47 protein-coding genes, 1 pseudogene and 1 other annotated feature (2 of these 49 only partly in view) are annotated in these 57671 nt (G+C 45.8%); of the genes and pseudogenes, 13 read left to right on the top strand and 35 right to left on the bottom strand.

Annotated elements, in window-relative coordinates; genetic code table 11:
- Together KJS63_RS07170 and KJS63_RS07165 are read left to right on the top strand one after the other, a co-directional pair.
- Nucleotides 1-499: the 3' portion of a TetR family transcriptional regulator gene (locus tag KJS63_RS07170; protein WP_213618537.1), read on the top strand. It extends 122 nt beyond the left edge of the window; only the last 499 of its 621 coding nucleotides appear in the window; its start codon lies off the left edge, out of view; its stop codon occupies nt 497-499.
- Between the two features lie 157 nt (nt 500-656).
- The gene (locus KJS63_RS07165) at nt 657-1826 is read left to right on the top strand and encodes a lyase family protein (protein WP_213618536.1); all 1170 of its coding nucleotides are present in this window, start codon (nt 657-659) and stop codon (nt 1824-1826) included.
- Nucleotides 1827-1922: 96 nt separating this feature from the next.
- On the opposite strand, the gene rpoN is transcribed toward KJS63_RS07165, so the two are convergent.
- Together rpoN and pruA are read right to left on the bottom strand one after the other, a co-directional pair.
- Nucleotides 1923-3236 carry an RNA polymerase factor sigma-54 gene (gene rpoN / locus KJS63_RS07160; protein ID WP_244862525.1) on the bottom strand — a complete coding sequence of 438 codons (1314 nt, stop codon included), beginning with the start codon at nt 3234-3236 and terminating at the stop codon, nt 1923-1925.
- Between the two features lie 111 nt (nt 3237-3347).
- The gene (gene pruA / locus KJS63_RS07155) at nt 3348-4895 is read right to left on the bottom strand and encodes an L-glutamate gamma-semialdehyde dehydrogenase (protein WP_213618534.1); all 1548 of its coding nucleotides are present in this window, start codon (nt 4893-4895) and stop codon (nt 3348-3350) included.
- A 170-nt stretch (nt 4896-5065) separates the two neighbouring features.
- On the opposite strand from pruA, the gene KJS63_RS07150 reads away from it, so the two are divergent.
- Nucleotides 5066-5986 (top strand): proline dehydrogenase family protein, encoded by a 921-nt coding sequence (locus tag KJS63_RS07150; RefSeq protein ID WP_213618533.1) that lies wholly within the window; start codon nt 5066-5068, stop codon nt 5984-5986.
- Between the two features lie 138 nt (nt 5987-6124).
- Entirely contained in the window at nt 6125-7876 is a 1752-nt protein-coding gene (locus KJS63_RS07145) for a sigma 54-interacting transcriptional regulator (protein ID WP_213618532.1), read from the top strand.
- Nucleotides 7877-8007: 131 nt separating this feature from the next.
- On the opposite strand, the gene KJS63_RS07140 is transcribed toward KJS63_RS07145, so the two are convergent.
- From KJS63_RS07140 to KJS63_RS07120, 5 genes are all read right to left on the bottom strand, one after another.
- Nucleotides 8008-8271 carry a helix-turn-helix domain-containing protein gene (locus KJS63_RS07140; RefSeq protein WP_213618531.1) on the bottom strand — a complete coding sequence of 88 codons (264 nt, stop codon included), beginning with the start codon at nt 8269-8271 and terminating at the stop codon, nt 8008-8010.
- A 14-nt stretch (nt 8272-8285) separates the two neighbouring features.
- Complete coding sequence (locus KJS63_RS07135; RefSeq protein WP_213618530.1) at nt 8286-8735, bottom strand: hypothetical protein; 450 nt, start codon at nt 8733-8735, stop codon at nt 8286-8288.
- A 167-nt stretch (nt 8736-8902) separates the two neighbouring features.
- On the bottom strand, nt 8903-9292 hold the full coding sequence (locus KJS63_RS07130; RefSeq protein ID WP_213618529.1) for a hypothetical protein: 390 nt from the start codon (nt 9290-9292) through the stop codon (nt 8903-8905).
- Nucleotides 9293-9491: 199 nt separating this feature from the next.
- A complete protein-coding gene (locus KJS63_RS07125; protein WP_213618528.1) occupies nt 9492-10412 on the bottom strand; it encodes an NAD(P)-dependent alcohol dehydrogenase in 921 nt (306 codons plus the stop codon).
- 150 nt (nt 10413-10562) lie between these two features.
- Nucleotides 10563-13241, bottom strand: a complete 2679-nt coding sequence (locus KJS63_RS07120) for a winged helix-turn-helix domain-containing protein (RefSeq protein ID WP_213618527.1) — start codon at nt 13239-13241, stop codon at nt 10563-10565.
- Between the two features lie 257 nt (nt 13242-13498).
- On the opposite strand from KJS63_RS07120, the gene KJS63_RS07115 reads away from it, so the two are divergent.
- Nucleotides 13499-14386 carry a fructose bisphosphate aldolase gene (locus KJS63_RS07115; protein ID WP_213618526.1) on the top strand — a complete coding sequence of 296 codons (888 nt, stop codon included), beginning with the start codon at nt 13499-13501 and terminating at the stop codon, nt 14384-14386.
- A 273-nt stretch (nt 14387-14659) separates the two neighbouring features.
- Here KJS63_RS07115 and KJS63_RS07110 read toward each other — a convergent pair whose 3' ends face one another.
- From KJS63_RS07110 to KJS63_RS07075, 8 genes are all read right to left on the bottom strand, one after another.
- Nucleotides 14660-15895 carry an ABC transporter permease subunit gene (locus tag KJS63_RS07110; protein ID WP_213618525.1) on the bottom strand — a complete coding sequence of 412 codons (1236 nt, stop codon included), beginning with the start codon at nt 15893-15895 and terminating at the stop codon, nt 14660-14662.
- Nucleotides 15892-16788: an ABC transporter ATP-binding protein gene (locus tag KJS63_RS07105; RefSeq protein WP_213618524.1), complete on the bottom strand. Its 897-nt coding sequence runs from the start codon at nt 16786-16788 to the stop codon at nt 15892-15894. Before KJS63_RS07105 ends, KJS63_RS07110 begins: the two co-directional genes overlap by 4 nt.
- Before the next feature lie 31 nt (nt 16789-16819).
- Nucleotides 16820-17605 (bottom strand): hypothetical protein, encoded by a 786-nt coding sequence (locus tag KJS63_RS07100; RefSeq protein ID WP_213618523.1) that lies wholly within the window; start codon nt 17603-17605, stop codon nt 16820-16822.
- A complete protein-coding gene (locus KJS63_RS07095; protein WP_213618522.1) occupies nt 17541-18125 on the bottom strand; it encodes an RNA polymerase sigma factor in 585 nt (194 codons plus the stop codon). Before KJS63_RS07095 ends, KJS63_RS07100 begins: the two co-directional genes overlap by 65 nt.
- Nucleotides 18126-18220: 95 nt before the next feature.
- On the bottom strand, nt 18221-20032 hold the full coding sequence (locus KJS63_RS07090; RefSeq protein WP_213618521.1) for an ABC transporter ATP-binding protein: 1812 nt from the start codon (nt 20030-20032) through the stop codon (nt 18221-18223).
- 16 nt (nt 20033-20048) lie between these two features.
- Nucleotides 20049-21284 (bottom strand): insulinase family protein, encoded by a 1236-nt coding sequence (locus KJS63_RS07085; protein WP_213618520.1) that lies wholly within the window; start codon nt 21282-21284, stop codon nt 20049-20051.
- 100 nt (nt 21285-21384) lie between these two features.
- A complete protein-coding gene (locus tag KJS63_RS07080) occupies nt 21385-21591 on the bottom strand; it encodes a hypothetical protein (protein ID WP_213618519.1) in 207 nt (68 codons plus the stop codon).
- A 76-nt stretch (nt 21592-21667) separates the two neighbouring features.
- Complete coding sequence (locus KJS63_RS07075) at nt 21668-23272, bottom strand: radical SAM protein (protein WP_213618518.1); 1605 nt, start codon at nt 23270-23272, stop codon at nt 21668-21670.
- Nucleotides 23273-23536: 264 nt separating this feature from the next.
- Between KJS63_RS07075 and KJS63_RS07070 the strand changes: the two genes are divergently transcribed.
- Nucleotides 23537-24289, top strand: a complete 753-nt coding sequence (locus tag KJS63_RS07070; RefSeq protein ID WP_213618517.1) for a LytR/AlgR family response regulator transcription factor — start codon at nt 23537-23539, stop codon at nt 24287-24289.
- A 206-nt stretch (nt 24290-24495) separates the two neighbouring features.
- Here KJS63_RS07070 and KJS63_RS07065 read toward each other — a convergent pair whose 3' ends face one another.
- Nucleotides 24496-25506, bottom strand: a complete 1011-nt coding sequence (locus KJS63_RS07065; RefSeq protein ID WP_213618516.1) for a serine hydrolase domain-containing protein — start codon at nt 25504-25506, stop codon at nt 24496-24498.
- 101 nt (nt 25507-25607) lie between these two features.
- Nucleotides 25608-26432, bottom strand: a complete 825-nt coding sequence (locus KJS63_RS07060; RefSeq protein ID WP_213618515.1) for a MerR family transcriptional regulator — start codon at nt 26430-26432, stop codon at nt 25608-25610.
- A gap of 436 nt (nt 26433-26868) precedes the next feature.
- Between KJS63_RS07060 and KJS63_RS07055 the strand changes: the two genes are divergently transcribed.
- Complete coding sequence (locus KJS63_RS07055; protein WP_213618514.1) at nt 26869-28257, top strand: MFS transporter; 1389 nt, start codon at nt 26869-26871, stop codon at nt 28255-28257.
- 77 nt (nt 28258-28334) lie between these two features.
- On the opposite strand, the gene KJS63_RS07050 is transcribed toward KJS63_RS07055, so the two are convergent.
- The 15 genes and pseudogenes from KJS63_RS07050 to KJS63_RS06980 form a co-directional block, all read right to left on the bottom strand.
- Nucleotides 28335-28691: a darcynin family protein gene (locus KJS63_RS07050; protein ID WP_213618513.1), complete on the bottom strand. Its 357-nt coding sequence runs from the start codon at nt 28689-28691 to the stop codon at nt 28335-28337.
- 75 nt (nt 28692-28766) lie between these two features.
- Nucleotides 28767-29348 carry a Crp/Fnr family transcriptional regulator gene (locus tag KJS63_RS07045; RefSeq protein WP_213618512.1) on the bottom strand — a complete coding sequence of 194 codons (582 nt, stop codon included), beginning with the start codon at nt 29346-29348 and terminating at the stop codon, nt 28767-28769.
- A 43-nt stretch (nt 29349-29391) separates the two neighbouring features.
- Nucleotides 29392-31254 (bottom strand): arginine--tRNA ligase, encoded by a 1863-nt coding sequence (locus KJS63_RS07040; RefSeq protein WP_213618511.1) that lies wholly within the window; start codon nt 31252-31254, stop codon nt 29392-29394.
- 48 nt (nt 31255-31302) lie between these two features.
- Nucleotides 31303-31519: a binding site (T-box leader), on the bottom strand.
- Between the two features lie 95 nt (nt 31520-31614).
- Nucleotides 31615-36114 (bottom strand): GH32 C-terminal domain-containing protein, encoded by a 4500-nt coding sequence (locus tag KJS63_RS07035; protein WP_244862524.1) that lies wholly within the window; start codon nt 36112-36114, stop codon nt 31615-31617.
- Between the two features lie 188 nt (nt 36115-36302).
- Nucleotides 36303-38579 carry a GH32 C-terminal domain-containing protein gene (locus KJS63_RS07025; RefSeq protein ID WP_213618510.1) on the bottom strand — a complete coding sequence of 759 codons (2277 nt, stop codon included), beginning with the start codon at nt 38577-38579 and terminating at the stop codon, nt 36303-36305.
- A gap of 62 nt (nt 38580-38641) precedes the next feature.
- Nucleotides 38642-39520 (bottom strand): phosphotransferase, encoded by an 879-nt coding sequence (locus KJS63_RS07020; protein ID WP_244862523.1) that lies wholly within the window; start codon nt 39518-39520, stop codon nt 38642-38644.
- 45 nt (nt 39521-39565) lie between these two features.
- Nucleotides 39566-40450, bottom strand: a pseudogene (locus KJS63_RS07015) (ROK family protein).
- 56 nt (nt 40451-40506) lie between these two features.
- Nucleotides 40507-40692 carry a GH32 C-terminal domain-containing protein gene (locus tag KJS63_RS26560; protein WP_374706261.1) on the bottom strand — a complete coding sequence of 62 codons (186 nt, stop codon included), beginning with the start codon at nt 40690-40692 and terminating at the stop codon, nt 40507-40509.
- A 269-nt stretch (nt 40693-40961) separates the two neighbouring features.
- Nucleotides 40962-41159 carry a hypothetical protein gene (locus KJS63_RS07010; protein WP_213618509.1) on the bottom strand — a complete coding sequence of 66 codons (198 nt, stop codon included), beginning with the start codon at nt 41157-41159 and terminating at the stop codon, nt 40962-40964.
- A gap of 297 nt (nt 41160-41456) precedes the next feature.
- Entirely contained in the window at nt 41457-42956 is a 1500-nt protein-coding gene (locus tag KJS63_RS07005; RefSeq protein WP_213618508.1) for a glycoside hydrolase family 32 protein, read from the bottom strand.
- 94 nt (nt 42957-43050) lie between these two features.
- Nucleotides 43051-44676 carry an ABC transporter substrate-binding protein gene (locus KJS63_RS07000; RefSeq protein ID WP_213618507.1) on the bottom strand — a complete coding sequence of 542 codons (1626 nt, stop codon included), beginning with the start codon at nt 44674-44676 and terminating at the stop codon, nt 43051-43053.
- Nucleotides 44677-44768: 92 nt separating this feature from the next.
- The gene (locus KJS63_RS06995; protein WP_213618506.1) at nt 44769-45665 is read right to left on the bottom strand and encodes a carbohydrate ABC transporter permease; all 897 of its coding nucleotides are present in this window, start codon (nt 45663-45665) and stop codon (nt 44769-44771) included.
- Between the two features lie 14 nt (nt 45666-45679).
- Nucleotides 45680-46639 carry an ABC transporter permease gene (locus KJS63_RS06990; RefSeq protein ID WP_213618505.1) on the bottom strand — a complete coding sequence of 320 codons (960 nt, stop codon included), beginning with the start codon at nt 46637-46639 and terminating at the stop codon, nt 45680-45682.
- Between the two features lie 100 nt (nt 46640-46739).
- Nucleotides 46740-47708, bottom strand: coding sequence for a LacI family DNA-binding transcriptional regulator (locus tag KJS63_RS06985; RefSeq protein ID WP_213618504.1), 969 nt, complete (start codon nt 47706-47708; stop codon nt 46740-46742).
- 78 nt (nt 47709-47786) lie between these two features.
- Entirely contained in the window at nt 47787-48365 is a 579-nt protein-coding gene (locus KJS63_RS06980) for a TetR/AcrR family transcriptional regulator (protein ID WP_213618503.1), read from the bottom strand.
- 169 nt (nt 48366-48534) lie between these two features.
- Between KJS63_RS06980 and KJS63_RS06975 the strand changes: the two genes are divergently transcribed.
- Both KJS63_RS06975 and KJS63_RS06970 read left to right on the top strand, forming a co-directional pair.
- Complete coding sequence (locus KJS63_RS06975) at nt 48535-49755, top strand: MFS transporter (protein WP_213618502.1); 1221 nt, start codon at nt 48535-48537, stop codon at nt 49753-49755.
- A gap of 195 nt (nt 49756-49950) precedes the next feature.
- Nucleotides 49951-50571, top strand: a complete 621-nt coding sequence (locus KJS63_RS06970; RefSeq protein ID WP_213618501.1) for a polysaccharide deacetylase family protein — start codon at nt 49951-49953, stop codon at nt 50569-50571.
- A 114-nt stretch (nt 50572-50685) separates the two neighbouring features.
- Here KJS63_RS06970 and KJS63_RS06965 read toward each other — a convergent pair whose 3' ends face one another.
- Complete coding sequence (locus KJS63_RS06965; RefSeq protein WP_213618500.1) at nt 50686-51669, bottom strand: iron-hydroxamate ABC transporter substrate-binding protein; 984 nt, start codon at nt 51667-51669, stop codon at nt 50686-50688.
- Nucleotides 51670-51801: 132 nt separating this feature from the next.
- Nucleotides 51802-53517: a helix-turn-helix domain-containing protein gene (locus KJS63_RS06960; RefSeq protein ID WP_244862522.1), complete on the bottom strand. Its 1716-nt coding sequence runs from the start codon at nt 53515-53517 to the stop codon at nt 51802-51804.
- A gap of 142 nt (nt 53518-53659) precedes the next feature.
- Here KJS63_RS06960 and KJS63_RS06955 point away from each other — a divergent pair, with 142 nt between their 5' ends.
- From KJS63_RS06955 to KJS63_RS06940, 4 genes are all read left to right on the top strand, one after another.
- On the top strand, nt 53660-54058 hold the full coding sequence (locus KJS63_RS06955; protein ID WP_244862521.1) for a VOC family protein: 399 nt from the start codon (nt 53660-53662) through the stop codon (nt 54056-54058).
- Between the two features lie 75 nt (nt 54059-54133).
- A complete protein-coding gene (locus KJS63_RS06950) occupies nt 54134-54628 on the top strand; it encodes a DinB family protein (protein ID WP_213618499.1) in 495 nt (164 codons plus the stop codon).
- A 408-nt stretch (nt 54629-55036) separates the two neighbouring features.
- Nucleotides 55037-55414 (top strand): BlaI/MecI/CopY family transcriptional regulator, encoded by a 378-nt coding sequence (locus KJS63_RS06945; RefSeq protein WP_213618498.1) that lies wholly within the window; start codon nt 55037-55039, stop codon nt 55412-55414.
- Between the two features lies 1 nt (nt 55415).
- Nucleotides 55416-57086 carry a M56 family metallopeptidase gene (locus tag KJS63_RS06940; RefSeq protein ID WP_213618497.1) on the top strand — a complete coding sequence of 557 codons (1671 nt, stop codon included), beginning with the start codon at nt 55416-55418 and terminating at the stop codon, nt 57084-57086.
- Nucleotides 57087-57147: 61 nt separating this feature from the next.
- Here the strand turns inward: KJS63_RS06940 and KJS63_RS06935 are convergent, their stop codons facing one another.
- Nucleotides 57148-57671, bottom strand: partial view of an SGNH/GDSL hydrolase family protein gene (locus KJS63_RS06935; protein WP_244862520.1) — the 3' portion only. Its footprint extends 499 nt past the window's final position; only the last 524 of its 1023 coding nucleotides appear in the window; the start codon falls outside the window, past its right edge — the gene reads right to left on this strand; its stop codon occupies nt 57148-57150.

Raw genomic sequence — 57671 nt, 5'->3', positions numbered from 1 at the left:
TGCCAAGCGTGCGGGCATCAGCACGGCGCTGATTTCTTATCATTTCAAGGACAAACAAGACTTAATGGACTACACGCTTATGATGCTGTTAACCAACGCCGCTGCCCACGTGATAGAGCAGACGAGAAACGTATCAACGGCAAGGGGCAAATTGCACGCTTATATTAAAGCTTGTATGGATTATCAATGCGCGCGCCCTCAGTATAATACGGCGCTGATTGAAATCATTTTTCATGCCCGGACACCTGATAATGTCCCTTATTACAGACTTAGTGATGATGAAGACGATTCTCTCACCAGCCTGCTTCACCAGATTCTGCAGGAGGGCCAGGCCAGAGGAGAGTTCCGCCAATTCAATGTGATCATTGTAGCCAGCGCAATCCGGGGTGCCATAGATGAATTCCTCTTCAATAAGAGTCTTAGCGGCCAAGTTAGCTTGGAGTCATACAGCAATGAACTCGCAGCTTTCTTTGAGCAAGCGGTTCTGGCGGAAATTTAACATCTTAACCTTCTGTTTATAGCGGCATTTGGCTTTTTAAAAGCAATTGGCATGAATTTTGCTAGTTTATTATGCAGAAGACGGTGCCTCATTCCCAGTGTTCTTCATTCCGATGTGCCGCCTGCCCAAAAACGGATGAACTAGCGGAGGTAAGCCAATGATCAGATTCGAACAGGACAGTATAGGGGTACGCGAAGTGCCATCTTATGCTTATTACGGTATCCAAACCTTGCGTGCCGGTGAAATGTTCCCGATAGCCAGCACCCCCGTGCATAAGGAATTTATAATAGCCCTGGCTTGTGTGAAAAAAGCGGCCGCCCAAGCCCACTTGGATATAGGCACGTTGCCCATACGTATCGGAAGCCTGCTGGTTAAAGCTGCTGAAGAGGTAATCCAAGGAAGACATCTGGAGCATTTCAAGGTTGATTTTATTCAAGGCAGCATCAATGATTCCTTGAATATGAACATGAATGAAGTGCTTGCCAACCGGGTGCTTGAGCTTATGCTTGCGGACAAAGGAGATTACGCGCTTGTAAATCCAAGCTTCCACATCAATCTGGGACAGACGACAAATGAAGTCATTTCAACGGCCCTGCGGATTGCTTCTTATCAGCTGTCACAGAAGCTGACAGGTACTGCGGAGCAGCTTATAACTGCCCTGCTCGCTGCAGCGAAACAGCCAAGCAAGCCGCATCACCAATCGAAAGAACCCCAAACTAAGACGGGAACAAAGGAATGGCTAATGGGGCAATTCGAGGAAGCTGCCCTGAGCCTTCAGCAGGATCTGGATAAGCTCGCCAAGGCCGCTTCGCATGTTCAAGCCGTTCGCCTGTCCGATGCAGGCGCCAACAGCGGGACTGAACTCAGTCATGAGTTTTCAAATAAAGCTGTGGCTTATTTAAGCAAATTAACCCAGATTCCTCTCACGGTGTCCCAGGCCGACAAGGAATCACCTCAGGATACCGATGTTTTCGTGCAGCTCTCATCAGCCTTGAAGCTATGTGCACTCACCCTGACCAAGCTGTGCCGCAGTGTCCGTACGGTGGCGGCCTCAAGCCAGGCTGACAGGGGAGATTGGGACCAGCCTCCAGGCGTCCAGCCGGAGAAAGCCGAAGCGCTTAGCCAGATTGCCTTCCAGGTGATCGGTTTCGATCACAGCATCAAGCTCGCCTCGGAAGCAGGGATCATTGACCGTGGAGCCGTACAGCCCATTGTCGCTTACAACCTGATCGAATCGCTCATAATCCTCTCCAGGGGGATGGAATCATTTGCCCAGCCCCTAACCTTCGAGGAGAAATCAGACATACCAGCCCATTTGAGAGGCTGAACAGAAAAGTGCGGACTCTAAAAAATAGCTGCTCTCCAGCTGACCTAATCATACGAAAGGGCTGTCTCCACAGTAATGCGTGAGACAGCCCTCTTGTCATATGCGCTGCTTCCGAGAGGACGAGGAGAGAATCCTCATCTCCTCCCGGTATTTGGTTACGGTTCTTCGGGATAACTGAACTCCCTCCGAGAAGAGAATATCCACAATTTTCTGATCCGAATACGGGCTGCGCCGGTCTTCCGAATCAATGATCTCCTTGATTCTCGCTTTGACCTTCCGGGAAGAGGCTTCACTGCCGTCAGAGGTGGTTAATCCTGCCGCAAAGAAATACTTAAGCAGAAACACACCGTGCGGGGTAAACACAAATTTGCCCTGCACCGCCCGGCTGACGGTAGATTCATGCATTTCCAACCTGCTCGCTATCGTATTCAAATTCAAGGGACGAAGGCTTCTCACCCCAGAGGTAAGAAAAGCACTCTGCTCCTCCATAATGGCATAAATCACCTTCAGGAGGGTCGCCTTCCGCATTTCTACACTCCGGATCACCCACCGTGCTGATTTCATACAGTCCTTCAAGTAAGCTGATGCCTCCATAGATTGCTTCAGACTCACCCATTCCCTGCATTCGCGGTTCATGGACAGCCGCGGTAAGTTAGAAGCGTGAAGAGCCACCGTAAAGCTGTCGCCTGCACGTTCAACCACTGCATCCGGTACAATATAATGCTGTTCAAATGCGGTAAGCGTCTGCCCAGGACGTGGGTTAAGTCCACGGATATAGCGGACTGCTGCCTGAACCTGCTCTTTCGTGATCTTCAGATCCGAGGCAATCCGGCCCAAATTACCCTTCGCCAGCTCCGTCAAGAATCCGCTTACAACTTCATAGGCGTAGGGCGCAGCCGATGGGTCGCGGACAATCTGCAGCAGCAGACATTCCTTCAAATTTCTGCAGCCAATCCCCGCAGGCTCAAGCGATTGCAGCTTCTCAAGCGCAGTCTCTAGAAGCTCCGCGGATACACTGGAAGGACTCTGAATATCTTCCATGTCCATATCCAGGTACCCATCCTCGTTCAGATTGCCGGCCAGGAAAGCGGCAGCCCTGTAGACTTCTGCCGGAAGCGAGAGAAGACGAAGCTGACTCTTCAGCTTCGCTTCCAACGTCTCCTGCGCACCTTTCACATTTCCCAGCATATCCTGCATTGGCCGGGCTTCCCCTTTGGCCCGAAGCTTCGATCTATATAAGTAATAATCTCTATTGTCCTCGAGCTCAAGCACAGGGTTCTCCATCGCCTGCTCCTGCAAATACTGGATCAGCTCATACCCGGACAACGATAAAATATGAATGGATTGCTTCAATTCAGGAGTAATCGCCAGCTTTACACGTTGGTCTTGCACCAGTTGGTAGCCTAACAACAGTATCTCCCCTTCCGCACAGATCATCACCTAAGAAAAGAAATGCGGTTCATCCTCTCTTCACTATACTGAAAAGGGTGATCTTTGAACACCGGTATGCCTGTAATAATATTAGAAACGCTCACACACCAGCTTCGCTTGGGTGAAGAGCAGCAGATAGTCCCGGCCCCCGGCTTTGGAATCCGTTCCGGACATGTTGAATCCGCCAAACGGATGGGTTCCTACCAAAGCGCCCGTACATTTACGGTTGAAATAAAGGTTGCCTACGAAAAATTCCCGTCTTGCTTTCTCCAGATTGGCCCCATTATTGGAGATCACCGCCCCGGTCAAGCCGTAATCGGTATTGTTGGCGAATTCAATCGCTTCATCGAAGGACTTGGCTTTGGTGAAGGCAACAACCGGGCCGAATATCTCCTCTTGGGAAATCCGGGCTTTGGAGTCCACATCCGCAAAGATTGTCGGTTCGATGAAGAATCCGTTCGGATCCCCCGTGCCCCCACCAAACACCAGACGCCCTTCCTGCTTGCCGATTTCAATATACTCTTGAATTTTTGTGTATGCCTTCTCATCAATGACCGGTCCAAGGTTAGCCGCCGCCTCGGCCGGATTGCTCATAGTCAGCTTGCTTGTGCGCTCCACAACCTTCTCCAGCACGGTGTCATACACTTCCTCGTGCACAATAGCGCGGGAGCAGGCCGAACACTTCTGGCCCGAGAAGCCGAAGGCAGACAGCGTAATCATGTCTGCGGCAAGATTCAAGTCCGCATCCTTATCCACGACGATGGCGTCTTTGCCGCCCATCTCGGCGACTACGCGCTTGATCCATTTCTGCCCCGGATTCGTCTTCGCCGCCCGCTCATTGATCCGAAGGCCAACATCGCGGGAGCCAGTGAAGCTGATAAACCGGGTAAGCGGATGATCCACCAGATAATCGCCAACCTGCCCCCCCGGTCCAGGCAGGAAATTCACTACGCCGGCCGGAAGTCCAACCTCCTCCAGCAAAGCCACAAATTTTGCGGCGATGACTGGCGTTGTGCTCGCCGGCTTAAGAACCATCGTATTCCCGGTTACAAAAGCGGCAGCGGTCATACCTGCCATAATCGCCAGCGGGAAGTTCCAAGGAGGAATAACAACTCCAACGCCGAGCGGCATGTAGTACAGCTCATTCTCTTCCTCTTCACTCACCGTCAGAGGCTGAGGCTGGCTGAGGCGCTGCATCTCGCGGGCGTAGAATTCGAGGAAATCAATCGCTTCCGCCGTTTCCACATCGGCCTCCACCCGGGTCTTTCCAGCTTCATAAGTCATCAGTGCGGAGAACTCGAGCTTGCGTCGGCGGAGAATGGCAGCGGCCCGGTACAGGTATCTCGCCCGCTCATTCGGATCGGTGCGCTTCCACGTCTCAAACGTGGCGGCCGCAGATTGGATCGCTTTCTCGGCAAGCTCCGTGTCGGCTTGGGATACGGTGCCGATCACTTGGCTTTTGTTGGCCGGATTAACCGAGACGATCTTATTTCCGGTTACGATTCTCTCACCGCCGATAATGAGCGGATACTCCCTGCCAAGCTCAGCCTCAATCTTCTTCAGCACGGCATCATATTCTACGTTATTGTGTTCTTCCTTAAAATTAACGAATACCTCATTTTTGAATTCTGATCTCATCTTCGGAACCATCCTCTCCTGATTTTCCTTATGTCACCTTCCCATAGAACAATAAGCAATTATCATGCCAATAAAGTCAATTCCGTCTGTTGGCACACATTTTGCTTATACTTCATTGTCAAAATAGCTCAGCTGACAACATTACAGGTGTCTGAAAGGGGAAACACGAAATGGATGGCACAGAACTTTACCGGAAAGTACTTCTGTCGGTATCCGGCAACAAGCTGGTTGAGAAGCTGTCTCTGAAATACGGAAAGAAATTAGCAGGCAAGTTCATTGCCGGTGATACTTTGGACGAAGCTTTAGATGAAATTGAAGCCCTGAACCGCAAGGGCATCATGGTTACTCTTGATCATCTCGGAGAGGGCATCAAGCGGTTATCGGAGGCTAATGCCTATAAAGAAGAATATATTAAGCTGGTTGATGGCATCGCAAAGCGCGGGGTAGATTCAAATGTATCCTTAAAGCCCACCCAAATGGGCCTGGCCTTGGACCCCGAGGCCTGTTATGAGAACATCCGCACCATTGTGATGCAGGCCCGGGCACACGGCAATTTCGTGCGTATTGATATGGAGGACACTCCCTTCACCCAGGCTACGATCGATATTGTACTCCGCCTGCACGCCGAAGGGCTGACAAATGTAGGTACGGTGATCCAGGCTTACTTGTTCCGTACGGAGGATGACGTTATGCAGCTCATCAAAGCCGGAGTGAATCTGCGTCTCGTCAAAGGCGCTTACAAAGAGCCGGGTACTGTTGCCTATCAGCAGATGAGTGAAGTGATTGACAACTACAAAAAGATTATCCGCATGCATCTGGACCAGGGCGTGTACACAGCCATCGCCTCCCACGATGACCGTATTATCAATTGGGTCAAGGAATATGCCCATAAGCACGGGATCCCCAAGGACGCATTTGAATTTCAAATGCTGTATGGCCTGAGGATGAATGATCAGGCCCAATTAGCCAAGGATGGTTACCGTATCCGGTGTTATATGCCTTACGGCACGATGTGGTATCCTTATTACACCCGCCGTCTGGCTGAGAAGCCGGCCAATCTGTGGATGGTGGTCAAGAATATGTTCAAATAACACCTCTACATCCGTAAGCGTTTTCAAAACAACTTGCTAATCCTGTCTAAAAATATTTACACTTAAAATCCGGCCCGGTATAATGACCCTAGTCACAGTCTGTTAGCTTGTGTTCCTATATATTGGGGGGTCAGCTCATTGAAGCATCTGTTACCGAGTCTGGAAAGCCTTATTCGAACCGATTGCACCCTGATTACACGCACTGAACTGTCAGCGTATCAAGACCGTCATAATTCAATCAATCCATCACCGGTATTTATAGATTATAAAGATGGGAGATACGGTCTGCTGCAGCCCTCTCCCGCTTCTAACTCAACTATTCATCCTTATAATCAAGACCTTATAGACGTGGGAACCGTTAACGCTGAAACCTCGTTGACCGACGTCTCTTTGGTCTTCTCTTCTTGCCCTCTGGCCATCGTGCTCCGTGATGATCAACCTGTGGGCTATATCACCTCGGGAGATATTATTCAGGCAGCCGTTCATGCCCATCAATGCCTGGAGGCTTACTTCCAGACTACTTTAGAAACACTTAACCCTGACATCGCGATCACCCTGATTAACGAGGAAGGCCGCGTGGCGGTGTGGACGTCTGGAGCAGAGCATATTTTCTCTATCCAAAAAGAAGAAATCATCGGCAAACCCGCCTCCGACTTTTTCCCGATCGACCGTCTTCAGTCCCTGAAGACGCTTCAGACCGGGGAGTCCGTGCATAAAATGCAGCATCGTCCAAGACAAAATATGTTTGTTCTCATCAATTCCAATCCGGTGCTGCTGGATGGCCAGATTATTGGAGCCGTAGCGGCGGAATCCGACTTGACTACCCAGATGAGGCTCCACAACGAGCTTCTGCAGATGACCAACAAGGTTCACCATCTGCAGAAGGAAGTGGCGATGCTGAGCCCGTCGCAGAACCCTTATCAGCAGATCAAAGGCACAAGTCCAGCGATCAAGAGCAGTATCGAGACGATCAAAAAAATCAGCACCACCAAAGCGACTGTGCTTATCCAGGGCGAGAGCGGCACTGGCAAGGAATTGTTCGCCCAGGCGATACACAATGCACGCGAGAAGGATGGCGCCCCTTTTATTGCGATTAACTGCGGGGCCATCCCGGGCGCCCTGTTCGAGAGTGAACTGTTCGGCTACGAGAAAGGCGCCTTCTCAGGTGCTGATCCGAAAGGCAAGAAAGGGAAGATCGAACTAGCCAATGGGGGTACCCTTTTCCTTGACGAGATCGGGGAAATGCCGCTGGAAATGCAGGTTAAGATGCTCCGGGTTCTCCAGGAGAAAACATACTTCCCGGTCGGGGGCACACAGCTGAAGAAGGCGGACTGCCGGATTATCGCTGCAACCAACCGGGATTTGAAGAAAATGATCGTGGAAGGCGCATTCCGTGAGGACCTCTACTATCGGCTGAATGTCGTATCCTTGGATATCCCTTCTCTGCGCGAGCGCAAAGAGGATATCTATGAACTGACGCAATCCTTCCTGCACGAATTCTCGCTCGTTTATGGCCGCCATATCGAGTCCTTCACACCGGATGTATTTGAGGATCTTCTCAAATACGACTGGCCCGGGAATATCCGTGAACTCCGCAACACGATTGAGCGTCTTGTGATCTTCTCGACCGATGGGGAGATCAGACGGGAGTATCTGCCCCCGAATATCTATACCGGGAATCAGGAAGCGACTTCCTCTGGCAATACGGGAGACCATTCCGGCAGGTTGGAGTTCAGCGGAGAGGTATTCCGTGCCAAGCTGGATGAATGCGAACGTAACCTTCTGATCCAGGCGCTGGAATCAACTCAGGGCAACAAGCTTGCGATCGCCAAGCAGCTTGGCATCTCAAGAGCAACACTATACAACAAGCTGAAAAGACTCAAATTGTGATTATTGTTATTGACAATTCTCATTATTTAGACAGAAGAGTTTTCGGTGTCTAAGTTTTTAAACACTGCCTCATCGGGATATATTTAAAAAGCCCCGGACAACAATTGTCTGGGGCTGTCACTTATGAGGCGCTATTGTTTCACACCAATCGCATCCTTGATTTGCGGGATGGATAACCCCGCAGTCTTCAGCTCTTTGATCTTCTGAATGCGCATGACCGTCTCCTCCCGCTTGTACCTCCGTGTCAGATTCTCCTCTGCCTGTTCAAAAGGAAGCATGCCTTCCTCAGTATAAAACTTAAGTGTGCTGTAACGGGAGCCTGTCAGCCGTACCAGTTCCCCAATCGATACATACTCTGATGCCAATATGGCATCCATGGAGCGTTGTCTGGACATTGTTCTACGCTCCTTTATACGACGGCTGCCGGACGTTTAGGCTGCAATCGCACACCGTGAATAGGAACTCGTGTGTAGGCAGCATGGGGATGAGCTTCATAACATATGTTGTCGATTTTAATAATTGGAACTTGCCCCCCACGTATCACCTTAACCACATGTCCATAAGATTCAAGTCTTGTAATCACATCACGGATTCTTTGATCAGGACCTGCAAACATTTCCTCTGTCTCAATAAAGACCGACTGGGATCGCTCAATGATAGGAAATACAAAATTCAGTCCGCGTCCCACCTGGGTTTTCACAGCCATCTTTTTCATATGTAACAGCTGCTTAATGATAAGCTCACTCCGCTTGTGTATGGGGATAGGAAATAAAGTTCGGGCCAGCGCAGATTCAGAATACAGCTCATCCATCCGAGTGCCCACTCTCTCCAGTTCATTACGTGAAAATAAATCATGCATGCATCCACTCTCCCGGAGCAGCCATAACATGCAAACTGCTTCTTCTGTAACCGTTCCATCCTCCAGTATTTCCGCCCGTAATTCCTCTGTTATCCGAGTGTACTGATTCATATCACTCCGGTATTCCTTAATCTCGACTCCAGCTGATTCAAAATACAGATCGCAACTCAGCAGATGATGAATCTCCTCAAGCCATCCTGTTCCTTAAGAGATTCAGCAATTGCATGCTCCAATTGAGCTAATTTTCGATTCGATAATCTTGCTGCTTGGCTCAGCCATTCGTCCAGCTTTGCTCCGGCACCGTCTAACTTGTCAGAAATCAGTCCAACTAACACGGCCCACCGAGTCGGACCGCTAGTGATAAGATTGCTTGAAGCCCGCTCACTCAGCTTAAGCTTTCCTTCGGATTCTTCGAACCCACCATCCAAATATAATTCTAAAATAACCGCGGCTGCCATACAGCGAAGAGCCACTTTCTTCTCAGTCGTGAGGTGAAGACTCCGCTGTGCGTTTAAGGCAATTAATGAGAAGCTTTGGACCAAGCTCAGATCTGTCACTATGGCCACTCCTCTCTCTTGTCATTGTTTAGTTCAACTGAACTTTGCATCTGAAAGCTGAAAGGTTAAACTTTTTACTCTTGGTTTACGTTTACTACTTATTACTTATTACTTACTACTTACTTTATACAATAACCCCTAATATTTATCAATTCGGGCAAAATAAAAAACCCTCCAAGTGAGGGTTTACACCATAAGTCTATTTGTCATTCGATACCGCAATAATCACGCTGCCTTTTTTGTGACCCTTCTCCACATACCGATGCGCTTCCGGGATCTGTTCAAGGGTATAACATCTGTCGATGACCGAATGCAGCTGTCCCTTTTCCATAAGCTCTGCCAGGAAGTGAACATCCTCATTCCGCACTTTGGCCATCCCCTGACCGTCGACAGTCACGAACGAACCGCCGGGAACGAGAGCATTGCGGCAGTGCGATTTCGAGCTTTTTCCGACAGCGTCAAAGATAACATCGTATTGTTCCCCCCTTGCGGCAAAGTCCTCTTTCGTATAATCAATCACATGGGCAGCGCCCAAAGATTTGACCAAGTCCAAATTACCGCTGCTGCATACACCGGTTACCTCAGCTCCAAAGTATGCCGCGAGCTGTACTGCAAAAGTTCCAACAGCTCCCGAACCTCCGTAAATCAGAACCTTCTGCCCCTGCTGAATACCAGCCTTCCTTAGGAAGTACAGGGCCGTTGTCCCCCCGAAAAGCAAGGAGGCGGCCTGTTCATAGGAGACATTGGCCGGAATAACAGCCATCCGTGCGTCTTCGTGGAGGCAGGTGTACTCTGCGTGGCCTCCCAGCCGCATTCCGGTTAATGCGAATACACGGTCACCCTTCTTAAACCGCTTGACGTCTTTGCCAACAGACTCCACTTCACCCGCCAGCTCGGCTCCGAGAATTGGTTGTCTCGGCTTCCGGATTCCCAATACCAGCCGCATAGGCACCCAAAACAGCAGCGGACTTTGAAAAGCCCGGATTCTGATATCACCCGCAGTTACCGTGGACTTGTGAACCCGAATCCGTACTTCTTTGTCCCGTGGTACAGGCTTCTCCACCTCTCTAAGCTGCAGTACATCAGATGAACCATACGCTGTGCAGATCATTGCTCTCATGCTTTTCCTCCAGGCTCAATTTACACTCAGTATATAAGTGTATAGACGTGGATTACAGATACTAAAGTATGGTTTTAGGAAATCTGTCTTAAGGGCCTTGATGGAAAAGGTAATCCACAGAATCTACAAAATCTACAGAGCCTACAAAATCTACAAAATTCCCAGGCTCCGTGCCCGCGCCACTGCCTCTGTACGCCGTTTCACCTGAAGTTTATCGAAGATGATACGGTTATGCCCTTTCACAGTGGTTAAGGCAATGAACAGCCTCTCGCTGATTTCTTGGTTTGAGAGGCCTTCAGCGATAAGCTGGAGCACCTCAAGCTCTCTCTCGCTCAGCGGCTCAATGAGAGAGGCTTTAGCCGGAATCGGAGGCAACTCAGTGTTTGAGGCGCCGGAACGTCGTTTGGCCACGTCAAAATGACCTAACAGCAGCCCGGTATAATCCTGCCGGATTCCATGGGAAGCTGCTTCATCCAGAAGCCTGGACATAGGACTTCCTAATTCTACAAAAGTTCGGATTAGTCTCTCTGGCGCCGCTGTTTCCAGTGCTTCCTCCAGTAATGAATAAGCCTTCACCTTCTCACCCTGCTCAAAATAAGCAGCAGCCTGCAGCACTGAAATCTCAAGCAGTTCATCCGCATGACCTTTTGCGGCCGACTGCTCCCGAAGCAGCCCCAGTTCCTCAGTCAGATCAGCGGTTCCGCCCCTGGCGAGCTCCACTCTTGCCTGGAGCAGAGGAAGCCTATGACTGCGTGCAAGCTCTGCGGCCTCATCGTAACGGCCCTGATTCAGATAAATCTGTGCCTGGACAGCTGCAATTGCTGGAATCTGTACCTCGAACTGATGCCGATCAGCGGCCATAGCAGCATTCGATAGTATAGCAACTGCTTGATCCATATCTTCCTTTGCAAGCAGAATTCTCGCAAGCATAACCTGACAAGCGACAACCCTGTCTGAATATGCCAAGCGTCCCGCCAATTGAACGGATAGATTTGCATGCCGCTCAGCTGCCTCAAGGTCATTCCGTTTGTAACTGATCCGTGCCAGTCCCAGGTATGCTTCACATACGGCCGGAAGCGGTGAATCTCCCGCCATTTCCAGCACGTGCTCATAATGAGATAAAGCTGCATCAAGCCGGTTCTCAAGCTCCTCAATGTTTCCAAGTCCCGATGATGCCATAAGCATAATCACCCTATGTCCGAGCCGGGTGCTGTGCATTAACGCATCAGCATAGGCTTGACGTGCAGCCGCACGGTCCCGCAGCAGCTGATGTGCATATCCAAGCGCCCAGATGGCCGCAGTCCGGACTGGCAGATTGTCCGGATGAAGATATTTCAGAGCCCTGCGCGACTCGGCAAGTATCGTGCCGGCCTCGTGCCGGCTGACTGCCAGCGTCGCCCGAATCGAAGCGATATGACCGGTCAGATCGCGCCGTACCGATTCCTGCCGGATTTCCTTCAAGACTTTCTCGGCAGCCATCAGCTTGATCTGGGCACCCTGCACATCTCCGGCCATCAGCAGAACAGAGGCATACATAACCCAAAGAGAGGGCTGCTTATCCATCTCACTCTCCGGCAGCGATTCCAGCCAATTTCTCACAGCTGACGCAGCTCCCCGGAAGATGATCGGCATTCCCTTACCCTCCGCCAGCCGGGCTGCACGGGAAATATCTGCCGCGGAAGCCGCATGTTGAAATGCCTCCAGCTCGAACCCCTGCTCTTCATACCAAGCACTGGCTTTCTGGTGGAGGTCAGCCAATTCTGTTGCAGGGTCCCTCCCGTGTTCGGCAATGTGCCGGGACAGCTGACTTCTGAGCAGATCGGCAAACAGATGATGGTAGCGATACCACTGACGCTCATCATCCAGAGGAACAAGAAACAAATTGGCTTGTTCAAGATAGATCAAGATGTCTTGGCTTCCCCTTACAAGACCGCTGGACATCTGGTCAATTCCCGTTAGAACTGCGCTGCACAGTGAACCGCAGAACCGGTCCAGAATCGAAGTATAGAGCAGAAAATGCCGGATATCCGGAGCCTGATATTGAAGCACCTCTTCAAACAGATAATCCAGCACATAACGGTGGTTCCCCGAGAAGGAAGAAATGAATGCATCCGGATCTTTATGACCCTTAAGGGATAACGCGGCCAGTTGAAGCCCGGCGATCCACCCTTCGGTACGATTCTTAAGCTGTGCCACGCTTTCAGGCGGCAGGCGAAGCCCCATGACCCGAGCGAGGAACTCTTCTGCTTCCCTAGTATTAAAACGCAGATCCGCCCCCCTTACTTCGTTCAACTGGTTCCTGACCCGAAGCCGGGCAAGTGGCAAAGCCGGATCCTTGCGGCTGGCAATGACCAAATGCATACCCGAAGGCATGTGCTCAAGCAGCAGGGCAACAGCCTTTTGAACCGGCTCAGCTTCAATGACATGATAATCGTCTATAACAAGCACAAAAGAATGGGGAATCTCGATCAGGTCGCCGATCAGAGCCTCCACCATCGATTCCATATACACGGCTTGAGGTGACTGCAGCATCAGAGATACCTGCTCGCCCAAACCAGCCGAAACAGTTCTAAGGGCAGCAATAAGATACATCAAAAAGCGGCTCGGATCGTTATCACCTTCATCAAGAGACAGCCAGGCGGCAGGAAAAGCGCAGCTTGCCATCCACTGACCGAGCAATGTGGTCTTTCCGCTTCCTGGCCCTGCCGAAATCAAGGTGAGCTTCCCCTGCATTCCATCATTCAGCTGCTGGGTTAAGCGGGGGCGCTGGACTACTATTGATCGCGCTGCAGGAATATTTAATTTAGTGGAAATAATAGCTGCTGTCATAATACCCCCAGTATAAAAGTTGATTTTCAATCATTTAGGCCATATAAATTCGATAACTAGTTCTACAATCTCAGCACGATTCCCTTTACGGATCAACAATCTTATACGATGATAATCACTCAGACTACCGGGAAATCGGTAGGCAGCAGTTTCGATACGCCTGCGATTGGTTATATGAAGCCTGAATCTAACCCTTGGAAGTTAGGGAATTATAATAGGGTCGGATTTGCTTTCCGACCAAGAAAGGAGAACTATCTATGAATTTGAAGCAGCTGGAACAAATCCATACAGGCCAAGGATTTATTGCGGCCTTGGATCAAAGCGGAGGCAGCACCCCAAAGGCGCTGGAGCATTATGGCATCAAACCTGCAAGCTATGATAGCGAGGAAGTCATGTTTGGACTGGTTCATGAAATGCGGACCCGGATCATCAAGAGCCCCTCATTTGATTCCCAGTACATTCTGGGAGCGATCCTGTTCGAGAACACGATGGACCGCCTCATCGACGGCAAGTATACCGCAGATTATCTCTGGGAAAAGAAAGGCATTGTGCCGTTTCTAAAAATCGATAAAGGACTCGCTGATCCCGAAGAAGGTGTACAGCTCATGAAGCCTAATCCAGGCCTTGACGATCTGCTGAAGCGGGCTGTAGATCGCAACATCTTCGGCACCAAGATGCGCTCGGTTATTAAGGAAGCGAATCCAGCTGGAATCCGCAAGGTTGTGGAGCAGCAGTTTGCCGTGGGTAAACAGATTGTGGAGGCAGGACTGGTTCCTATTATTGAACCGGAAGTGGATATTCACAGTGAGGATAAACTGAAGTCGGAGCAGCTTCTCAAGGAAGAGATCAAAACCCATCTCTCCAAGCTTGACGACAAGACCAAGATCATGCTTAAGCTGTCCATTCCAACGGAAGACAATTTCTACAGCGATTTAATGAAGGACCCGCATGTGGTAAGAATTGTGGCTCTTTCAGGAGGGTATTCCCAATCCGAAGCGAATGAGAAGCTCGCCCGCAATCACGGGCTGATCGCAAGCTTCTCGCGTGCCCTCGCCGAGGGGCTGACAGCCGGCCAGACGGATGAGGAATTCAACCAGACGCTTTCAAGCTCCATTAAAGCAATCTATGAGGCTTCGATCAAGTAAAAGCGACTGTCCTCGAGTGAGCAGACAGCTACTTAAATTAGTTGAGCAGCCGATCACTCACACCACCGTACATTCTGTTCAGTATACAGTGGTTCACCCGTTTCAGGACAATTGTCGTAGAGGCTCGTACTGTGCAAGGGAAGGATAATCCCCTGCCTGTACGAGCCTTTCTTTTGTTAAGGCGTCAGGGCAGCATCTGGCCTATTGACAACCCGCCGGTATCCCGTCCGTGTATTTCCCCATGGTAGGCTTTTCAGGCAAGTTTCCAGACACTTACGCAACTTGGTGGTTCCTAAAACCTTTATAGGCTAAGGGGAGAAGAACAAAGGACAAGATGACTGCAGTGCCAGCCATAGCGTAAGGTTCAGGTATACTGTATCCCAACACATGATACAGCTCATAATGGGAGAACGAAGAGTACCCATTCATCATTTTTACAGGGAATAAATTGATGATATGATTGAAGAATCGGCTGCTTTTGCTATAAGGAATAAACATTGGTCCAAGAAGGACAATGGCAGAGCAGATTATGACATAAAAGGGGGCCTTCATTTTGGCAGACAACACAAGAGTGAATGTCATCATCAGGAGACAGGCCAGAAATCCAAGCAAGACAGACCAGATATAGGTCTCCATAAGGGTTAGTGGAAAGGGCGCCCGAAACTGGATAATCTGCAGATTGCTGTTCCACCCGAAATATCCGTAAATGGCGAGAATCAACAGGGTGAAAATTAGAATAGAGGCTAAAAACAATCCGGTTGTAAGGATTATACTCGCCCAAAGCTTGGCCCTGATGACCTTACTTCGTCCATAACGGGAGGAGAGAATAATAGAGTCGGCACCAGATTGATACTCTCCCGAGAAGACCGGTGACACACATACACATACTATAAAAGCAGCTGCAAAAATAATGATCCATAAATTAAGCAGGACGTTCTTCCAGCCATCGGTATAATCAAAGGCGAAAGGCACAGCTATTTTTTGATTCATCTTAAGAAAGAACGCCTTATCTTCAACCGAATAATTGCCGTAAGTATAGTCTGTGTCCAGGTATTCCTGAACCTTGTCCATTCTCTTCTGATAGAAATGGCTCGCGTCTGCCGAAGTTAATTTGTTAATAACATAATAGTCATATCCCGCCTTGGGGGAGTAAATTTGCCGGATCAGACTGAGAATTTCAGCATCCTTTTGCTCCGTTTGACCATAAGCTTTATCAGAGAGCTCTTCGCCGTTCAAATTTTCGGGGTTGTTCCTTGCAGCATGATAACGTTCTATGGCGGCCCCTATTTTCTTGGTAGTCAGCCTTCCGGCCTGTTCATGTGTCTGCTCTCTAGCCAGCGAGATTGCAGAAAGACCGGTAATCTCCTTACCATTTTGATCTGTACGGCTTTCTCCGGAGACTGTAGAGAGGGTAAGCAATATTGAAATAATGACTATTATAGCCATACCGGCAAAAGTTGCTTTTCTTCTTACCATCTTTCGGAGTTCAAATTGGATAAGCGGGATCATAAGCTCACCCCCTTGATTGGCTTAGCAGGCGACTCATCCTGGAAGTAATACAGATATAGGTCCTCCAAGGTGGGAGCGACAGGTACCGCATCTGGAAGCGGTCTTTCTTTGGACACAATACGCAGCTCCAACTGGTTGCCCTCATGCTTGAGATTGCTGATACAGTACTTGTCATTCCAGTTATCCGCCTCTCTGGCCGGTACCAGACAATTCCACACACAGTTCTCCATGGAAGACGTTAACTCTTCGACAGTTCCCGTCATCAAGAGGCGGCCTTTCTTCATCACCAAAATTTGATCTGCTATATATTCCACATCTGAGACAATATGAGTAGATAATATAATAATTTTGTCCTTCGCCAGGTCCGAAATCAAATTGCGAAATCTTACTCTTTCCTTGGGATCGAGGCCCGCTGTAGGCTCATCCAGTACTACAATGCGTGGGTCATTCAGCATAGACTGGGCAATGCCCAGACGCTGCTTCATTCCACCGGAGAAAGTTCGTATTTTTTTGCGGGCTACGTCAGATAAAGCGACTGTTTGCAGAAGGTCATATGCTTTTAGCTTGGCATTGCGCGGCGGTATGCCTTTCAGTGCAGCAACATACAGCAAGAACTCCTCTGCAGTAAAGTCAGGATAATATCCAAAATTTTGAGGCAAATAACCAAGCAAATCACGATATTGCTCTCCCATCTCGGCAATATCAGCGCCATCCAACGTTATTGAACCTGATGAAGGAGCCAGCACTCCGCAGATCATACGCATGAGTGTTGTTTTTCCGGCTCCATTTGCACCGAGCAGACCATAAACTCCACTATTTATTGTGATGTTCATGTCCTCCACAGCTGTTTTGGCTGAGAAACGCTTAGTCAGTTTGTTCAGCTCAAGTTTCATAATTGAGTCCTCCCGTGCAGCTGTATTCAAACTATGAATAAATCAGATTAAGAACATTTCGATCTCTGCAAGAAGCCAGCATCGTATGAGCTTCCCAGATTAAGCCTATGAAAGAAACAACGAGCACAAAGATCCAGACATCCGTTGCAGAGGCAGCATACAAAGCATCATACTGAAATGACAGGGTCATTTGTGTCAGCATTAACAGCCCTATATATAACAAAATGCCGGACTCTCTGCTTCGGGTATGATTTATAATCCAAAGGCATCCGAGTAAACCCATGACAAATGGTACAAGCAGGTATAACAGAATGACATAGAACTCCGGATCAAAGCGGTGAGAAAGAAAGGAAAGCATTATTGTAAGAAAAACCGCATCCACAATGCCCAAAATGCCCATACGAGCTAACAGGAGCTTGTCAAGTGAATATTTGGTACTTACTTCAAGCTCAACCACACCATGTTGGAAGGAACAGGCAAGGACCTTGGCGCTGGCGAGAGCAAGAAGTGGGGTCAAGGCGGATACCATACCGAGCACTTGCAGATGGTTGAGTGTTGAGAATAATAAAAAATTTTGCGTGGCCAATACGGTAACCAAGACAACCATAAGGTGAGCAGCCCATACCTTTGCACGAATAAAACGAAGCTGCATAATAACAAAGTCAATGTACTTTGTTCGGATATGAAGTCCGGCCTGGTGTGTATGCATAATTTGTTTGGACTGCAAAATGGTCTCCTTCAGCTTTTCGGGATCAGTAGGGGGTAAAGAAGGTTGCTGCAGAAGGCCTCGTATGGTGTTTATCTGGCGTTTGTTCAAGCAAACTTCCCCTTTCTATATCTTTCTTAATGAAGCTAAGGCTTTTTTTGACCTTGTACTGGACCATATATACACTTAATCCGGTAATTGAAGCGATATCACGATATTTGAAGTCATGAATGAAACGAAGCAGCATGACCTCCTGCTGGTCTGGCGGCAATTTGCTTATCATTTGGTTTACGCTGTGCTCACTTTCCACCTCTTCCTCCATGGACAGAGTAAACCCGCTGGTCTCCGTTAGCTCCTCCAGCGAGACGGACTGTTGAATGCTGAAATATTCACTGCACAAACGGCGTGCAATGGTGTACAAGTAAGCACGACACTTTCCCACATGGGTGTACTGGTCGAAATAACGAAAAAAGCGATAGAAGGTTTCCTGGGTAATGTCTTCGGCCGCTTCAACGCTTCGGGTCTTCCAAAAGCAATATTTGCCTATACTGTCGTAATGGCGGCTAATCAGACAATCCATATATTCGGTCTCTCCGTTCTGAATCCGCAGTATGAGTTCAGCATCCTCCATGTTGCTCCCCCCTTTCTATTATGTATAACTGTTAAAACGCCGAAAAAATGGAAACCTGGTATGATTTTTTTGTGAACTTAAAAAGCAACCCCGAATTATGAGGGTACTTTTTCGTACGACTCGGCCTGTAATTTATATAAATTGGCATATATCCCGTTTCGGATCATTAGATCTCGATGTGACCCCATTTCTACTAGCTCACCAGCTTGCAGTACAATGATAGAATCTGCAAAGAGGGTATTCACAAAACGGTGACTAACCATTATACATAACCTATCTTCTCTCATTCCCCGGAAATTTTGGTAAATTTCATATTCAGCAATTGCATCTAAAGAAGCTGTTGGTTCATCTAAAACCAATATTGGAGCAGGTTTCATAAGTGCTCTTGTAATGGCGAGTTTCTGCCATTGGCCTAATGACAAGTCAACACTGCCTGACCATTCCTTTTGCAATTTGGTATCATAACCGGATGGCAGCTTAGTAATAAATTGACTGGCACCGGATTGTTCTGCTGCCGTTTTAATTTGATCCAGGTCACTCAAGTGATCCAGGTCGCCCAATCCAATATTTGTTTTAACATCAAACGGATATTTAATAAAATCTTGAAATACTGCTGAAATATTAGCGAACAAGGTACTCTGGTTAAACGCATTAATATTTACTCCGTCAACCAATATCTCACCTTCTGTTGGTTGATATAGGTTTAATAGGAGCTTGATTAATGTTGTTTTCCCAGAACCATTCTGTCCTACAACCACATAGGATTGAGGGGAGTACAGAGAGAGGTTCAGGTTTTTTAGAACGTACTGATCTGTACCTGGATAAATAAAAGAAACATTTCTGAACTGAATACAATGAAAGTCAGATGGAAAATCAGGTTTGTCATTCTGATTTTGTACTGGAAGGTCTAAAAGTACAAAGATATTTTGTACATACAAACAATCTTCATAAGCGGTTGACACTAATGATAGCAGGTTGGATATTGAATCCTTCAAATTGTCTACTGAGGTAAGATACATGGTTAAGGAACCTATGGACAATTTTGATTTAACACTAATAAGTACTACTAAAATTTTTATAAAATAAACAATTCCTTTGTCAATTATTTCCACAATTGAAGTTTCAATCAAGAAACGTCTTCTTATCTTCTTATCCTCTTTTAAGTAGTCATCAAGAATATTCATAATAGTTTTCAGTAAAAAAGAGTTTGCGTTATAGATTTTAAGTTCTTTAATATTTTGATTGGTAATTGCAAGAGTTTTAAGATGTCTTACAAACCGATTATTTTCGAACCGCATATTAAATACTTCAAACCATTTATTTAAAATTTTTAAACTTATATAGAACATAGGCAGCGCTGATAACACACAGAGCAGCACAATCCCGGTATTAAAGTATAATAAAATTCCGACTATCCCCACAAAACTTGTTAAGTTTTTTATAAAACCCACCAATGTGCGCAGCAGACTTATACTTCTAGTTAGAGATTCATCATTCGACTTTTGAATCTGGTTATAGATATTGGCATTATCAAAGTCTTTTAGGTCCAGCAAGGACACTTTTTCAAGGATGTTTTTACTGATAACTTTATTTAGCATGGATGAATATATATTTTGGATATAGTTGGAAAGTGTGAGGGTTATTGAGTTAAGTAGGATTAGAACAAAGTGCAAGGCCAGCCAAAGATATATTAATGAGTCTTTGATGCTGCCGTCTTTAATTAGTATATTAGTAACAGCGTCAATAAACTCCTTCCAAACCCATAAGCCTATTGGAATAATAGCTCCGGATAAAGTATCAATTATTATGATGAGAATAAGTTTAGGAGGACTAGTTCTCCAAAGAAGACGGAGAGTTTTTATTAAAATCAGGAGAAGGTCTCTTGTCTTTTTAAATTTTAAAACCATTCACTTCACCTTCCCCCTAATTTTCTATTACTACTTTACAAGGAGCACTTAAGACTAAATTTTTGTATATATTTACATCATCTGATTTTAGGTCACCTAGAATATTAAGGATTTCTTCAAAATGACCTGCTGTAATGTGCATGGGTTCATCATAAAAGAAATTAGCTGATAAATTATCAAAAATATGCTCCATGCTCAGATCAGATGATTGCATGGATAATGTTGAGATAGATTTTTTTGCTTCTTCGAAGTCATAGGCAGTGAAGAAGTATGACCTTAAGTGGTCTATAAGCTCATTCATGAGCCCGCTCTTGTCACCATCGCCATTTAGCAAGTAAAGACTAATAACATGATAATAATAGTAGTTAGTGACATGTTTGTCGGAAATAGTAATATCCTGGCAATCAATGATCCATTTGAAATAAGAAAGATATTCAGCAATACATTCTGTTAGCATTATTTCAAAGAGCATTCTGACTATTTTTAATTTTAGGTTTATATGGGTATAAGGCTTATGGAAGAAAAACTCAATTTTTTTGATATCGTTCATAGACTTGAGGTAATAAACTTCTGCAGGTTGGTTAGCCAGAAAAGTAATATCTTTTGGTGATATCTTGGGAAGCGGCTCATTATTGTTGAAAAGGATGCCTGAAACGGCATTTTTCACTGTCTGAAGTGACAGGCTGGTTTGGATAATGAAGGCCATATTAGTTAAAGTATAAAACTTGTTTATGAAACTTCGGACATCCTCTTCAGTTAGCTGTTCAATTTGGTCTTTATCGCCTACTGGGAGTATATTTATTTGTTCATTAGTAATGAAATTAATAATTTCTTTCTGAACCCTCCATCTTTCACTCAGAATGTTACACTCGGCAAGCACCTCTTTTTTAGATATTTGGAATGTGTCTTCATTCACAATAGATGCTTGAAGAATCTCTTCTAGTAAGTGCACACAATAATTTAAGCATTTCACAGAACTCGGAAAAGATATATTTAGAACGGTTTGACCATAATTGGTATAACCCGAGAGATGAAACCCCAGTTTCTTATAGACGGAGTTGTACTTCTCCAAAATAGGATCATGATTGCGATATGCCAAGCAAATATGTTCAACCAAGTGAGCAAGTCCATTCTTTCCTTCAGGCTCTGCCTCACAACCTGCCTTGATACAAATAGAGAGAAGAGTCCCATCAAAGGGGCCTTCTACAACATACAAGCCTTGATTCTGCTCGAAATGTGTTATATTTGGCATAATAACCACCCTAATTATGAATGTCCTTTCCCAACAAAAGAGAGCTGTAGTTATAAGAAAAGGCGATTCGACATACGCCAAATCACCTTTTACGGACTATTTACATATTCACCGCTTTATCATGATTGGCATTCTTATTTGCACTTGTTCCATCACAACCACAACCACAGCTGCTGTTCCAGAACCACCATGAATCATTATGAGTGGAGTCATGATTTCCTTGAGTTATACTACAAACACAGTTGCAAGCATGTGCAGATGTATCTGCATTGTTCTGTTTGCGAAACAATGGGTTAACAACTTTCATAATAGTGTCACCTCCTTTCTGGAAAATTGTATATTATCCTTACCAGGCAAATAACGCCTGAGAAAGGGTAACACCTCTAATAAACTTCTATATCCTCTAAGAAGTTCAGCTTTTCTGGCGTTATCTCTCGGATTGAATGATAAAGTGCCAGTTCACTCAGAAGTGAATGTCTGAGAGCCTCACATTTCATATTTTTATTTTTGGAGTCAAAGCCTTCTTGGGTGAAATTAGCGGCATAACAAGTGTTGCACAATCTAACAGCCCAGCAGTTCTTGCATTGCTCAATAGAGCCATCTGAATAATCCTGAACATAATATTTCTGTATGTTATCAAAATTGATTCCAGTGAAAACATGACCGATAGAGGGGGAGTTTCCAACACGTTCGCAAACAAACAGCTCCCCAGTCGTACTTACATACAATCTTCGGGCACCTGGAACACAACAGCCATTGAAGGGAAAAATATTTCTAGGCTCATCAGTTAAGAATCTGTTTTCAACTCTATTGAGAGTTCTTTCTATAGATGAGGAGTAAACATTATTTTTATCACTTCTTATAGCTGAATGACTTTCTACCTGTTTCTTCATCCATATCCATAGTGGACTAACGATATTTTCGTTATTGTGTGAATATTTAGGATTTTGGTGCAGCTCCGCAATATATTCATCCTCTTCTACGCTTCCTTTAGAAGCATAGCCAATTGTTATTTCCGTGTGCTTTGGTAAAAAATCGATTTCAGCAAAAAATGAATTAATATCGTTTAATTTATCGTAAGTATAGGGAGGAGCAAACACGGCATTAATCGACAGAACATTTTGACTCGCTGAAAAGGCCTCGGCTAGGAGCTTTAATCCTTGAAATGCTCTTGAAAAGCTTCCTTTGCCATTGGCATACTTTCTATAGGAGTCCTGTACATATTCTGGACCATCCATACTACATACAAGGCTTAAGTTCGGAACTGATGCGAAATATTCTGCTATCTCTTTTGTAACCAGCGTCATATTAGTTGTTAATGAGAAGGTTAGCTTTTTATCCCGCATAATTTGCCTGGAATATTCGATAACCCATTTTAATAAATCAAATTTCAACAAGGGTTCGCCGCCATAGAATGTAACGGCAACTTCTTCTCTCGAATGTTTTGCAGTATATTCAACCGCCGCTTTAGCTATTTCCAGGCTCATGTCGTCTTGATGAAAGTTTCTATTTAAATCGCAATCATCGTTATAAATGCAGTAGCCGCAACGAAGATTACAACGGCCGGTCAACTCAAGAATGATCTGCTCCAATCCCTCATTTATTCGGTCTTTCAACCCTTCATAATGATCATAGGAATACAGCCTATCAAGTTCAGGAGCAAGAAAGAGATGCTCTGCCCTAACCGTGTTCTCAAAGTCAATAATTTTGTCTTTGCTGGCTATCTCTTGTATGACCATCTGTTCAACACTGAGCATATCCTTCAAGTTAAATAAAGCATTCATAATTTTGAATGAGTCGTCATCAAGGACGAGCACTTTCCCTGTTCCGGTATCATAGAAGTAATTATTCAAATCTGTTGTGAATAGCTTTCCCATTCTATCCAATTTGTTATGAAGCTTGAGTTTGAATAAGCGTGTCATTTCATCATGCGTTTTGAATAGAGAACTCATCACCATCACCTCGTTCTTTGGAATATGACTGTTCATTGTACCTTCTTTAAAATCCTATTGTGATTTTCTTCACTTTTTATAGATCAATATGCTGTAGTTTTCTGTTCACCCAAAATATATATCATCTAACCTAAAATTGGAATAACCTGTATCTAAAATGTAAAAAAATCTACCTCAGCATACACGTCTTGTGAGTATTAGGTTAGTTTTTTCCATTTTTCAAAACATTAATTTAACTTTTTTGTATTATTATGGGTTATTAAATTAGATGCAAAGGTTATTCTAAGGGAGGGAAATATAGTGTTTCGAGTGGGGATTTGCATTGATGAGACTAACTCACGAAAGCAGCTTGAACAATTCCTTATAAAGCTTTCCAAGACCACTTCCTATTCTTTTGAAATAAAACTCTTTTCTTCAGGTGAGTCCTTGATTCAATATTATAGGGATCATGGGTCATATGCCTTCCATATCCTTATCCTTGGGATTGTTCTGGAAGGAATGAGCGGAATAGAGACAGCACGCTACATAAGGCTTATTCCGGACAGAGACGTTCAGATCATTTTTTTTACTAGTCATCCAGAATATATGCTTGAAAGTTTTGAAGTTCAGCCATTTCAATTTTTGCTAAAGCCAATCTCTTATGACATTTTCAAGAACAATATGGTATCCATTTGCAATTATATTATTTCGTCAGTCAGCCGCTTTCTAACTGTTAAAACTGAGGAAGGGCAAACCGTGATAAAAACTTCGGATATTATTGGTCTAATAAAAATTAAGCAAACGTTAACACAAAATAAAATTAAAGTGATTACAGCAGATCAACAATATATTATTTCAGGCACACTCCATGAATATCTAAAGAAGCTTAGTTATCCTTTCCTGCTTATCCATCGTTCAGTTATTATTAATCTTGAGCATGTTCACAGGTTCAATGCTTCTTATGTTGTCATGTCCAATAACGATCAAATGCCTATTACTAGGGCCTATGTGAAGCAACTAAAAAGCATTTATGCTCTTTATATGCTGAATCACTTTAGAGAATATAGCAGGTAAGGTAAGCTAGCTTCATTCAACATAGGGAAGTTAGTGGGTGGATTGCCTTATTAAATGATAAGCTGCCGTCTGTATCGTACTTTCTTATTGAGAGGAGAATAACGCCCCTTGTCCACTTCTGGACTTGGGGCGTTATTTTATATACCGATTACTTAACTCGAAACTCTCTCTAGACTTCTCCCATACTTCGGCCCCTTCATGCCGGACTAGTCTAGTACAGCTGGGACGATATGCTCCTTAATCAGAGTCCATCTGTCACGGGCATTAGGCATGAATGCTGAAGCGATTGCCACGACTAAGTTTTTGTCAGGGATACAGCAAATGGCGTTGCCGCCGTCCCCCATGGCCGAGTAGGCAAAAACACCGTGCTCTTCCCGAACCCACCACAGGTATCCATAGCCGTAAGGGTTCAAGACGGTGGATTCAACGGTCCATGTCTCCGGAATCACCTGACGATCGCCCCATTTGCCACGGTTCAGATACAGCTGGCCAAATCGTGCCATGTCCCGTGGACTCATCGTAAGCCCCCATCCACCCGTCGAATTGCCGGCGGGGTCCTGCACCCATCCTCTAACCTTGCTTCCGAATAGTTCCTCGAACCCGAAAGAGTCCATGCCATAATCCGGAATGACTCTCATGCCAGTTGGCTTGAACAATCGTTCCCCCGCAAACGCGCGGGCGTTTTGGCCGGTGCTGCGGGTAAGAATGATGGACAGCAGATGAGCCCCTGCAGTGGAATATTTGAACGCCCCTATGCTTCCGTTCTGGCCAAGCATATCCAGGATGTATTTCTCCCAGTCTGGCTGCATGCACATCTTGTCCAGCGGTTCCTGCCAATCTGGGAATAGATACGGAGCCGTCATGGTGAGAAGATGCCGGATAGTGATATCCCCCTTCTGGGTGTCGGCAGCGTCCGGGACATATTCAGGGAAGAAATCCAACACTTTCTGGTCCACGGAATGAATGTGCCCCTCATTGATCGCAATCCCTATGAGAGCCGAGATGACACTTTTGGTCACGGACGCCACGTGGTGTGCATCATTCGGACCATAACCGTTAAAATATTGTTCATACGTAATGCTTCCATTTCTCGCTACAATAATCCCATTAATATTGCTGTATCCAGATCTAATTTCAGAACTTAGCTCTGACAGCTTCCCGGCATCCATTCCCAAAGCAGCCGGATCTTCAGCCTGCCATTCTGCGGTTTTTTGCATAATAAATTCCTCCTAAATCTGTATAAGTTGAACTTAAGAATTACCATACATTTCGCACGGCTGCTCGACCTGTAACTCAATAGTTCAACTTATCTGGCTTTCTATTTCTTCCTGATTGGAAAATACACCTCAGTAATGCTGTCCTCGGGCACGGTGTTCTCATGGGGATCGTTGATATAAATTTCAAAAGGGGATCGGATAAGCTCGTAGCCTTCCTGCTCGATCCACTCTCTCAGCTTGGCAAATACCGAGGTCAGCTCCGAATACGAGCCTTTTAAGACGGACCTGGCACAGAGCCCCCCAGGCAAATCTCTCGTTCCCTTAACAATCTCTTTGACCGGTATGGCAAATTCCGTATCATTGCCTGCCGGGTTATATTCAGGGCTGTGGTAGATCGTCATCGGTGTACCCAACATGGTGAGATTGCCGACGGCTATCTTCTCGTACAATCTGCCAAAATAAGTTCCATACCCCGCGGCATAGTCTTCCATGCTAAGCATTTGACGCAAGTAAAGAATGTTCATCGGCTGAGTTTCAACTAGCTGGACCTCAATGCTCTCCATGTAGGACATCATCGGTATGCCCTGCTCCAAGTTCAAGATATCGCTGTTTATCTGCTTAAGCGTGCACTCTAAAGCGTTCATCTTCTCCTGAATCTCCAACCTCTTCCGGTGAAACGCGGAACACAGCTTTTCCTCGGACTGGTCTTCTTCCGACTCCAGCATGTCTCTCATCTCTTCCAGGGAGAAATGATACGATTTCAAGCGATTGATCAAGAGCATCTTTTTAAGCTGCTTGATGGAGTAGTACCGGTACCCGTTCTCAGGATTAATCTCATCCGGTTTGATAAGTTCAATTTCATCATAATATCGAAGCGTTTTTGTGGATACACCGCACATCTTAGAGAATTCTCCAATCGATAACAAAGGGTCACCTCCTCCTATTTAGATAATCAATTATCATGTTCTCCTCTACTTAACACCTTCCCCTAAGGGCAAAGTCAACGGCAAATTATAAGTTCTATCTCAACGTGAAAAGCTCACCCAGCGTGGCTGAACATGATTCTAATCAGGGATCTCCATAGTTTGAGTAAAGCATAATCATTATTTTTTAAAAAATATAGACTTATATCTGCGAGCTTATATCCCAGCAGACAACCGTAGGAATTTTTATAATTAAAATTTCCATTGAAATTCCAAACTTTCTGGAAATATGATGGGTTGAATCACTATTTGATGAACATTATAATCAGGAGGCGTTAATATGAAGTGCAATGTATTTAAGAGGGTACTAAATCCGGGGAAAGACGTATCACTTGCCCTATAAACTACGTAGTTCCCTGTTCAATAAGGGGCTATTCCATTGAGTAAAAAGGTTACAGCCGGCATCCCAAAATCGGTTGCCTGGCTTAGTTTTCTGGCGTTCTTCAGCGTTCTGAACGAAACGGTGTTTAACGTGGCGCTGCCGGATATGGCAGTCCAGTTCGGGATTTCGCCTTCGGCAGCGAATTGGATCAACACAAGCTTTATCCTTTCGTTTGCCATCGGAACTGCGGTGTATGGCAAATTATCGGATTTGTACGGTGTAAGAAGGCTTCTTCTAACCGGCGTACTAATGTATGGTGTAGGATCTTTGGTCGGAGTATTATTTCACTCCAGTTATGCTGTGGTGCTGATTGCACGCTTCATCCAAGGAGCAGGAATCTCATCCGTTCCAGCTCTGATTATGGTTATCGTAGCTGCTTCTATTCCACCGAAGCAGCAGGGCAGAGCCTTCGGCCTAATCGGCTCTGTGGTAGCCTGCGGGGAAAGCATCGGCCCGGTCATCGGGGGAGTGGTAACCCATTATTTGCACTGGTTCTACTTATTTGCAATACCAATGCTGACCCTGCTAGCCCTGCCTTTCTTCATACGGGCTCTGCCGGGAGAACCAGCGAAGAAGGGGAGGCTGGACCTTCCGGGTGCTGTACTGATGTCTGTGGGAATCGTAACATTCACCTTGTTCATCTCACTGTACGACTGGATGTACCTGCTACTCAGCCTGCTGCTGTTCCTCGGCTTCACCTGGCGTATTCGTAAGGCTCGCCAGCCGTTTATCGAACCTTCTTTATTTAGCAGAAAAGCATTTATCCTCGGCGTATTAACAGGCAGCATTCTGTTAGGCCTGACTGCCGGCTATGTATCCATGGTGCCTTATATGATGAGAGCCGTGCACAACCTGCCTACAGACCTCATCGGGATCGGCGTTCTGTTTCCGGGCACGGTCAGTGTGGTTCTCTTTGGCATTTTAGGTGGAATGTTGGTTGATAAACGCGGAAATTTGTTTACCATGCGTATCGGCATAATACTGCTCATCTTAAGCTTGTTAGGTACGGCATTATTTGTCGAACTGACGCCTTGGCTTATCACAGGCACCCTGATCCTGACCTTCGGCGGTCTGTCCTTTATAAAGACTGTCATCTCCACCAGTGTAGCTGGTGCGCTGCGACCTGAGGAATCTGGATCGGGCATGGGTCTGCTTAACTTTGCCTGCTTCCTGGGAGAAGGCTTTGGTGTGGCTGTAGTAGGAGGACTGATGTCCAGGTCTTGGCTCGTATCTCCGCATCTTCCGGGGATTGACAGCAGCACTGCAGCCCTGTACAGTAATTTGACACTTATTCTGATTGCTGCCGCCCTTATAGCGGGAACTGTCTTTCTGCTCGTGTACAAACGGGTTCAGCATGCATCCGATTCAGCTTCCAAATCTGAATAAATGAAAACAACAGCAGCTCCGTGCTCTTCCCATGCACGGGGCTGCTGTTGTTTTCCACTATCTAATCCATTACCGGCCTAATTCCCTGCTCCCTTATCATCCATTTTAAGAACATCGGATTCATAGGACTTGAAGGCGTTCTCCATCCCCATCAGAACATCTTTGATCTTCATATAACCTCGGGTATACGGCTCTGAATCCCTGATTTCCTCCCACATATAGTGGTACTGGCGCAAATCTTCGGTCTCACATACTACAAAATCCGTATATTCCTTGCCCGGCAAGGCTTCCGCATCGAAAAAACGCACCTGCACATGTTTGGTGTACCTGCTTATTATTTCCTGCAGTGAAGCAGCATGTTCCCTCCGCTCTTCCCGGGGCAAAGCCAGCCAGGAAGGATAAAATTCCAACAAAACAACCATCATATAACGCATATTCCTCAACCTCCATCAACTAAGCAGCTATGAGGATATTGTAATTCAGGGTACCTGAATGCGCATTAACATATGTTAAGCCCGTTTTGCACGCAGCATCCGGCTTAGTGAGACTGGAGATATGCCCAAATAAGAGGCTACATGATATTGAGGGATTCTGTTCTCCAGTCCGGGGTACTTAACCAGGAACGCCTCATACCTTTGGAGGGCGGACAGGAACAATAGTTCACGTTCCCGTTCTTCTTTTCGGATGTACAAACGCTCCACACTCTTGCGGACGAATCTCTCCCAGCTATGGCAGCTGTCCATAATTTCCTGTAAGGACTCATATGAAATCTCAATAACTACAGAATCCTCCAAAGCCTCGATTGTGTAGGAGGATGGCATCCGCTTCACCATAGCCCCATAAGAGGTGGCAAAATCATTTTCCAAAGTAAAGGCTACATTATACTCCTTGCCATCCGGCAGAGGGTAGAACAAACGGAATAAACCAGAAGCACAGTAATAGGCATGCATCACCATCTCACCGGTTTCCACGAGACATGTCCCCTTCCGAACCTCCCTTACACGCGAACGCTCAGCAAACAATTTCCACTCTTCATCCGAGACCGAAGCCTTGCGAGCCAGATCCCTTAACGATTCATAATTTGTGTCCATATTCGTACCTCAATGCGAAAGTTAACTCTATAATAACACTCCCTTACATACGGCCTGGCGTTGGAAGTCCAAGCACGGTAAGTGCATCTCCGAGAGTTTCCTTGAATTTTAGCGTTAGCCAAAGCCGAAGCGCTTTTGTGTCATCATCAGCTTTCAGAATCGGACATGCGGCATAGAAGTTATTGAACAAAGTTGCCAGCTCATATGCATAATTACATATTGTATTGGGAGTCAGTTCATTGCAGGCTGTGAACAGGGTATCCTGCCAAGCTGCGATATGTCTGAGCAAGGCATGTTCAGCTTTTTCCAGCTCAAACTTGAATTCCGCTACTTCCGGTCTCATATCCGCTTCAGCCTCGGCTTTGCCAAGGATACTCACTGCACGGGCAAAAGAATACATCAAATATACTCCAGTATTGCCTGTCACTTCAGTTGCTTGTTTGATGTCAAAGACGACTTCTGTTAATAACCCGAACCTCAGAAGGTAATACCGGATGGCAGCAGCGGCGATCATCCTGCTGGAAAGACCGGCTTTATCCGGGCGTCTATCTTCGATAACTCCCTCCATAAGATCAAGCAGCTCGGAAATTTTGATCCCGATTCCTTGTCTACCAGACATGGCATATGACGTCTTGCCGTCCGATGTGTCTATGCCTAGCTCCCGCGCTGCTCCAGGACTTAATGAAACCACCCCATAACTGACATGACGAAGCTTGTTAGCTTGATCGGTATATCCTAGAATTTCAAGAGCTTGTTTGACCATGGCTTGTGGATACTCCTGCCTGTGGTCGATGACATTGATAACAAGATCTGCCCTGCCGAAGGATGATGGGCTTCCACTCACATTTGTAGTCCAGAGCCCCTCCGAAAAGTGCTTATACAGAAAGTCCTGTTCAAGCAGGCCAAATTTCCATAGATGATAAGCGATGTCCTTGGCTGTATAGGTTAAAATTCCGTTAGAACGCACCAGAACCTTATCTGGACTATGTACCGATTCCTGGCCTTCCGAATTAGCTGTGGACTGTTTTAGTACCCAGCAGCCTTCCAGCTTTCCTGAAGTTTCCTGGTGAAATTGCTCTGTTTCTTTCAGCAAATTAAATGCGGATGCCCAGAATCCTTCCCTTACAATGCTGCTCTCCCATACCAAAAGATCATAATTAATGCCGAACCCGTTCATTTCGTCAAGATGCTCACGTACAATCCGCTCGGCCGCAAGTGCGCCAACCCAAGCTAAATTGCCGCCTCCCTCTTCCATCGAATGAAGAACTTTGATTCTTTGTTCAAGTAATGAAGGATTACACTCGTACTCTTTATTAACTCTTGAGTATATATCCCAACAGAAATCCCCAAAACGTGTATGCTCCTCCTTATGGGGGATGTTCAAAAGCCCCACTATCGTGTCGGCAAGCTGATTCCCCAGGTCATCTATATAATTGTGCACCTCGACATTGTACCCGGCTCTAGTTAAAAGTCTCACGAGAGCATCGCCGATACAGGAATTTCTTAAGTGACCAATGTGCGCTGATTTATTCGGATTAATAGACGTATGCTCAATGACAACCTTATCGCCTTTATTTAGGGGCATCTCAAACTTCCGCTGGGACCATTCCTTCCAATCGATATGCATATTAATGAATCCCGGTTGGGCGATTTCAATCTTGCTTATCAAATCTCCCATCCGATCGTCTTGTTCCAGTTTAGTCTTCAACATGGCTGCTATTTGAATGGGTGGTTTCCTTAACACTCTAGCCAGCTGCATCGCAACATTCGTTGAATAATCACCATGTTCTAGGAGATCAGGCTGCTCAACCCCTAAATTGACTCCATTCTTACCGTTGACCCCTAGTTCGTCACACACATGTTCCACTGCATATTCGATGCTGCTAACTATCAATTGACTGATCATCCCGAATAGACCTCCTTTTATTAAAAATAAAAAGCCCTCATCTCTAATAAAAGAGACGAAGGCTTCTGCATTCGCGGTACCACTCTTGTTGTTAAACCTAAGTTTAACCACCTCAAAAGATAACGGTCTTAGCCGTGACTTCCTACTGCAGGATTCAGAAGTCATTCTCATGGGTCCGTTTCCCTGTCAGTCCAGTACCGGATCTCACCATTTCCGGCTCGCTTTGACTTGAATTAACAGGTACTCTCCCAATCCTCGAATTTGATGTATTTTGTATATTATATCCAATACATGATTAAAGTCAATTCCCCAGCTCCACGCTGTTATTTCGCTCCATCGGTGCTTAGGGTAACCGCAGAACTAGGGGGTACTTGGTACATTCCCTTTCGTTACCTTAACCGGTACGTTGAAGTCATCGACATTAAGATGTCCGAAAACACCTGTCGATTGGTCAACTACCTTAATGTATAGCTCTTGGCCGATATACGCTGATGCATCCCATATCTTTCGCTGATATTCCTCATAATTAGTCGCTGTCTCTTTAAATAACTCTTTGCCGTCCGACGCCCGAACCAGCGCAACATACAGGTGATCTATATCCCTACCGCCGCTGAGAAGGAAGTTGATCTGGCCATTGCCACTAAGGATGAAATTGTGTGATCTTAGCGTTCCCGTCAGGCTGTCACCGCCGGCTTTTTCATTGAAGCCCCACAGATGATAACCACCAGGAATTTTATGTGACGGGTTGAAGTATATGTTGTTCCAAAAATACTGCTGATTCGTAACATGAATATTCTGGAATGCGTCTCCCTCTGTAATCCAGCCCGTTAAGTCGCCTGTTGCAAAATCATGGTTAGGAAGATCCGTAATATCTTTATATACAGAGTTATCCCAGTTATGAGGCACATCAACAGCAGCAGCTGGTTTGCCTGTTGAAGCATTCATATTCCATACTTCCATCGATTTGACAGTAATATTTTTGTCAGCCCAAACTTGCAAGCCCAGGGAGTCGTACCTTCCTACGTAGACGCGGGTTGTAAGCTTTTTCTTGTCATTGGCAAAAGCTTCAATAACCGAGCGGTCGAGGAAGATATGAAGCTTTAAGTTCTCTCCGTGAAGATCCACGTACCCGCCTTGAATCCCATCTACACGCACATCCGGGTCTATACTGCTCTTGGTCCTATCCACATTAAAAGTCCCTTTTGTCTTGTCGTAGTAGAGTAGTGTTTCCTCCTGACCTTTTTCGGAACGGCGTACTTTTATACCAAATTTCTGAGCCTCGCGTGGATCAATTTCCATCACAATTTCCAACATGTCGCCTTTGACATTCTTAATTGCTTGGTTTGCCGCCTCCAGATTTTTGTCCTTGAAATCAACTACTTTATCTCCTCGGAGACTTTGCAATTCTTTAATCGGCTCGATCTGCAGTTCATCGTGCTTATTAAGACTCAGTGATACTGGCAGCGCCAAATTGTGTGCCCATCCGGATTGATATTCGGCCTGAGGCGTTCTTACATTTTGCACCATGGAGAACACAACCGTTCTTCCGTCAGGGGTGACCATACCGCTCTCTGCGGTTAAGTAGCTGTCACCGACATCCATTTTGGATGGTGCCTCTTGATCGGGAATAAATTTGTAGTTATCCCGGTCCCACGTGCCGATCCAGTAGAAGACTTCAACATCTCTTTGAACATCGTCTGCTGGAGGAACCTGCTCCGGCTTCTCATGAGGATTAATCATGAAAATATACTTTTGCTTGCCTGCACTATCCTTGCCTAAAGGCAATAATACCGGCAGTTCCCACACTGTCCCGAGCTCTGGATAAAGGCTTCTGCTGCTTGTATATAAAGGCCCCTTGTACTCCCAGTGGTACATATCGTCAGATTCATAGACCAAGGCAGTACCGCTGCTGAAGTCTGGAAGTCCAGAAGTCACGAGCTGATACCACTTATCCACTTCTTTGTCATACCACACAAACGGATCGCGGAATTCGTTGTGAATCCCGTTCCCGTTCTGCTCCGTTACCGGAGTATGATACTTTATCCATTTTTCCAAATTAGGATCAGACAAATCGGCCGGAGTTGCTAGCCCTGTTCTTTGGTTCGGGGACATGGAGTCATTGCCCGCGGTAAAGAACAGAACGGGATTTCCGTTACGGTCATACGCCGCACTGCCTGACCAGTCGCCGTCCGGATCAAGGGTGCCCGCTTCGGGTGCAAGAGCAGGTCTTACATTTTCCCAATGAACCATATCGTCACTTACCCAATGTCCCCAATGAATTTGATGCCAATATGGACCTTGCGGGTTATGCTGGTAGAATAAATGATATTTACCGTTATAGTAAATCGGCGCATGAGCTTCATTCATCCAATTTTGAGGAGGCATTGCATGGTACTGTGGACGGTGCTGGTCTCCGTCAAACACACTCGGGTCCTCATCAATGTCACCATTCGGAATACCTGGAACAGAACCTCCATGAAGTGACTTCACATGCTCAAATTCAGCAAGTATCTCCTGGCTGGTAAGAGCTTGATTTCGCAGCTTTACTTCATCTATGAGTCCGCTGAACATATTGAAGGCGAATAATCCTGCCAATTCTACAGGTTTATTATTTTTACCGATTATAAGGTTCTCGGTAGATTGTGTGATTGGAACGTTGATAGGGGCTGCTTGGGAAGCAACTTCTTCACCGTTCAGATATAACTTGATCATCCCATCTTTTTTATCAAAGGTAGCGACCACATAATTCCACTTGTATTTCTCCAGTGGGTGATCCTTGACCCATACCTGAATCCACCGACCACCAATACCGATCTGCATCGACCATGTGCCAAACCGGTACATGCCAAGAGAAAAGCCTTCCGCTTTATCCTGATTGGACTGGCTCACGATGGTAGACAGCTTATTACCGTCTCCCCATTCGTAGCTGCGCGGTGCAACCCACGATTCGATGGTTAACGCGTCGCTTACAGGGACGGTGTCTTTGTTATTAACTTCGATATAATTCGAGTATCCATCGAACAGCAAAGCGCCGCCTTTGACTCCGCGCGGAGTCCATCTTGGATCCTTAGATGTCATATATCTGGCGTTATTAAAAACATAGTTCACATCATGTTTAATATTGCGTACTTCCTCAACCGCTTTCTTACCTGCGCCTTCATCAAAATTCATATAGAACATGGTGCCGTATCCGTGAGCTTGGAAATCATCCACAGCAATGCTTGCTATATCAGACTGATCAACAACCTTAATATAGAGCTCCTTGTTGTATTGTTCCTGCACTTTCCATGAAATTTTCCCATTAGCACTGTAAGCTCCCGTCTTCATAACCATTTTGTTGCTCTTAGCGTCATAAAGTGCCGCGTAGGCGTCTTCCGGATTCTGGATGTCCAATATCGTGAAGGTAATGATTCCGGTTCCCTGAAGCGTGAAGGTACTCGAGGTAATGGAGCCTTGGCCTTCCACCGAGGACTTAGCATAGAACTTCCCTTCTTTACCCTCTTTAGCTTCATCGGTGACTTTGAAAGCATTGCCTTCAACAGTCCAGCCGCCAAGACTTCCTGTCTCAAAACTGCGATTCTGGATTTCGGTCGGAATAATATTATCCGCCATAATCCCATCCTCAGGCACCAGTTCATTAAAGGTATGGAAGGCGTCCGCAAAGATCACTCCCCAATCTGAGGTGGCATTATCGACGATTTCAAAATACAGTTTTTTACCGATATACTTAGAAAGATCGGCCTTATAATCCACCATATTCGCCATTCTCATGCCCTTTGCCGAATCAGGAAATCCAGACTCATTAAATTCGGTATTACCGTACCTGGCAATGAGCTCTCCCGTATCCGCATCGATGACGTCCACATATGCCTGGTCAGTATGCTTGCCTCCACCCAGTCTGAAGGAAATCCAACCTGTTCCGCCCAGCTCGAAGGTGCTGGAACGAAGCACACCGGTTGCTGCTTCGTCATACTTCCAACCGTTTAGATGATAGGTGCCCTCCTGGTTGTAAGGTAACTTCTCTGCCCACCAGTTCGTTTCATCCGACACACTGTTCGGACCAAATGCTTCGCCTTTTTGGACCGTCCATCCGGTCAAATCCCCGGTTTCAAACCCCGGATTCTGAACTTGATAGCGTTTAAAATCCGGTTTGATCTCCTTGGCGACAATTCCTTCGGCCGGCTCGGATTCATGGTGCATGAAGAAAGCGTCCGCAAAGATCACACCCCAATCCGAGGTTGCATTATCGACGATCTCCACATACAGCTTCTTGCCGATATACTCGGAAAGATTCGCCTTGTACTGCTCCATGTTGGCAAGCCGCAAGCCTTGCTCAGGCTTGGGGAAGCCTACGTCGACAAAAGCACTGTTGCCGTATCTGGCAACAACTTCCCCCGTATCGGCATTCACGATATTTACATAAGCCAGCTTGGGATTTTTTGCTCCGCCAAGCTTGAAGCTAATCCAGCCGCTTCCACCCAGCTCGAAAGTGCTGGAACGAAGTACTCCAGTCGCAGATTCGTCATACTTCCAACCGTTCAAATGATAGGTGCCTTCCTGGTTGTACGGTATTTTTTCCGCCCACCAAGTCGTTTCGTTGGATACACTGTTTGGACCGAACGCATTGCCTTTAACAACGCTCCATCCAGTTAGATCTCCTGTTTCAAATCCTGGATTCTGAATTTGATAGACCGCATCCGCACCGGTCACTCCCTGGACATTCTTTGAAGTTACCGTTTCCTCGGCTGGAGTCCCAGACCCAGCCGCGGCAGATATTCCCGGTAATGCCAATTGGAGAACCATAACCCATATGAACAAACTAGAATTGACCCCAGACCTTCCTCTTTTGACTTTTCTCATTAACAAGCCTCCCTCGAAATTTTTACGCCTGTAAACATCGTTACCTTATTTCGAAATGTATCCTTGACAAAGATGAATAGTCTTAAAGGTGAGAAGACTCGAGTGAAACGTTTCCAATTTGAAGAATGCAAATTACTTTATATCCCCCCCCTCCCTGAACCAAATGGTATGAGCCTCTAAGTGCTCATTTACCAAATGGACTGCATATCCCATATCTCTAAGGATTTAACAACAGGTTCTCCATCCCCCCAAATTTCAAGTCCCAAAGCATCCATACGGCTCGGGTATACCCGGGTTGTCAGGCTTTTTAGTCCATTGGCATAAACTTCAACCATGGAACGGTCCAAATAAATATGAAGCTTCAGGTTCTCCCCAAGTAACTCCAGCTTACCGCCCTGAACCCCTTTGCACTTTTCTCCCAAATGCAATGTCGTTTTCGACCGATCAGCCATGAGCATTGATGTATTCCAGTCATAATATAGCAGTGTTTCTTCTTCACCAGCCGGCGTGCGGCGGACCTTGATTCCAACTTGTTTGGCGTTACCCGGCTCCAATTCCACCTGGATTTCGAGCATATCACTCTGAACATCCTTGAGCTGTCGGTTAGTCTCAGCCAAAGACTGGTCCCGAAGAAAGATCCTCTTCGCGCCTCGCAATGATTCAAGCTCCTGAATCGGCTCTATTCCAAGTCGCCCATCTTCCCTCAAATACACGCTTATCGGCAAGCCTCCATTATGAGCCCATCCCGATTTGTATTCCAGTTCGGACGTGCGGTCACCCTGGGCAATTGTAAATACAATCTTTCTGTTCGTCTTCGGATCAACCATCCCGCTGGGACCCGTAAAATGGAAGTCCCCGACGTCAATTAATTGCGGCTCCTCTTGATCAGGAATGAACGAAAGGTTTTGCTTGTCAAGCACACCAATCCAATAAAACACCTCGACATCCGCCCCCTTGCCCACAGGGCTGACCAGCAGGAGGTGCTTGTTCGCACCCTGTTTGTTGGTGCCAAGGGGGAGAAGCACCGGGAGTTCCCAGATCGGTCCAAGATACGGGTATTTCTGGATATCAGCTTTGAACAATGGCCCTTTGTATGTCCAATTCAGCATATCATTAGACGAATAAGCCAGGGCTACTCCGCCTTCCCCTTCGATTCCGGAACCGACCAAGGCATACCAGCCCTCATCGTCCTTCCATACGAACGGATCGCGGAAATCCCCAAAGGCACCGATCCCTTTCTTCTGCACGATCAATGGGTCCGGATGCTTGATCCAGCGAACCAGATCCGGGTCTTGATCCTGGGAATAGGTGCTCCGGGCAAGAGCCACGCTCTGATTAGGCGAAGCACTTTCATTGGCAGCCGTAAAGAACAGCACAGGCAGACCGTCTGCATCATAGGTTGCACTTCCCGACCAAGCCGCATCAGGAGAGAGCTTATCTTTCTCAGGTGCCAAAGCAATGGGAAGATCGCGCCAATGCACCATGTCTTTACTCACCCAATGTCCCCAGTGGATATGATGGAAGTACGGCCCAAGCGGGTTATGCTGATAGAATAGATGGTATTGTCCGTCAAAATAAATTGGCGCATGAGGTTCGTTCATCCAATGAGCCGGTGGGCTGACATGATACTGCGGTCTATGGCGATCCCGCAGCAGAGGCTTCCTGTCCAGCTTGATATCATCATACTCTAACTGCGGATGGGCCCCTCCATGGGAATCCAGAACCTGCTGATAAGAAGCGGCCACCTCTTCGGCGCTTAGAGCCCGGTTATAAATCTTGAGCTCATCCAATATACCGCTAAACATATGTAGACTGAACACTTCGGCCAGTTGAGTGCTGTGGTTATTCTTGCCGATGAGCAGTTCCGTATCTGTAGCCTCAGCCAGGCGGGAACCGCGAGGCAGATCGGCCGAAGCAATTTCGCTGCCGTTCAGATACAGCTTGATTTCACCTTGATTTCCGTCGAACACAGCATTGATGTAAGACCACTCATGCTTGGGAAGTTCATTGCCGTCCGGGGACCACAGCTCTGTCCAGTCTCCATTCTCAAGCCCTACCTGAAAGGACCACGAGCCATGACGGAACATGCCAAGCAGATAGCCCTGCTTGAGTTCCTCATTGTAGCGGTTCACAATAGCAGCCAGTTTGCCCCCTTCGCCCCATTCATAGGTGCGCGGCGCTACCCAGACTCCAATACTTAGCGCTGAATCATCCTGAGGTGCGCCGTTTGAATCCCATTCATTTAGTGGATGAGTAATATAAGTCGAGTAACCGTCGAATAGAAGCCCTCCTCCTGCTACTCCCTGTCTCCACTGTGGAGGACACGGATCAGTAAATTCTGCTTCGTTAAATACGTAATGGATATTACTCCGGGTTTTGGATACACCCTCCAGAGCGCTAGCTCCAGTTCTTTCATCAAAGGCCCAATGCATAATCAGCCCATGATTGTCGGTTGTATTGCTCATGAAACAACCCTCCTAGGAAAATTAATTTAGTTCCCTGTATAGCTGTGGCCTTTTTTACCACCTTATAATTGGTAAATCCCTTGTTCTATTCGCTGGATGCAAAATTCGGCAAACTTGTAATAATCAAAGTCATGATGGCTATCTCCTTTAGTAAGTCCGCTGTAGAACATCCCCCACGCGACCTCCCGGACCATCGACACGAATTTCATGTCCTGAAAAGTATGGAATGCATCTTCCTCTAAATGTCCAAAGTACAACTTCAACCACTCACGCTCATCTGCTTCACTGAACTGATTGGTGAACGGAATCAAAGTCAATTCGAAAAATATATCTCCTGTTCCGGATAACTCCCAATCAATCAATTGCAGCTGTTGACCCGTATAGATCATATTGCACAAAAAGGAATCATTGTGACAGAATTTGTTGTTATACTCTTTGTCGGCGCTCCGCTTATGCGCGATTTTCTCTATGCGATTCAAAATTTGATTTAATCCGTCAGGATACCTGACTTGAAACTGATCTGCGCCTTTCAAATACCCATAGATTAAATCATAAGGAGAACATGTCCTCCCTTGATCCTCCATCTGATGTATTTGTTTAAACCGATCCATGATCATCCGTTTCATATCGCTGCTACTTAGATCACCTCGCTCAAGCATTCGGCCTTCAATAAATTCGGTGACAACATATTGTTCTGGATACTTGCTACAAACCACTTTGGGAGCAATCTTGTCCCGGTTAGCCCTCTTCATGACCTCGACTTCGGAGCTGCGTGTAAGGTTCAAATACTCATTTTGCCTGCTATTGATGCGAAGAACGTACGTGCTCTGCTTGGTTTGCACTTTATATGTTTGGTTGCACAGTCCTCCACTAAGAATCTCATAACTTGAGAATTCATAGTTTAGCTCAGGTACATCGCGAATAATTTGTTCGACGCTCATACTCAGTTTAAATCACTCCCCGCTCTCCGTATTAGGATTCATAATTTATGAACATTCTGAAAGTGCTCTGAGTCCTAGAGCCAGCGCACCGCAGAGTCCGGCATTATCCCCCAAGCCAGGAGGTACGATGTATTCGTCCATGGCTCCCCAATATCTCATCCGCATTGACATACCGATTTGATTTTTTGCTAACTTCACTCCGGATCAAGGGGAACAATTGCTTCTGATCATTACGCCCCCTCCCAAAATCACTTTTTGGGGCGATAACATTAGGATCGTGTTGCTCACGGACTGGCCGATATAGAATGCCTCCATCTCCCATGCAGGGTGAACATCTGGCAGCTCGCTGCCCTTTACCTTCCATCTTTCTTCTATTGCAGGACCTGCGGCCATCCCTTCCAGGCAGTCACCATGATAGGGACACGTCCCGGTAAAGAAGTCATCTGCAGGATGTCTCCTCGTCAACACATGACCACCTTCCAGATGGACTAGACCATGAACAAGATTTCCCTCTGAGTAAATACCAATACCAACACCGGTGCCCACCGTATAATTTACACAGCTATCCAGCCCCTGCGCCGCTCCCCACGTCGCTTCCCCATAAGCAGCCGCATTTACATCGGTATCCCAGCCAAATGGAATGTCAAAAACTTTAGATAATATACGCAGGAACGGGTAATTCTCCCACCCCGGCATCGGAGTGGTTGTTACATAACCATAGTGGTGGCTGTTCTTATCTAAATTAAGTGGGCCGAAGGAGCCAATACCCATTGCATCTATACTCTTATCTTTAAAATAATTCAGAACGTTTCCAATTGTTCGTTCCGGATGTTCGGTGGGAAAGCTGACTCTTTCCTCAATAATCCCTTGTTCATTTCCAATACCACAAATAAACTTAGTACCCCCTGCTTCAATAGCTCCAATACGCATACTTTTGTTCCTCCATAAAAATTGATTTCATTGTCCTATGGTTCGGTATCGACTTGTCATAAGGAATTCACTGAAATCTGCTCAAAAACCGTGCCTTCTTGAGTTGCGAACACCCCTACTCTTCCTGCCGGGATATCATACATTCGAAAACTTAAAGCAACTTCGTCATTGATATAGACCTCTCCGATCGTGCCGTCCATAATAACTCGGATTCGATTAGGAATCCCGCTCTCTAAATGCATAGGTCTCTCAAGTCCGACTTCGTAAGGGAATGTCTTGCCCCCCCTCTTCACTTTGCATAATGGCGAAACTGAATATAACGCGGTTCCAGTGCGGCTCAAGTTTAATATAATCATTTCCCTGCACAGAAGGAGGGTTCAGCCGAACAAATTATCCGTTTGGGTTGGACTCCAACCGAACAAGTATCTTCGCTGTCCATCCGATGCAGATTTCGCCGCATAAAATGCTCTCCCGTCAAATGTGTCTTCCAGCGGGGGTAATTCAAGGCCCCTCAATAGAACGGCTCATTCGGTAGAATGTTGCGAATCGGTCTGTATAACGGGTCGCGCCAGTCCGATAATTCGTAAATTTCGTCATCAGCTCCAAAAGTATAATCTGGAATCTTCCCCCAGTTCATAAGATCCCTGCTCATTGCATGGCAGATCAGCTGTTTGCCTTCCGGGAATATACAGTAGAACATGTGATACAACCATCGATCTCCAGCACATGACCCGTCCCTCCCTCAATATCCGTTGGACCATACTCCCGATAGCCAACAAAATCATCAGTTCCTAACAGGTACCATCCATTCTTCATGCCTTCTCCCGCCACCCGTGCAGATAGTACAGCTTAAATTCACCTTCAGCAAAATAAGGAATGACATCACCAACCCAGGCTTCGGACGGCCGATAAAAAAACTCCTTCATCCTTGCACTCTCCTTAAAAAATAAGCGGTTGAACGGAATAACTTCCACTCTACCGCTTTTAAATTTGGGTTATACGCTCTCTATAATGACTTTGATTTCAAATTGGAATAAATTGAATTTAAATGATCTATCGTCAGAGATACGATCTTCGCAGTACCAGCCTCGGCAAACAGTTCAAGCTCTTTACCTCCGGACGCAGGGAAGATCAGGTCGGTCATGACTACCTTACCGTCATTCGCAAATACCTCTACCGAGGAATTGTCCAGGAATAAGTGAAGAGAGACTCTGCCGTTATCCAACTGCAGTGGCGCTTCATGCCTGCAGGCAAATTGCTGATGGAAGTCAACTTGACCTGAGGCCAACCGGTCGATGAACAAGAGGGAAGCCCGCACATCATAACCGACTAGCGTCTCTTCGCCCATTGAAGACTTGAGCTTCAAGCCAACCAGCTTAGCATCATCCATTTCGAACTCCAGACGAACTTCCAACAACTCCCCAACTTTTCCTGAAGAGAACGGCTTCTCAGGTGCTACATGAAGTTCTTCCCAATACTGCTTAGATAAACGAAGATGCTGCAGTTCATCTATTGGTCGCTGCACAAGGCGTACACCTTCTTCATGATTTATGAGCGACAACACCCGCGGAATAGTCATGGCGCTTCTCCAGGTTACGGTTGGCGTAAAGTTGGCATATTTCCAGTTACTCATCCAGCCAAGGAAGATTCGTCTACCATCCTCCTCAGGAATATCAGACCAGGTAACTCCGGCGTAGTTATCCCGACCATGGTCGACCCAAAGAACCGTCTCAGGAGAATTACTATTCGTAAAAGTACGCCCGTCAAAGTCACCAACAAAATATTGAGTCCGTGATCCTTCCGGATGATCCGGATGATCGCCGATACTGATGATCAGCACCCATTGCTTCCTCCCAGGTGCACCTTCTACACTAAGCTCAAATAAATCCGGGCATTCCCACACCCCGTCATGCGAACCGTCAGATAATCCAAACTCACCAGTAAATGACCATGATTTCAAATCGGGGGAATTGTAGAAGCGAGCGTGATCCCCGGCTGCAAGAACCATCACCCACCGCTGGGATTCCTCATGCCAGATTACTTTAGGGTCCCGGAAGTCAATGATTTGTTTTTCAATGAGTACAGGGTTACCTTCATATTTGATCCAGTTTCTTCCTTTATCCAGACTGTACGCAATACTTTGCCGCTGCCTAACCTCCTGAGTCTCTGGGTTCGTATCATGGTGTGTAAATAGGGCAACCAGTCCCGAACCTCCTGTAAACAACCCGCTGCTATCCTTCCAGTCAACAACCGCGCTTCCGGAGAAAATAAAACCATGCTCATCCGGTTCCAAAGCAGCCGGGAGATGTTCCCAATGGATTAAGTCCTTGCTGATAGCGTGACCCCAGTGCATCGGTCCCCATGTTGTACCTCCAGGGTGGTACTGATAGAACAAATGGTACTCACCCTCGTAGTACACCATTCCATTCGGGTCATTCATCCAGTTGGCTTCCGGGGTAAAATGAAACTGCGGTCGAAACTTCTCTTCATAGATAGCGCTCTTCATTGTTCATTCAGCACCTTTCTCCTCTGCCTATCCCAAGGCAATATCTCTATACTTGATGGATAACCGGAACGTCTCGTTCCGGCTGTATTGACTTCTACTTCTGCTGTTGATTGTAGCGATCAAGTCCCTTTTGATATAAATCCATCAACTCATCAAGGCCCATAGCTTTGACTTGCTGAACATAGCTGTCCCATCCTTGATCCACATTGCCATCCACAAGGAATTTAGCTCGCTGCGTATTTACGAATTTGATGAGGTCCGGCTCAATTCGATTGATGGTGTCTAGTTCCTCTGGCGTAAAGAAGATGTTCGGATAATTTTCCTTTTCCATATCCGGCTCATAATACTTCTCCAAATCCTTCTTGCGCTGCTGCGCACGTGGTTCCATATCGACAATTGTCTGGAAATCTTCCTTAGTGATCACACCTGGAGCCCCTGAGCCTGGTGCTACTTGTTGGCGGTATTCTCCTGCAGACTTACCTGCTGGAAGCGGCAGTGTTACCAATTTGCCGTTCGCATCTTTCTTGTAAATTACATCAATTGGGCCCCAATGGATTTGTGCAGCCATATAGGGTTCGTACTGTTGATCGATCCAGCGCATAGTAACTTCTGGATTCTTATCTTTCTTCGTGATCACGAAAGAACCTCTGCCTGGCCCTCCACCATTGGCTCTGCCAATCATCTTCTTCCCTGTAGGTCCGGTAAGTGGAGGTACAAGAGCGTAATCCTTCGCTCTATCCGGTCCAACGACTTCCTCTGTCTCCCACCATACGAATGAACCCAGTGTTTCCGTAGGTGTTTTCCCTTTAGCCAGGTATTGCGGAGGTTGTTGAGTGAACGATTCAGGATCGATCAGTCCTTGTTTGTACCACTTTTCATTGAAATACTTCAAAGCTTCTTTATACTCGGGCTGAATAGCTGTGAAGATGACTTTCCTGTCTTTTACAACACGGTGTTCAAGGTTATCAGGGAGACCGAAGGCTCCGAATAAACCGCCGATATCCATACACCAGCCCATATGCATGAAGCTGAGTGGAATCTCATCAGCTTTGCCATTTCCGTTAGGATCTTTGGTTTTAAATGCAACCAAGGCATTGGTGTACTCATCCAATGTTTGCGGCATCTTTAATCCAAGCTTATCCAGCCACGACTTATTAATCACATGGAAGAACGGGTTTGTTCCGAGTTCATTTTCTTCCCAAGTAGGCAGACCGTAGATATGTCCATCTGGAGCCGTAATAGCCGCTTTGATGTCAGATCTTTTCTCCAATATCTTATTTAAATTAGGTGCATAGTCCGCAATGAGCTTTTCCAGGGGGATAATGGTGCCGTCTTTACCGAAATTGATCAGTTCATAGTCAGTGAACCCTGCTGCATAGAAAGCATCAGGCAAGTCATCACTTGCTAAGAGGAGGCTCTTCTTTTCTGTATAATCTGTATCCGGGATGTTCTCCCAGTCAATATGAACGTTTGTTGACTTCTCAAGCCGTTTGAATATTTCCATTTCTCCAAAGTTTGGAGCGAGCGGTGATTTAGGTGCGACCATTTTTAAAGTGACCTTATCATTGACGATAGGAAGTCCATCTTTATTTACCTTAACAGCAGATTCAGAACCTGTTTGTGCCCCTGAATTGCCGTTATCACTCGTCTTGGAACAACCTGCTAATGCCATGCTGCCAGCCAAAGTCAAACATAAAGCTAGTGACAATCCCTTTTTCATTTGTTAAACCCTCCCTTTGATTGAACAAAACAGATCTTTATTTATATAATCCACCCGAGAGGCCTTGCCCGGGGAATTACCACAGAGGAATGTTAGCCTTTAATTGATCCGATCATAGCCCCTTTTACGAAATACCGCTGAAGGAATGGATAGAGAATCAATAATGGCACACTTGCAACAATGATCACGCCATATTTAATCAATTCGGTAACTCTAAGTTTTGCTGAATAGGACTCTACATCCACCATCATGTTGGAGCCAACCTGGTTCTGAACCAGAATATTGCGCAGTACCAATTGAAGCGGGTATTTCGCTTGATCATTCAGGTAAATAAGTGCATCAAAGAATCCATTCCAAAAACCAACGACGTGATATAGAACCATAACAGCTATAATCGGCTTGGATAAAGGGATAACGATTCTTAGGAAGAATATCGTATTAGAGCATCCATCAATGAATGCAGCTTCACGCATCTCATCCGGAATACTGCTTTCAAAAAATGTCCGGACAATGATAATGTTGAACCCACCCGCCGCACTAGGAAGAACAAGCGCCCAGATGGTGTTCAGCATCCCAAGATCTTTAACAAGCAGGTAAGTTGGAATCAGCCCGCCGCCAAAGAACATAGTGAGCATGAAGAACCACATAAAAAAATTTCTGCCGATGAAATCCTTACGTGAGAGTGGGTAAGCGGCTAGTAGAATCAATGCAACACTGATTGCTGTACCCACTATTGCGTAAAGCATGGAATTTCCATACCCGATCCATATCGATGAATCATTAAATATCCGTTCATACCCGTCGAAGGTGAACCCTTTGGGATATAACCATACATCCCCGGCGTATATATTGTTTGGATCGCTCACAGAAGCGATAAGTATGAAATATAAAGGGTATAAAATAAGCAGCATACCTATGGTTAGTACGGTATAATTGATCAGGTCGAACAGAAAGTCGCCTTTGCTCTTGCGTTTAAGCCATGTATTCATGTCGTTCGCCTCCATTACCACAAACTGGTGTCAGTAAGTTTCTTCGCAATCCGGTTAACGATAAATAGCAAAATGATGTTTAACACAGAATTGAAGAGACCGATTGCTGCTGAGAAACTGTACTGCGCCTTCTTAATCCCCATTTCATAGACATAGGTTGGCAATATATTTGAGGTTTGATAGTTAAGATCGCTCTGCATCAGAAACGCTTTTTCAAACCCAACACTCATAATGTTACCGATTGCAAGCACAAGTAAGATAATGATGGTCGGTAGAATTCCAGGAATATCAACGTTAAATATCCTTCTCCACTTGCTTGCCCCATCCATGATTGCCGCCTCGTGAAGCTCAGGACTTACCCCTGCTAATGCAGCAAGGTAGATGATGGTCGCGAATCCTGTTTCCTGCCAGACACTGGATAAAATATATAAAGGTCTAAACCATCCTTCATTTGCCATGAACAGAATCGGCTCACCACCAAAGAAAGTGATGATGTGGTTAACAATACCGCTATTTGGCGACAAGAACACATTAAGCATACCTACGAGAACCACGGTTGAAATAAAGTGAGGGGCATAGATTACGGTTTGAACAAATTTCTTGTAACGCTTAGCAAGAATTTGATTTAACATGAGCGATACAATAATCGGAACCGGAAAGGTAAATATGAGAGACAACACGCTTAACGATAACGTGTTCTCAATAATAGGCCAGAAATTATAGGCATGAAAGAATTGAATAAAGTGCTTGAATCCAACCCACTCACTGCCCCAAATTCCTTTACTAGCCGAGAAATCTTTAAACGCAATTTGTACGCCGTACATGGGGTAATATCTAAAGACCAAATATAACAAGACGATAGGCAGCAAAAATAGATAAAGCTCGTAGTTCCGTTTAATACGTATCCAAGTATGGCTTTTGGTTTTTATCTTGGACTTTACCTGGGTTGTCTCTCGCGGTGTTGAAACATTCATAAGATTTCCCTCCAAAAATAATTCACTTAAAAGCAACCGCTTTCACTCAGTTGAAACGTTTCCAACTTGATTGAAACGTTTCCAATCTGACTCAAAAAAATTAAGTGGTTTCACCCTGTCTAAAGATTATGGGGAGATGATAGGTTTCTCTTTCTAGGGTTTGACCCTCAATTTTTCTAAATAAAAGCCTTACTGACGTTCGAGCCATCTCCTCTACAGGTTGTCTAATAGTTGAAAGAATAGGGTGAAAATAAGGGTGATCTTGTATACCATCATAACCGATCACCTTCACATCCTCTGGAACACGTATACCGAGCTTGCTCGCTCTATCTATATATTCGGCAGCAAACATATCGGTAATCGCAAAAACCCCGTCTACATCGCGATGAAGAGCAAAGAAGTTATTGTAATAGGTGTCTTTATCTTCTACAGGGTCCGGCATTTCATATATGACATGCTCTATTCCCATAGTCTTCGCCTCGTGTACAAACCCCTCTCTTCGGTTCATGGTTTCACTAAACACAGAAGTGATGCTACCCATGAAGGCCGGTTTGCTTGCTCCCGCTTTAACGAGCTCTCTAAGAGCCAGGCGACCTCCTTCGAAGTTATCTGAAGTTACACATGTTATGGATTTGCTAAAATGACGGTCAATGCTTATGATCGGAATCTCGGTAGTTACGCTGTTCTCAATATCGTTGTAAGTTATCCCTAGTATTCCGGCGACCTTATTTTGCCTGAGCATATCCAGGTAGTAGAATTCTTTCTCCGGCTTGCCACCACTGTTGCATAACATCAACTTATATCCCTCTCGGTCTAGTTCATCTTCAATGTAGTAGGCTAATTCGGAGAAAAATGGATTCCATATACTTGGAAGCATAAGAGCAACCATTTTAGACTTCTGCATCTTGAAATTTCTTGCCACTTCGTTAGGAATGTAGTTAAGTTGTTCGATAGCAGCTTTCACTTTACTGCGTGTTTCAGGTTTAACCGCACCCGTGTTATTGATCACACGGGAAACTGTTCCTACACCCACACCCGCCAACATTGCTACATCTTTAATGCTCGACATATTGACCACCATCCAAGTATCTATATGGCTATACTATCACCAGATTGGAAACGTTTCAAGTTCTTTTTGAAATCGGTTTCAAGTCAATTGGATACCTTTAAAAACATGGGTAACGATCTGCTCTACATAGCTGTCGTTAATCGGGTCACCCGTTACTAACAAGCGGTAGAATATCGGCCCGTAAATGAGATCCGTGCATAATGCCATATCAACATTCTTCTCCAACTCTCCACGCTGAAGCGCTCTAGTCATAATATCCCGGACCTCAAGCCGCCGGGGCTGAATATAACGTGTCCGAAATGCCTCAGCGAGTGCAGGATCAACCTGCCCCTCACCTATAATCTCCAGAAAAATAGAGCCCTCACGGCTTACCATAAACCTGGCCATATTCGTGGCATGTTCCAGAATATCCTGAAATACCGAACCTGTATCCGGTACAGGCAATCTTGCTGCCGCAGCGGATAGGAATCCGTCCATGACCACGGCGGCCTTGTTGGGCCACCATTTATAAATAGTGGCTTTGCTTACCTGAGCACGTTCAGCGATTTTTTCTACCGTTACCGCTCCAAAGCCGCTTTCCAGCAATAATTCATAAGAAGCGGACAGAATGGAGCTTTGCGTTTCCATATTACGCGGACGGCCTCTTTTCCCCTGCATATGAATTCCTCCTTTGTTTGTCTTCGTTTCATCACTATATAAACTATACGTTTAGTATACAAAAAATGAAATTCGAAAAAAAGCCTATTTACAAAACGATACGTTCAGTATATTATTTAAATCAAGAAATACAAAACTAAACGTTCAGTATTTAATGAGGAGGATATTTATGTTAAAAGAACAAGGTAAACAAGTCAGCTCTATCTCCAGTTGGATGATGTTTCTGCTTGCAGCCGCATGCGGTCTTATTGTTGCCAATCTGTATTACGCCCAAACTCTGGTGGGGCCTATCCGTGATGCAACGGGTCTTACTTCCTCAACCGCAGGATTCATCGTCACAGTGACCCAAATCGGTTATGTAGCCGGCCTGCTGTTCATCGTACCGCTAAGCGACATCGTTGAGAACCGGCGTCTTACAATCGTCATGTTAATCATAGCCATTGGCGCATTGTTAACTGCCGCATTCTCACCCAGTGCATCGTTGTTTTTGACCGCATCTCTTTTTATTGGAATTGGTTCTGTAGTGGCCCAGATTCTAGTGCCGTTCGCCGCCTATCTATCATCCGAGAATCAACGCGGCCGTGTGGTCGGTAACGTGATGAGCGGACTCCTGCTCGGAATTATGTTCGCCCGGCCGTTGGCAAGTTTTATTACCAGTCTTTGGGGCTGGAGAGCTATATTTATTCTGTCTGCCATTGTGATCACTTTACTAACTATATTGCTGTCCTTTGCACTTCCCGAACGTAAGCCACTCCCCACAGTACGTTACGGCAAACTAATTCTCTCTTTAGGCACTATATTACGACAAACGCCGGCATTACGGCGCCGCGCACTGTATCAAGCTTTCTTATTTGGAGCCTTCAGTTTGTTTTGGACTGTCGTGCCTCTACACTTAGCTGATAATTTCGGAATGTCTCAAATCGGTATTGCTTGGTTTGCGCTGGTTGGCGTGGGTGGGGCAGTAGCTGCGCCAATTGCCGGAAGATTAGCGGATAAAGGCTGGAGTAAAATGCTAACGGGGGCCGCCATGATTGTTGCTGTATTGTCCTTTCTGCTCATCCATTTGTTCCAAAGCTCGTCAACCCCTGCTCTGATTCTTCTCTTTGTATCGGCAATTACGCTCGATATGGCAGTGTCTGGGAATCTGGTGACCAGCCAGCGTGTGATATATTCACTGGGAAGTGAAGCACGGGGACGACTGAATGGACTTTTCATGGCCATCTTCTTCTTAGGCGGTGCTATCGGTTCATCTTTGGGGGGCTGGTCTTATACCCAGGGAGGCTGGAATCTCACATCCCTTATTGGAACCATCCTGCCACTTCTAGCTCTGCTATATTTCCTTACCGAGCGAAGATCAAGCAAAAAAGACCGTTCCATTTTGGCAAGTTAAGGGAACAAGGCTGCCAGGAAAGAGATCACGTCCTGAGGACGTGCAGATTGTCGAGAAACCCACGTCATGAGACAGTAGGTTTCTCTTTTTTCATGAGTAGTAGAGGAGTTCCTCCCTGCTCCATCGAAATGTAATAATGTGGTTCTATTTGGTAAAAAGAGATGTTTAATAAACATATAAGGAGTGGTTACCACTGTGCTTAAACTCCTCAAACAAGTTCTTAGGCATACGGACTATGATAAACGGGAAGTAGCCTTGACTTTTGATGATGGCCCCCATGCTTTATATACGGAGAAAATTCTGGATATACTTGGCGAATATGATATAAAAGCAACGTTTTTTTTGCTAGGTGAGCATGTAAGGGATTATCCGGACATAGCCAAACGAATTGTTGCTGAAGGTCATACAGTTGGTAACCACACCTATTCTCATCCCAACTTGACAACGTTAACACATGAGGAAATACATGATGAATTAACAAGAACGGAACAAGAAATTATATTGGCGACAGGTATTCGTCCTAAATTGTTCCGCCCCCCTTATGGAGAGTTTAACGAATTGGTATTACAGGTTGCTGGGGAGATGAATTATAAAACTGTCTATTGGTCACAGGATACAAATAGAAGTCTTGATACTAAAGACTGGGCTGGTCCGATTGCTGAAGAAATTCTGCAGCACATTAAGAACAATATTTGTAGCGGAGGAATAGTTTTAATGCATGATGGCGGGGGTGATCGAACTCAAACCACAATAGCTCTGGCACCTATCATCGAATTTCTGCAAAACGAGAACTTTACATTAGTCCCATTGCATTAAAGCTTATATCTAAGTGCACAGGTAAAAGGTGCAGCCTTCTCCTCTTACATAAGAAAACTGCACCTGTTTTTTTACGATATTATTGTCTTATTAAAGCAGGCTATACCAGTTAAATTAACGGCCAAGAAAGCTCTTCACAAAGAAATTCAACTGATATTCCATACTGAGCGGATCATTGAAGTAAAACGCCTTTGCATTCGCCTCGAATACATGCTGGTTTTTGACGGCAGGAAGATTCTTATAGATTTGAGTATTCTGGAACGAGTTATCTTCCTCGGCATTTTTGCTAAAAATAACATAGTCCCCCATGTAATCCTTCAGCACCTCTGTGGATAAGGCAAAGTAGCCATCCTTTTTCGTGGTCTGTTTCACTTTTTCAGGCATCTTCAGTCCAAACTGCTGATACAAAATTTCAGTTCCCCGTCCGAAGTTCTCACCATAAACATAAAGCTGTTTGTTGAACGTCTCAATTACCGAAACCGTTGCATTTTCACCGATCTTGGCTTTGATTTCCTTCCCGATCTTCTTCGTACGGGCATCAAAATCGTCCACCCAAGCCTTCGCTTCTTTCTCTTTGTTCACCAATTTCCCAATTTCCAACTGCTGGGTCAGGAAATCCACCTTGCCGTATGTATACAGCACTGTTGGAGCAATTTGCTTGAACTTGTCAACATTCTTAATATCGGAAAGCCCCACAATAAGATCGGGCCGCAGCTCAATAATCTTCTCCAGGCTTTCATCCGAAACCGCCTCTACATCAGCCAGCTTGTCGGCAAAGTTCGGATTCTCCTTAGACATTTCGTCCACCCCAACCAGAGGGATGCCAAGCGCCATCAAGTTGCCTGTCAAGAACCGGGTTAAGACAACGACACGCTGCGGATGGGTCGGAACCTCTACAGGCCCGCTTTCCGATTGATAGGTAAATGTCCCCGTCTCCGAAGCACCTGCGGCCGGCTTAGATGCCGAATTTCCGGCTTCAGTTCCGGATGTTCCCGCTGATGAGCCGCTGACTGTATCGGATTTGTTAGATTTGCTCCCCCCACAAGCACTTAACAGCAATACTAACATTAGAACAAACAGAATCCACAACTTTTTCATTCCCAGACTCTCTCCCTTTTCATTACGAGGTTTTCATTCAATTGATCATGAAAATCATTCTCAATTACTTCCCTAATTATATGAATACCTCCCACAGTGAACCATGCCTTTTTGTTTGGAAAAGAGCTTGGACTATTGATTGCCTGTCCATAAAACAACCGCCCGCTCAAGCTGCAGCCGAATCGAAACCGGGTTATAAGGGATCCATTCATCCATAACCAGATGATGGACACCGCCTCCCTGAACGGCACGATGGTTCTTCCACCCGAGTGAAGCAAACACTCTCTCGGAATGTGCCGTGGAGCCCAGTTCATCCGGAAATACGATGACCAGTATCCGGTCTGCCTCATAGTCTTCCAAATCGGACAGCTGGATGCCTATCGAATGGAATTGCTCCCCGTGCTTGTCTATTTCCTGGGCAATTCTGACCGGCGGCCGTAGTCCCAGAGACCGGTACATGACATAACCTGCATTCCGTGCTCCATATACCCTTATCTCCTCTGGCTTGATAATCAGAAGCATAATCACCTCATTAGCAAATTTACTTTGTTGAACCAGTATACGGGCGCTTTCTTCCTCTTGTTCAAAATCCGCCAGCCATTGCTCAGCTTGATCACTTCTCTGAATGTAATGAGCAAGGAGACGAAATTGCTCCTTCCATCCTATTTCCATCCACGGAATATGGACTATGGGTGCTGATAACCGCAGGCGCTCAGGGCTTAGCCCCAGATGTCTCATATGCATGTCTGCGGCAAAAACCACTTCGATCCCGTTGACATCCAGTACCGAATTTATCTGTTCAACCGTACAGCCCGTATTAACATAAACAGCTGTCTGCAGTGGCTTCAGATCTGCTGATTGGACATATTCGCTGGTTTCAGAAATGATGACGGCTGGCTCCAAGCCAAGCAGCGTCAAGTGAGCAGCATAAGGAGCAAGCAGCACAGCCACCCGCTGGATGGACTTCCCGTTATAACTGGAAGGCGTCTCTCCCGTCTGCTGCTTGAAACGGCGGCTGAGATAAAATTCATCCTTGTACCCTACCTTTTGTGCGATCTCCCTAAGCGTGCTGTGCCTGTCAAGCAGCAGTTCCTTAGCCCGGTGAACACGCAGACGAAACAAGTACTCTGTGGGTGAGCAGCCAGTTAGCTGCTTGAACAGAATGGAGTAGTGCGAACTGCTCACCCCCGCGATTTGGGCTAGCTGCTCCCGCGTGATCTTTTCGTGAAAGTTATTTTCCAAATATGTAATACTGCGCTCCATGGAGGACTGCTCGTCTGCAACAGGTTTGGCATCCATCCTCTCCAGCAGGATAAGGAGAAGCTGATGAAACAAAATCTGATTCTGCACATGACGAACTTCCCCTTCAGGCATACGATGCCTGTAAAGCTTCTCCGCAAGGGCCGCAATCTCAGATTCATAGGAGAAAAAATGGATTTGAGCATTCGAACTGATTCCGCTTTTTTGAATTAATACCTCTTCAGGAAAGGATCTGATCTGTTCTAGGGTATGGATGGTCAGCTTATAGGCATGAAGGGGATTCAGATGATTGGCAGCCAGCTCTGCTTCCTCATGTGCAGGAAGAAGAACAGCACTCCCTTTCATAAGCTCGTACCTCTGATCCCGGCAGGTAAGAACTGCGCTGCCACCAGCAACTACAATCAGCACCGCAGCATTCTCCTTAATCCGGTAACCTGGTTGATTCGTGGTGCTGTAGAGCGATTCGATGCTCTCCAGCGTATATAATGGAAAATGGGACACTGTCCATTCCGATACAGGGTTGGTATTCATTATAGCTCCTCCGTATTCATCAAGGTCGCGCCTCGCGAGACGTTTATATTCTCGCATCTCCTATGCCCCCTGTCCACGGTGTTTCCATTTTAGGGAAGTTTCTTCATGTACTGTGTCATCTCACAGATTCGTTCTCTGCAGTGGCAGTATATTACATCAATGGATAATATGCTAAACTCAAATTGGAGGTGATAACATAATGAAAGTAAAACTGGAAGGACTTACACTGCTAGCTGACGATGTTGCGCGTTTGGCCCGATTTTACGAGGAAGTCTTGGGATTTACTATTGTTATAGAGGAGGAGCATTACGTAGAATTCGACAATTCAGGAGTGAGATTGGCCATTTGCTCTAAATCATTAATGGCAGACAACACCAACGGCTATGCTTCTTTCAAGGAAAGCCGAAAAGGGCAGGCCGTCGAGCTGAATTTCCAATGTGATTCGCCAGATCAAGTATACGCCTTGTACGATGAATTCGTTTCGAAGGGAGCCATGGATGTCACAGCACCACAGATCAAGTCATGGGGGCATACGACTGGCTTCTTCGGTGATCCCGAGGGAAATGTTCATTCTATTTTTGTAGTAAATCCTACATAAATTTGCAGACAGGACCAAACTTTCCACTGTGCCGGAACTTGCAGTATGCTTGACCTTAAGAAGGGAGAGGATTTTATGGTTAAACAACTGATCATCGGCGACGCAGCGAATGAACTGAGCACTACGCGCCGCATTCTGGAACGCTTGCCTGAGGAGCATATGTCGTGGAAGCCGCATGACAAATCCATGACGCTTGGTGGGCTGGCTACGCATCTGGTCAACCTGCTCAACTGGCAAATCGCAATTTTTGAGTACCCGGAGCTTGATCTATCAACCATTCCGCAGCGGCGGGAGGCTTTGGAAAGACGGGCTGACATTCTGGAAGAATTCGACGCGAACGTTGGCAAGTTTGAAAAGCTGCTCGCCGAATGTGATGAAACAGCACTCGGTAAGGAATGGACTCTGCGCCACGGCAGCCATATCATCCTCCGCGCACCGCGGGCACTCGCGCTCCGCACCTTCGGATTAAGCCACATGGTCCACCACCGGGCACAGCTAGGGGTATACTTGCGGCTTCTCGATATTCCGGTGCCCAGTATGTACGGTCCATCGGCCGACGAGCAGGCCTAATTACGGAGTTTCTTGACAATGTTCAAAATCTGCTTTTACACAGTTACCCATACTGGACATCATATCTAAAACCTATTTGGAATGATGTGGACTTTTCTGGAGATCCACTCTATTTTCGCCACACAAAGGCCTTACTGGTCGTTTGTGTGGCTTTTTTTGTATTCAAAAAAAAGGAGGAAACATGATGAATGCCGCATATGGGTTCTGGGATTGTTAACAGTAACCTTCGATCTAAACGTTCTATAATCAACCTCTTTAGATATCCACAAGACTGTCTTGGAACAACGTATCTCTAGCTCGAATTCATTTTAGACAATAGTAAAAAATGTTTCTGAACACTATTGATTATCATTTTAGGCAAGTGTAAAATAACAAATATAGACAACTGCCTAAAAGGAGATAATTTGAATGAGTAACTTTAAAAAACTGCCTGACACGGAATTTGAGATTATGAAGGTGGTGTGGGCGAACGAGCCGCCCATCACAACTAACATGATTATGGAAGCGCTAGGCCATGAGCGTGAATGGAAAGCACCAACTGTAATTTCACTGATGCTTAGGCTGGTGGAAAAGGGTTTTTTACGGACGGAGAAAAACGGCAAGGAACGCACCTATTTCCCGCTTGTAGACAAAGAGGACTATCTGAAGTTTGAAACAGGTAACTTTATGAAGCGTTATCATGAAAACTCATTTCTTAGCTTTGTCAATACCCTTTATGTCGGGAAGCAGCTTAACGATGCCGATATTGAAGAGCTGATGAAATGGGTAAAAGAACGGAGGATTTGATATGCGGGAATTTGTGACTGCATTGATAGAATGCTCTATTACCATGTCAGTGCTTGTATTGGGCTTCATTGCCGCTACCCCGTGGCTGTCAAAAAGATACTCTGCAAAATGGCTGTATTATACCTGGTTAGTACTAGTGATAGGTCTAATCATTCCATTCCGGGTTCATCCCGACACAGCATTTATTCAGATGAGTACCACGCCCGATTATACCCAGCCAATCCTACCAGGAAATGTGGCAAATATTGTCGATTCAACTATTCCAACCAATACACCATCCCAAGAGCTACCGGCAATTTTATGGTTTCAAATTGGTATATGCCTATGGGCTGCCGGGCTCTTTGCTTTTATAGTTTATCACGGATTAAAGCATTTCCGATTTCTTAGAATGGTAAGCCGATGGAGCGAACAGCCTGATAAGCACTTGAATGATACCTTACATAAGATTAAGACAGAAATGGGAATAACCACACCCGTTAAATTGCAGATATGTTCCTGTATCTCAAGCCCAATGATGATCGGTTTTATAAGACCTACAATTTTATTGCCGTGGTCTGATTTTTCAGCGGATGAAATGCCATATATTCTCAGACACGAATTGGTACACCTCAAACGTAAGGATTTGTGGTATAAGAGTCTGGTCCTTTTTGCAACCGCCGTTCACTGGTTTAATCCTGTAATGTATGTGATGGCAAGGGCTGTCTCGTCACAGTGCGAAATCTCATGTGATGCAGAGGTAGTAAGCAAAACTGATATTGGCACAAGACGACAATACAGTGAGGCCCTCATTGGAGTTATCAAAAATCAGTCAAGAAGGCAAACGGCCTTCTCAACAAATTTTTATGGAGGTAAGAAAGATATGAAGAACCGAATATTCTCCATTATGGATACAAGTAAGAAAAGAGCAGGTGTTCTTATTCTCTGCTTAGTTGTATTAGGCACGTTAGGTACCGGAGCAGCATTTGCAGTAAATGATGCAGGATCTGGAGCTTATTCCACCAGTACGCCTATATCCGCGCAGGAACAAGAAAAACTTAATCAGCAAACTAAAGAAGCTACTGCTAAGAATTATGCTGTTTATGAAAAATACGGATTGACTTATGACAATAAAACAGACAGTTTTTACTATAATAGTAAGCTGGTTCGGTATTTTTCAGATAAATTAGATGCAGATGGCACATACAATTCATTTACTCGTACAAATGGTGTCATGGATTTAAAAGCTGTCCGAAATGCCAACTATGAATTAACCGGAATTACACCTGTCAGCCAAGAAGAATATGACAAACACACGGAATCTCTGAAAAATGCACTGGCTTCAAATAAACAAGGGGCCGCCCAGGAAAACGGCTCTGTAAACAAAACAGGCGGCACAGCAAGCACCGTGGAAAATGAAACGGGTGATATTGTTAACGGTTCTACTGCGGCTTCCTCTGAAGGTGATCCCAACTATGTTGATAATTCCTTAAATGCTTATTTGGACTATGGCGTTTCTTATGATAAGGACAACAAGCAATGGGTATATGGTAACAAACCGATTCATTATCTTTATGACGAGGATCATACAACTTATGTGGACGAAAGCGATAGTACCGCGAAAAGTGGCGTATCCCTTGAAGTAGTCAGAAAGTCCAACGGTCAAATAGAAAAGTTAGTTGATATAACCAATTGAGAATCTATATACATTTCTCAACTTGCCAAAATGTGAAGCGAATGTCCTTATTGGATCGATTTCAGAACACGCATTCCGTAGCGATTGACGGGCGCTTAAGCAATTCCCAGCCGGTCTTGGCGGATATAAAAGAAGCAAGCTCCCAGCCCATTCGGTAATGCGTCTGATATCCGGGATGGTATCGTCCGCCCCATCCCTCCACCTCTGGATGGATCAAGCCTAGATCAACCACAAAAACCTTCCCGTTTCCACCTTGATTGAAATAGGACACCACCTTATTCACACTGTCAAGATAGTTGTTATTCATCGTTCCGACACAACAAAAGACATAAGGATCGTTATACTTCTCCAGGATATCGCGGATGAATCCAATATAAGCAGCAATATACTCCTCATCATCAATTGGCGTGGAATAATCGTTCTGGCCCAGATTAATGACGATTCCATCCGGGATATACCGGGAAAAGTCCCATGGCGCCGTCCCCTTGCCGAGCGTCCCGGAAAAGTGTTCGGGCAATCCCTGCCTGTTCCCTATCGCATCCTGCCAGACGCCAATCCCGCAAATGGCCATCGTATGATATTCCG

Origin of the sequence: Paenibacillus sp. J22TS3 (genome assembly GCF_018403205.1) — a bacterium.
Taxonomy (GTDB): Bacteria; Bacillota; Bacilli; order Paenibacillales; family Paenibacillaceae; genus Fontibacillus; species Fontibacillus tuaregi.
This window is presented reverse-complemented; position numbering and strand designations above follow the sequence as displayed.

Bases quoted from the DNA above. Each gene is read 5' to 3' on its own strand.
- KJS63_RS07165 (WP_213618536.1), top strand. From the start codon at position 657: ATGATCAGATTCGAACAGGACAGTATAGGGGTACGCGAAGTGCCATCT.
- pruA (WP_213618534.1), bottom strand. From the start codon at position 4,895: ATGAGATCAGAATTCAAAAATGAGGTATTCGTTAATTTTAAGGAAGAA.
- KJS63_RS07150 (WP_213618533.1), top strand. From the start codon at position 5,066: ATGGATGGCACAGAACTTTACCGGAAAGTACTTCTGTCGGTATCCGGC.
- KJS63_RS07140 (WP_213618531.1), bottom strand. From the start codon at position 8,271: ATGTCCAGACAACGCTCCATGGATGCCATATTGGCATCAGAGTATGTA.
- KJS63_RS07135 (WP_213618530.1), bottom strand. From the start codon at position 8,735: ATGCATGATTTATTTTCACGTAATGAACTGGAGAGAGTGGGCACTCGG.
- KJS63_RS07125 (WP_213618528.1), bottom strand. From the start codon at position 10,412: ATGAGAGCAATGATCTGCACAGCGTATGGTTCATCTGATGTACTGCAG.
- KJS63_RS07120 (WP_213618527.1), bottom strand. From the start codon at position 13,241: ATGACAGCAGCTATTATTTCCACTAAATTAAATATTCCTGCAGCGCGA.
- KJS63_RS07115 (WP_213618526.1), top strand. From the start codon at position 13,499: ATGAATTTGAAGCAGCTGGAACAAATCCATACAGGCCAAGGATTTATT.
- KJS63_RS07110 (WP_213618525.1), bottom strand. From the start codon at position 15,895: ATGATCCCGCTTATCCAATTTGAACTCCGAAAGATGGTAAGAAGAAAA.
- KJS63_RS07105 (WP_213618524.1), bottom strand. From the start codon at position 16,788: ATGAAACTTGAGCTGAACAAACTGACTAAGCGTTTCTCAGCCAAAACA.
- KJS63_RS07095 (WP_213618522.1), bottom strand. From the start codon at position 18,125: ATGGAGGATGCTGAACTCATACTGCGGATTCAGAACGGAGAGACCGAA.
- KJS63_RS07090 (WP_213618521.1), bottom strand. From the start codon at position 20,032: ATGGTTTTAAAATTTAAAAAGACAAGAGACCTTCTCCTGATTTTAATA.
- KJS63_RS07085 (WP_213618520.1), bottom strand. From the start codon at position 21,284: ATGCCAAATATAACACATTTCGAGCAGAATCAAGGCTTGTATGTTGTA.
- KJS63_RS07080 (WP_213618519.1), bottom strand. From the start codon at position 21,591: ATGAAAGTTGTTAACCCATTGTTTCGCAAACAGAACAATGCAGATACA.
- KJS63_RS07075 (WP_213618518.1), bottom strand. From the start codon at position 23,272: ATGAACAGTCATATTCCAAAGAACGAGGTGATGGTGATGAGTTCTCTA.
- KJS63_RS07065 (WP_213618516.1), bottom strand. From the start codon at position 25,506: ATGCAAAAAACCGCAGAATGGCAGGCTGAAGATCCGGCTGCTTTGGGA.
- KJS63_RS07050 (WP_213618513.1), bottom strand. From the start codon at position 28,691: ATGCGTTATATGATGGTTGTTTTGTTGGAATTTTATCCTTCCTGGCTG.
- KJS63_RS07045 (WP_213618512.1), bottom strand. From the start codon at position 29,348: ATGGACACAAATTATGAATCGTTAAGGGATCTGGCTCGCAAGGCTTCG.
- KJS63_RS07040 (WP_213618511.1), bottom strand. From the start codon at position 31,254: ATGATCAGTCAATTGATAGTTAGCAGCATCGAATATGCAGTGGAACAT.
- KJS63_RS07035 (WP_244862524.1), bottom strand. From the start codon at position 36,114: ATGAGAAAAGTCAAAAGAGGAAGGTCTGGGGTCAATTCTAGTTTGTTC.
- KJS63_RS07025 (WP_213618510.1), bottom strand. From the start codon at position 38,579: ATGAGCAATACAACCGACAATCATGGGCTGATTATGCATTGGGCCTTT.
- KJS63_RS07020 (WP_244862523.1), bottom strand. From the start codon at position 39,520: ATGAGCGTCGAACAAATTATTCGCGATGTACCTGAGCTAAACTATGAA.
- KJS63_RS26560 (WP_374706261.1), bottom strand. From the start codon at position 40,692: ATGCATTTAGAGAGCGGGATTCCTAATCGAATCCGAGTTATTATGGAC.
- KJS63_RS07005 (WP_213618508.1), bottom strand. From the start codon at position 42,956: ATGAAGAGCGCTATCTATGAAGAGAAGTTTCGACCGCAGTTTCATTTT.
- KJS63_RS07000 (WP_213618507.1), bottom strand. From the start codon at position 44,676: ATGAAAAAGGGATTGTCACTAGCTTTATGTTTGACTTTGGCTGGCAGC.
- KJS63_RS06995 (WP_213618506.1), bottom strand. From the start codon at position 45,665: ATGAATACATGGCTTAAACGCAAGAGCAAAGGCGACTTTCTGTTCGAC.
- KJS63_RS06990 (WP_213618505.1), bottom strand. From the start codon at position 46,639: ATGAATGTTTCAACACCGCGAGAGACAACCCAGGTAAAGTCCAAGATA.
- KJS63_RS06985 (WP_213618504.1), bottom strand. From the start codon at position 47,708: ATGTCGAGCATTAAAGATGTAGCAATGTTGGCGGGTGTGGGTGTAGGA.
- KJS63_RS06980 (WP_213618503.1), bottom strand. From the start codon at position 48,365: ATGCAGGGGAAAAGAGGCCGTCCGCGTAATATGGAAACGCAAAGCTCC.
- KJS63_RS06975 (WP_213618502.1), top strand. From the start codon at position 48,535: ATGTTAAAAGAACAAGGTAAACAAGTCAGCTCTATCTCCAGTTGGATG.
- KJS63_RS06965 (WP_213618500.1), bottom strand. From the start codon at position 51,669: ATGAAAAAGTTGTGGATTCTGTTTGTTCTAATGTTAGTATTGCTGTTA.
- KJS63_RS06960 (WP_244862522.1), bottom strand. From the start codon at position 53,517: ATGCGAGAATATAAACGTCTCGCGAGGCGCGACCTTGATGAATACGGA.
- KJS63_RS06955 (WP_244862521.1), top strand. From the start codon at position 53,660: ATGAAAGTAAAACTGGAAGGACTTACACTGCTAGCTGACGATGTTGCG.
- KJS63_RS06950 (WP_213618499.1), top strand. From the start codon at position 54,134: ATGGTTAAACAACTGATCATCGGCGACGCAGCGAATGAACTGAGCACT.
- KJS63_RS06945 (WP_213618498.1), top strand. From the start codon at position 55,037: ATGAGTAACTTTAAAAAACTGCCTGACACGGAATTTGAGATTATGAAG.
- KJS63_RS06940 (WP_213618497.1), top strand. From the start codon at position 55,416: ATGCGGGAATTTGTGACTGCATTGATAGAATGCTCTATTACCATGTCA.